The 57,671-nt window shown below is 44.2% G+C and carries 49 protein-coding genes and 3 pseudogenes (2 of these 52 running past the window's edge); 7 read left to right on the top strand and 45 right to left on the bottom strand.

The window, feature by feature from the left end; translation table 11 throughout:
• Positions 1–457: the 5' end (the start) of a glycine C-acetyltransferase gene (locus tag JNUCC31_RS00430; protein WP_192267541.1), read on the bottom strand. 734 nt of this gene lie to the left of the window's left edge; only the first 457 of its 1,191 coding nucleotides appear in the window; the start codon lies at positions 455–457; the stop codon falls past the left edge of the window.
• A 1,087-nt stretch (positions 458–1,544) separates the two neighbouring features.
• Positions 1,545–2,324, bottom strand: coding sequence for a nuclear transport factor 2 family protein (locus tag JNUCC31_RS00435; RefSeq protein WP_192267542.1), 780 nt, complete (start codon positions 2,322–2,324; stop codon positions 1,545–1,547).
• 190 nt (positions 2,325–2,514) lie between these two features.
• On the opposite strand from JNUCC31_RS00435, the gene JNUCC31_RS00440 reads away from it, so the two are divergent.
• Positions 2,515–3,126, top strand: a complete 612-nt coding sequence (locus tag JNUCC31_RS00440; protein ID WP_192267543.1) for a TetR/AcrR family transcriptional regulator — start codon at positions 2,515–2,517, stop codon at positions 3,124–3,126.
• 320 nt (positions 3,127–3,446) lie between these two features.
• On the opposite strand, the gene JNUCC31_RS00445 is transcribed toward JNUCC31_RS00440, so the two are convergent.
• The 5 genes and pseudogenes from JNUCC31_RS00445 to JNUCC31_RS00465 form a co-directional block, all read right to left on the bottom strand.
• Complete coding sequence (locus JNUCC31_RS00445) at positions 3,447–3,635, bottom strand: hypothetical protein (protein WP_192273552.1); 189 nt, start codon at positions 3,633–3,635, stop codon at positions 3,447–3,449.
• A 375-nt stretch (positions 3,636–4,010) separates the two neighbouring features.
• Positions 4,011–4,862 (bottom strand): BglG family transcription antiterminator LicT, encoded by an 852-nt coding sequence (gene licT, locus JNUCC31_RS00450; protein ID WP_192267544.1) that lies wholly within the window; start codon positions 4,860–4,862, stop codon positions 4,011–4,013.
• Positions 4,863–4,879: 17 nt separating this feature from the next.
• Positions 4,880–6,321, bottom strand: a pseudogene (locus JNUCC31_RS00455) (glycoside hydrolase family 1 protein).
• Positions 6,322–6,380: 59 nt separating this feature from the next.
• Positions 6,381–8,339 (bottom strand): beta-glucoside-specific PTS transporter subunit IIABC, encoded by a 1,959-nt coding sequence (locus JNUCC31_RS00460; RefSeq protein WP_192267545.1) that lies wholly within the window; start codon positions 8,337–8,339, stop codon positions 6,381–6,383.
• A 304-nt stretch (positions 8,340–8,643) separates the two neighbouring features.
• Entirely contained in the window at positions 8,644–9,303 is a 660-nt protein-coding gene (locus JNUCC31_RS00465; protein WP_192267546.1) for a TetR/AcrR family transcriptional regulator, read from the bottom strand.
• A gap of 199 nt (positions 9,304–9,502) precedes the next feature.
• On the opposite strand from JNUCC31_RS00465, the gene JNUCC31_RS00470 reads away from it, so the two are divergent.
• Positions 9,503–10,501, top strand: coding sequence for an aldo/keto reductase (locus tag JNUCC31_RS00470; protein WP_192267547.1), 999 nt, complete (start codon positions 9,503–9,505; stop codon positions 10,499–10,501).
• A 214-nt stretch (positions 10,502–10,715) separates the two neighbouring features.
• Here the strand turns inward: JNUCC31_RS00470 and JNUCC31_RS00475 are convergent, their stop codons facing one another.
• The 6 genes and pseudogenes from JNUCC31_RS00475 to JNUCC31_RS33020 form a co-directional block, all read right to left on the bottom strand.
• A complete protein-coding gene (locus tag JNUCC31_RS00475) occupies positions 10,716–11,921 on the bottom strand; it encodes a macrolide family glycosyltransferase (protein WP_192267548.1) in 1,206 nt (401 codons plus the stop codon).
• Between the two features lie 70 nt (positions 11,922–11,991).
• Complete coding sequence (locus JNUCC31_RS00480; protein WP_192267549.1) at positions 11,992–13,356, bottom strand: MFS transporter; 1,365 nt, start codon at positions 13,354–13,356, stop codon at positions 11,992–11,994.
• Positions 13,357–13,552: 196 nt separating this feature from the next.
• Positions 13,553–13,840, bottom strand: a complete 288-nt coding sequence (locus JNUCC31_RS00485; protein WP_192267550.1) for a hypothetical protein — start codon at positions 13,838–13,840, stop codon at positions 13,553–13,555.
• A 23-nt stretch (positions 13,841–13,863) separates the two neighbouring features.
• Positions 13,864–14,223, bottom strand: coding sequence for a HesB/IscA family protein (locus JNUCC31_RS00490; protein ID WP_192267551.1), 360 nt, complete (start codon positions 14,221–14,223; stop codon positions 13,864–13,866).
• 1 nt (position 14,224) lies between these two features.
• A complete protein-coding gene (locus JNUCC31_RS00495; RefSeq protein WP_192267552.1) occupies positions 14,225–14,548 on the bottom strand; it encodes a winged helix-turn-helix transcriptional regulator in 324 nt (107 codons plus the stop codon).
• 320 nt (positions 14,549–14,868) lie between these two features.
• Positions 14,869–15,045 (bottom strand): annotated as a pseudogene (locus JNUCC31_RS33020) (MFS transporter); the annotation flags it as partial.
• 167 nt (positions 15,046–15,212) lie between these two features.
• On the opposite strand from JNUCC31_RS33020, the gene JNUCC31_RS00500 reads away from it, so the two are divergent.
• Positions 15,213–15,872 carry a helix-turn-helix transcriptional regulator gene (locus JNUCC31_RS00500; protein ID WP_192267553.1) on the top strand — a complete coding sequence of 220 codons (660 nt, stop codon included), beginning with the start codon at positions 15,213–15,215 and terminating at the stop codon, positions 15,870–15,872.
• Positions 15,873–16,197: 325 nt separating this feature from the next.
• On the opposite strand, the gene JNUCC31_RS00505 is transcribed toward JNUCC31_RS00500, so the two are convergent.
• From JNUCC31_RS00505 to JNUCC31_RS00550, 10 genes are all read right to left on the bottom strand, one after another.
• The gene (locus JNUCC31_RS00505; protein ID WP_228469392.1) at positions 16,198–19,452 is read right to left on the bottom strand and encodes an NHL repeat-containing protein; all 3,255 of its coding nucleotides are present in this window, start codon (positions 19,450–19,452) and stop codon (positions 16,198–16,200) included.
• A gap of 24 nt (positions 19,453–19,476) precedes the next feature.
• Complete coding sequence (locus JNUCC31_RS00510) at positions 19,477–20,484, bottom strand: zinc-dependent alcohol dehydrogenase (RefSeq protein WP_192267555.1); 1,008 nt, start codon at positions 20,482–20,484, stop codon at positions 19,477–19,479.
• Between the two features lie 26 nt (positions 20,485–20,510).
• Positions 20,511–21,374, bottom strand: a complete 864-nt coding sequence (locus JNUCC31_RS00515) for a carbohydrate ABC transporter permease (protein ID WP_192267556.1) — start codon at positions 21,372–21,374, stop codon at positions 20,511–20,513.
• Complete coding sequence (locus JNUCC31_RS00520; protein ID WP_192272613.1) at positions 21,368–22,345, bottom strand: ABC transporter permease; 978 nt, start codon at positions 22,343–22,345, stop codon at positions 21,368–21,370. The genes JNUCC31_RS00515 and JNUCC31_RS00520 overlap by 7 nt, the downstream gene beginning before the upstream one ends.
• Positions 22,346–22,428: 83 nt before the next feature.
• On the bottom strand, positions 22,429–24,018 hold the full coding sequence (locus JNUCC31_RS00525) for an extracellular solute-binding protein (protein ID WP_192267557.1): 1,590 nt from the start codon (positions 24,016–24,018) through the stop codon (positions 22,429–22,431).
• 69 nt (positions 24,019–24,087) lie between these two features.
• A complete protein-coding gene (locus JNUCC31_RS00530) occupies positions 24,088–24,960 on the bottom strand; it encodes a Gfo/Idh/MocA family oxidoreductase (RefSeq protein WP_192267558.1) in 873 nt (290 codons plus the stop codon).
• The gene (locus JNUCC31_RS00535) at positions 24,957–26,054 is read right to left on the bottom strand and encodes a dihydrodipicolinate synthase family protein (protein WP_192267559.1); all 1,098 of its coding nucleotides are present in this window, start codon (positions 26,052–26,054) and stop codon (positions 24,957–24,959) included. Before JNUCC31_RS00535 ends, JNUCC31_RS00530 begins: the two co-directional genes overlap by 4 nt.
• Positions 26,055–27,071, bottom strand: coding sequence for an NAD-dependent epimerase/dehydratase family protein (locus tag JNUCC31_RS00540; protein WP_192267560.1), 1,017 nt, complete (start codon positions 27,069–27,071; stop codon positions 26,055–26,057). It abuts the gene before it with no gap.
• A gap of 175 nt (positions 27,072–27,246) precedes the next feature.
• Positions 27,247–28,620, bottom strand: a complete 1,374-nt coding sequence (locus JNUCC31_RS00545; protein ID WP_192267561.1) for an extracellular solute-binding protein — start codon at positions 28,618–28,620, stop codon at positions 27,247–27,249.
• 408 nt (positions 28,621–29,028) lie between these two features.
• Positions 29,029–29,427 carry a winged helix-turn-helix transcriptional regulator gene (locus JNUCC31_RS00550; protein ID WP_192267562.1) on the bottom strand — a complete coding sequence of 133 codons (399 nt, stop codon included), beginning with the start codon at positions 29,425–29,427 and terminating at the stop codon, positions 29,029–29,031.
• 136 nt (positions 29,428–29,563) lie between these two features.
• Between JNUCC31_RS00550 and JNUCC31_RS00555 the strand changes: the two genes are divergently transcribed.
• Positions 29,564–30,598 carry a zinc-binding alcohol dehydrogenase family protein gene (locus tag JNUCC31_RS00555; protein WP_192267563.1) on the top strand — a complete coding sequence of 345 codons (1,035 nt, stop codon included), beginning with the start codon at positions 29,564–29,566 and terminating at the stop codon, positions 30,596–30,598.
• Between the two features lie 208 nt (positions 30,599–30,806).
• Here the strand turns inward: JNUCC31_RS00555 and JNUCC31_RS00560 are convergent, their stop codons facing one another.
• Together JNUCC31_RS00560 and JNUCC31_RS00565 are read right to left on the bottom strand one after the other, a co-directional pair.
• Positions 30,807–31,322: a hypothetical protein gene (locus JNUCC31_RS00560; RefSeq protein ID WP_228469394.1), complete on the bottom strand. Its 516-nt coding sequence runs from the start codon at positions 31,320–31,322 to the stop codon at positions 30,807–30,809.
• Positions 31,323–31,926: 604 nt separating this feature from the next.
• Positions 31,927–32,502 (bottom strand): TetR/AcrR family transcriptional regulator, encoded by a 576-nt coding sequence (locus JNUCC31_RS00565; protein ID WP_192267565.1) that lies wholly within the window; start codon positions 32,500–32,502, stop codon positions 31,927–31,929.
• A gap of 176 nt (positions 32,503–32,678) precedes the next feature.
• Here JNUCC31_RS00565 and JNUCC31_RS00570 point away from each other — a divergent pair, with 176 nt between their 5' ends.
• Positions 32,679–33,428: an SDR family oxidoreductase gene (locus JNUCC31_RS00570; RefSeq protein WP_192267566.1), complete on the top strand. Its 750-nt coding sequence runs from the start codon at positions 32,679–32,681 to the stop codon at positions 33,426–33,428.
• Between the two features lie 215 nt (positions 33,429–33,643).
• Here the strand turns inward: JNUCC31_RS00570 and JNUCC31_RS00575 are convergent, their stop codons facing one another.
• The 10 genes from JNUCC31_RS00575 to JNUCC31_RS00620 form a co-directional block, all read right to left on the bottom strand.
• Positions 33,644–33,949 (bottom strand): hypothetical protein, encoded by a 306-nt coding sequence (locus tag JNUCC31_RS00575; RefSeq protein ID WP_192267572.1) that lies wholly within the window; start codon positions 33,947–33,949, stop codon positions 33,644–33,646.
• A gap of 161 nt (positions 33,950–34,110) precedes the next feature.
• Positions 34,111–35,151 carry an NADH:flavin oxidoreductase gene (locus JNUCC31_RS00580; RefSeq protein WP_192267573.1) on the bottom strand — a complete coding sequence of 347 codons (1,041 nt, stop codon included), beginning with the start codon at positions 35,149–35,151 and terminating at the stop codon, positions 34,111–34,113.
• Between the two features lie 205 nt (positions 35,152–35,356).
• Entirely contained in the window at positions 35,357–35,932 is a 576-nt protein-coding gene (locus JNUCC31_RS00585; protein WP_192267579.1) for a TetR/AcrR family transcriptional regulator, read from the bottom strand.
• Complete coding sequence (locus JNUCC31_RS00590) at positions 35,929–36,372, bottom strand: DMT family transporter (protein ID WP_192267580.1); 444 nt, start codon at positions 36,370–36,372, stop codon at positions 35,929–35,931. The genes JNUCC31_RS00585 and JNUCC31_RS00590 overlap by 4 nt, the downstream gene beginning before the upstream one ends.
• Positions 36,373–36,600: 228 nt before the next feature.
• Positions 36,601–37,197 carry a DUF1349 domain-containing protein gene (locus JNUCC31_RS00595; RefSeq protein ID WP_192267582.1) on the bottom strand — a complete coding sequence of 199 codons (597 nt, stop codon included), beginning with the start codon at positions 37,195–37,197 and terminating at the stop codon, positions 36,601–36,603.
• Positions 37,198–37,430: 233 nt separating this feature from the next.
• Complete coding sequence (locus JNUCC31_RS00600; RefSeq protein WP_228469396.1) at positions 37,431–37,823, bottom strand: nuclear transport factor 2 family protein; 393 nt, start codon at positions 37,821–37,823, stop codon at positions 37,431–37,433.
• Positions 37,824–38,132: 309 nt separating this feature from the next.
• Entirely contained in the window at positions 38,133–39,824 is a 1,692-nt protein-coding gene (gene ilvD, locus JNUCC31_RS00605; RefSeq protein ID WP_192267583.1) for a dihydroxy-acid dehydratase, read from the bottom strand.
• Positions 39,825–39,844: 20 nt separating this feature from the next.
• The gene (locus tag JNUCC31_RS00610) at positions 39,845–40,510 is read right to left on the bottom strand and encodes a GntR family transcriptional regulator (RefSeq protein ID WP_192267585.1); all 666 of its coding nucleotides are present in this window, start codon (positions 40,508–40,510) and stop codon (positions 39,845–39,847) included.
• Positions 40,511–40,755: 245 nt separating this feature from the next.
• Positions 40,756–41,001, bottom strand: a complete 246-nt coding sequence (locus JNUCC31_RS00615; RefSeq protein WP_192267587.1) for a hypothetical protein — start codon at positions 40,999–41,001, stop codon at positions 40,756–40,758.
• A 414-nt stretch (positions 41,002–41,415) separates the two neighbouring features.
• On the bottom strand, positions 41,416–42,306 hold the full coding sequence (locus JNUCC31_RS00620) for an MmyB family transcriptional regulator (protein ID WP_192267589.1): 891 nt from the start codon (positions 42,304–42,306) through the stop codon (positions 41,416–41,418).
• A 122-nt stretch (positions 42,307–42,428) separates the two neighbouring features.
• On the opposite strand from JNUCC31_RS00620, the gene JNUCC31_RS00625 reads away from it, so the two are divergent.
• Entirely contained in the window at positions 42,429–43,370 is a 942-nt protein-coding gene (locus tag JNUCC31_RS00625; protein ID WP_192272615.1) for a zinc-binding dehydrogenase, read from the top strand.
• A gap of 143 nt (positions 43,371–43,513) precedes the next feature.
• On the opposite strand, the gene JNUCC31_RS00630 is transcribed toward JNUCC31_RS00625, so the two are convergent.
• The 6 genes from JNUCC31_RS00630 to JNUCC31_RS00655 form a co-directional block, all read right to left on the bottom strand.
• On the bottom strand, positions 43,514–44,233 hold the full coding sequence (locus tag JNUCC31_RS00630; RefSeq protein WP_228469399.1) for a hypothetical protein: 720 nt from the start codon (positions 44,231–44,233) through the stop codon (positions 43,514–43,516).
• Between the two features lie 125 nt (positions 44,234–44,358).
• On the bottom strand, positions 44,359–45,741 hold the full coding sequence (locus JNUCC31_RS00635; protein WP_192267591.1) for a sensor histidine kinase: 1,383 nt from the start codon (positions 45,739–45,741) through the stop codon (positions 44,359–44,361).
• 41 nt (positions 45,742–45,782) lie between these two features.
• The gene (locus JNUCC31_RS00640) at positions 45,783–46,490 is read right to left on the bottom strand and encodes a response regulator transcription factor (RefSeq protein ID WP_192267593.1); all 708 of its coding nucleotides are present in this window, start codon (positions 46,488–46,490) and stop codon (positions 45,783–45,785) included.
• A gap of 497 nt (positions 46,491–46,987) precedes the next feature.
• Complete coding sequence (locus JNUCC31_RS00645) at positions 46,988–47,926, bottom strand: VanZ family protein (RefSeq protein ID WP_192267595.1); 939 nt, start codon at positions 47,924–47,926, stop codon at positions 46,988–46,990.
• Between the two features lie 347 nt (positions 47,927–48,273).
• Positions 48,274–48,837: a GNAT family N-acetyltransferase gene (locus tag JNUCC31_RS00650; RefSeq protein ID WP_192267597.1), complete on the bottom strand. Its 564-nt coding sequence runs from the start codon at positions 48,835–48,837 to the stop codon at positions 48,274–48,276.
• 149 nt (positions 48,838–48,986) lie between these two features.
• Positions 48,987–49,748, bottom strand: a complete 762-nt coding sequence (locus JNUCC31_RS00655) for a pentapeptide repeat-containing protein (RefSeq protein ID WP_192267599.1) — start codon at positions 49,746–49,748, stop codon at positions 48,987–48,989.
• Positions 49,749–50,080: 332 nt separating this feature from the next.
• On the opposite strand from JNUCC31_RS00655, the gene JNUCC31_RS00660 reads away from it, so the two are divergent.
• On the top strand, positions 50,081–51,619 hold the full coding sequence (locus tag JNUCC31_RS00660; RefSeq protein WP_192267601.1) for a glycine betaine uptake BCCT transporter: 1,539 nt from the start codon (positions 50,081–50,083) through the stop codon (positions 51,617–51,619).
• A gap of 220 nt (positions 51,620–51,839) precedes the next feature.
• On the opposite strand, the pseudogene JNUCC31_RS34190 reads toward JNUCC31_RS00660, so the two are convergent.
• The 4 genes and pseudogenes from JNUCC31_RS34190 to JNUCC31_RS00680 all read right to left on the bottom strand — a co-directional run.
• Positions 51,840–52,998 (bottom strand): annotated as a pseudogene (locus JNUCC31_RS34190) (IS110 family RNA-guided transposase).
• A 257-nt stretch (positions 52,999–53,255) separates the two neighbouring features.
• Positions 53,256–55,916 (bottom strand): glycosylhydrolase-like jelly roll fold domain-containing protein, encoded by a 2,661-nt coding sequence (locus JNUCC31_RS00670; RefSeq protein WP_192267602.1) that lies wholly within the window; start codon positions 55,914–55,916, stop codon positions 53,256–53,258.
• Between the two features lie 116 nt (positions 55,917–56,032).
• Positions 56,033–57,604: a type 2 periplasmic-binding domain-containing protein gene (locus tag JNUCC31_RS00675; protein WP_192267611.1), complete on the bottom strand. Its 1,572-nt coding sequence runs from the start codon at positions 57,602–57,604 to the stop codon at positions 56,033–56,035.
• 62 nt (positions 57,605–57,666) lie between these two features.
• Positions 57,667–57,671: the 3' end of a carbohydrate ABC transporter permease gene (locus JNUCC31_RS00680; RefSeq protein WP_192272618.1), read on the bottom strand. It continues 865 nt past the right edge of the window; the window shows 5 of its 870 coding nt (coding positions 866–870); the start codon falls outside the window, past its right edge; the stop codon is at positions 57,667–57,669.

The following is a 57,671-nucleotide window of genomic DNA, read 5'->3' on the forward strand; positions in this document are numbered from 1 at the left end:
AGCGAATCACCTTGGCTCTCGACAGACGGCAGCCATCAATAATCGAAGCGTGGTTCAGCTCATCTGATAAAATCGCATCATGCTGGTCCATTACCGCGGATATAGCAGCCATATTGCAGTTAAATCCCGATTGATACACGATAACGGCTTCCGTTTTTTTGAAACGGGCCAGTTTTTCTTCAAGCTCAATATGAAGATCCATCGTACCATTAATTGTTCTCACAGCCCCTGCGCCTGCCCCATATGTCTGCGATGCCTTAACTGAAGCATCAATCAGGCGGTAATCTGTTGCCAGTCCCAAATAGTTATTGGAAGACAAATTGATTAGGGACTTTCCGTCGATACGAATAACAGGACCATTTGCACCCTGCAGCGTATCGATGACGTTATATAGACCTTTAGACTTTAGATCTTCGATGTTCGAACTTAAAAATTGGTCCAATGCTTGACTTGACATTCCATTCCCTCCTCGATATACGTATGTCCTCGTACAGGAGACATAGTATTTCTCCAAAAAACCCTGTTATAAAAGGAATTAAACTAATTTCAATGTATCATCTTTTTTATTTTTTGTACACATGTGGCGGACAGAAAATAAAAATATCCGCAAAAACACATAGCGATTGCTTCCCCCATTCCCGGAAGCAATCGCTACTAAATCTTTGCTTATATCTTTTGCTGCTCGGTAACTTCTTGTGCAGCCATTATTTCTTTTGCTTATTCCTTTAAATCAATCGATTTACCCCGATTCAAACGGGATTCTTCCGCGGCAAATGCAATGAGATGACTCCGTACGAAAGCGCTTGCCGAGGTTAGGTTCTCCTGACCACTATAGTTCCATAGCTACAAACTCCTGCATCTTCAATATAATAGACACTCGTTTCTTCCGAAAATGTCGACGCCATCATGCGAGAAACGGGTGGCCGTGGAGTCGATGTCGTGTTCGACACCATCGGCGGCAACACATTGTCGCGCAGCCCCGACACGCACGCACTCCTTGAACGAAGCTATTTTTCAAGCCCTTGCGCAAAGGAATACTGCCTTAGCAAAAAAAAATGCCTATTCGGTAATCGGTACAAGTTCTTGTCTTCGGCTCGGGACACGAACCATCATTTGATCCAAAAGATTGGATACCTCACTATCTAGTGGTAATACTTTACTTAATTAATGCAAGGAAGAGGGATATTAATGAGGATTATTGCTAGGACTAATCCATATATTAAAGCATTTTCGATCAACTAACTGTTTAAATAGTCATCTAAATCAGAAATCGGAAACACGACCAGGCTGATTGCCATTCCCCGCCACGTCATTTTTTGTTTCAGTCTTCTCATCCGCTACTCCTCGTCCATTTATTATGAACATATTGTTGATGATCAACCTTGCAATGTTCATCTGTAAAAAGCTCACCTTGATATATAACTGCCCCGCATGTTCACTTAATCGTAATGGATATAAGAAGTCAAAACTTATCACTCAAATGCCAAAGACATCACCATAACTAAATTCAGTGATGTCTTTCTTGCGATTCAGCTGCATCAAACTTAAAATCTGCTGTTCGAATTCTTTCGTTTTTCTGCCGGCAGCATGGCCTCGATGACGTCCCAATGTTCGGCGATCTTTCCATTCTCCACGCGGAACATGTCGTAGAAAGCAGTACGTTGATTGTCGAAGAGACCTTCACTCACTGTAAGAACAAAATCACCTTGTCCAATCACCTGATGGACATGAGTATATTCAAATTCAATGTTTTTCTTCTTCAGTGCCTGCAATGCAGCATGGAGACCGGAAAGGCCATCTGCTATATGTGGACTATGCTGAATGTAGTTATCCCCATCAAAGTAAGCGACAAGCAGGCCAGGGTTCTTCCCAAGCAAGATGTTCTCAACATAGCTTTTGACCAATTCTTTGTTGGCATCCGTCTTGTCGATATCCTTTATCGTGACCGGTCCGTCTATCATCGTATGATTGCTGGGTGTCTTTTCCACCATCTCTTGCATATTATCCCAATGTTCAACGATCAGTCCATTCTCAAAACGGAAAATATCAATGATAATTTTGGAGCCGAAAAACTCATATACGGAATGAAGTGCCACATAATCTCCGTCGACCAAAGCACGCTTAACACTTACCTTCGTACCCATTTCCTTTAAATGGCCAAGTGCATCAAGCATGGCCGCACGACCATCGGATAAGCCTTGGTTGTGCTGAATATATTGCTTTGGATGAATGTAAGCTGTAATTGCTTCAGGATTGCCGCTCTCAAAACTTTCCAGAACAGCGATTGCCTTATGGACAAGCTCATTTTGGTTTATTGATGTCATTTGTATATCCTCCAAAGTTTATAGTCATTAGATAAATAATGAACATAATGTTGTTTATTTATCTACAGCTCATTATAATAGTGGGTAATATTACGCTCAATATTCAATATTTTTAGTCTTGAAGTATAACAGACATCTCAACAAACTTTGTCGCTTAACTGCTCCAAATAAATTGAAGGGGACAGAAATAATGAACAAGAAAACCGACCTAAGAATACTTCGCACGAAACAATCGATTCGAAAAGCGTTTTATGAGCTGATTCAGGAAAAAGGATATGAAGCGATAACAATTCAGGATATTGCCGATCGGGCTATGATCAATCGAAATACATTTTATCTTCACTACCAAAATAAACCCGATTTATTAGATACATGTATTAATGAATTATTGAGCGAATTTAAGGATGTGATCGTCCTTTGTCCCATCAGCATGAATCCGTTCAGTATTTCTATACTTGAGACAGTCATGCAAACGGTACTGGAACATATTTCTCTCAACACTTCCTTTTACTACGCCATGTTAATTGAAGAGAAGAGAATCTATCCGTTTCGAGCAAAAATGGAGAATATCATTAAAGATAAATTAAACGAGGGGTGGAATGCTGATCAGGTAAATGCTCCTTTAGCGATATCCAAAGAATTGCTGCTCGAATATCTCGTATCGGCTTTCATGGGGATTGTCATTTGGTGGATTAAAAACGATCAGCCTCTTCCTTCGAATGAAGCTTCATCTCAGTTTAGTAGAATTGTTGCCTATGGGCATTTGAAGACTGCCGGCATCCCCGTCGAGGAATCAAATTAGCGAGGGGCGCTATTCTGCCCGTTAGCTTAATGAAACAGATTAATATTCTAATCGACATTGGTACCATCTTCTTAACCTTTTCAGCAATGGCACTAAGTTCTTCCCTTAGGTTGGAAAAAACTAATTTTATTTAGGCAGAAGCTTCTCCTTGTTCTGTTCTTTAAGTTGTTTTACATGCAAGTAAATAAAAAAACCAAAATTCCTGATCGGAACTTTGGTTTTTTTATACAACATTTGGAGTCTTTTTGATTCCGTTGACTTTCGCATCAGGTGCTTCGAATAGCCCTTAATTGGGACTACTAGAGTCGCACCTAGCTTTTTCATTTAATAACTTCAACCTTTTTATCCCCTGCTGACTTCGCTACCTCTAACGATGTTTTACCTTGGATAGCGACTATCACGCCAGTAGCCAGCATAGAAACGATTAAAGCTGCGCTCAGGGCTTTGGAAATTTTCTTCTTGAGCATAACCATACCTCCGATATCTTTTACATAGACTTCACTAATCAATTAGAATATCTCACTTTTTTTGTTAGGTAATCCATCTAGTGATTGTATTATAACGTAATTACAATTACTGTAAAAGTATTTTTTCCTTGTTCAAATAAAATAAAGTATTAGACTCGACACAGCCGCTAGTCATCACCCCGATCCACCTCCCGCTTCACATTCAAGAAGTCCAACAAGGCCTCTTCCAGCAAATTACACTGCACACAGGCACTATACGAAGACCGTTTTCCGAAAGAATACGGGAAAACGGTCATAGTTAGAAAGTATCTTTTTTCCTGCCTACTAAAAGGCATATGAACATGCCAGAAATCAAGAGCATCAGATGTTCAGAGAATCGCTCCTCCCTAAGTAAGGAAATATAACTTTAACTTTGTTTTATAATCGTCCCTCGTCACCTTGCTCCTCCTGCACAATTCGAGCAATGTGAATCATCAAATATAATAATTCCTCGTTCGATATGGAGATATCCAGCATGTTTTGCACGTAGGTTTTGATCATCTCCGCGCATTTGTATTCAAGAGGATGCTCCTTCACCATGTGCTGAAAGATGAAATCTTTCGGCGAATTGCCCAGGCGGCCCTCTTGTAAACGCTGGATGAAAAATTGCAGGTGTGTGACGAGTCTCACATAATGGATGGAGTTTTTGTTCAATTGCATATCAAAGGTGTATTGAATAAGGTTAAAAATATCTTTTAACATTTTAACGGATTGCATCGTGCGCTCCATATTTTGTTCATGCGTTTGGGCATTCACGAAATGAAAAGCGATATTCCCTGCTTCCTCTTCCGGCAGTTCAACCCCCAGTTCTAGATTCAGCATCTGAACGGCTTCAAGGCCAAGTTTGAATTCGACGGGATGAAACCTCTGGATCTCCCATAACATGCGATTCTGTAATGCTACACCTTTTTTCCATCGTTCAATGGCAAACGACAAGTGATCCATAAGCGTAAAGAAAATTTGATCGTCAAGAGACAACTTTTCTTTCGCATTGGTAATCAATTTGTTTATGACATTCACATGTTTTTCTGGCATGTTTTCGATGGTTCGTACGTAAGCCTGGGCAGACGGATTATTTTGCAGAATGAATCGTTTCTGGATGTGCTCCTCATCGAGTCGCTCGCCGACTTTGCCTTTGAATGCCAAGCCTTTGCCCATGACAATCATTTCTTGTCCCTGTTCATCTTTGGTCAGAAGCAAGCTGTTATTCAATATTTTGATTACTCTCATGCATTCATCACGATCCTTTATTCTTTCGTGACCGCCTGATCCGAATTTCCGATACATCTGCCATTCTGTTTAATGACCTCCTGATACCATGAGAAGCTTTTCTTCTTCAAGCGCTTCAAGTCTTTCAGATCCTGTTCACCGCGGTTTACATAGATCATGCCATAACGTTTCCCATAACCTTGATGAGTGCTTACCACGTCAATAACGGACCAAGGGCAATAACCAATCACATCCACCCCATCCGATAGAGCGAGTCTGATCTGTTCCAAGTGTTTCTCGATAAAATCAATCCGGTACGAATCATTGACCGTATAATCTGCTTCCAGTACATCTGGAGCTCCTATCCCATTTTCCGTAATTAAAATCGGGAGACCATATCGTTCACATACCTTACGCAATGTCAGCCGTAGGCCAACCGGATCAATAACCCAGCCATATTTCGTTTTTTCCGTATAAGGATTCTCTGCGGCCCGGTACACTCCCTGCTCACCAAGCATAATTTGCTGATCACCTGCACGAGCTGTAACATCCGACGCATCACCCGTACTGGCGGCAATGGTTGCCGTTGAGTAATAATTGATAGCTACCAGATCGGGACGGCCCGACTGGATGTCTTCCATGTCCCCCTGCTCCATGACCGGCTCGATGCTACGTTCCTGCAAATAATTCCAGAATAATGGATTATACCGTCCCCACACCGATAAGTCGAGAAAACCCCATCCGCGAATGGTCTCCCAGTTGTGGGCAGCGACTGCATCTGCTGGTCTGGAGGTTGCCTGGTACATGGAAGTCATGTTTAATGCAGGACCGATCTTGCCTTGCGGGAGCATGTCATGAAATAACCGCATCGTTCTGCCTTGTGCCACAAACATATGATGATTTTGCTGATACAGTTCCTTACTGGAAGGCAAACGTCCGCCCTTCGGTGTGCCAATGACACCCGGATGGAGAATCATCGTATTTTGCTCATTAATGGTCAACCAATATTTCACTTTATGCCCGTAATGCTCAAACAAGATACGCCCGTACTCGACAAAAGCATCGATCGTCTCCCGGTTGTTCCATCCTCCGGTTTTCTCAAGCTCGTAGGGTAGGTCGAAATGGTACATGGTGACAATAGGCTCAATGCCATGGAGCAGCAATTCGTCAATCAATTGGTGATAAAAATCGAGTCCTTTCTCATTAACAGCCCCTGTGCCTGAAGGCAAGATTCGAGTCCATGCAATCGAAAACGATACGCTTTTAGCCCCAGTTCTGCAAAAAGCTTCACGTCCTCTCTGAATCGGTGATAGTGGTCGCTCGCAACCGTGAAGTCGGCGGTTCCAGCCGGATGATCACACATATCGATCACGGACAGGCCTTTGCCATCTTCGTTCCAGGCTCCTTCCACTTGATAGGCCGAGGTAGAGCCTCCCCACAGAAATTCATTGGGGAATGGTTTGATGTGTTGATATAACATCTCAAACACTCCTTCATTTTAATGTAGATCAAGATATATGACAGATGATATTACGGTTGTTACGAAAGGTGGATAATGCTCGCTCCAACCTCCACAAGACTCTGCTTCTCCAGCTTAATATCCGGGAAACGATCCGAATTGGCGATAATGATCGGGGTTATGACTTCATACCCTTCCGCCTTGATGGCATCGATATCAAAGCTGATCAACAAATCCCCCCGCTGTACCCGGTCCCCTACTTTAATGGAAGAGTCGAAATGTCTCCCCTTCAGGTTGACAGTATCCACTCCAATATGAATGAGAACCTCCTCCCCATCATAACCATTTAATTTGACCGCATGTTTGGAGTCCATGAAAGCCGTAACTTCACCAGCGATTGGTGCATACAGTTCTCCTTTGGCAGGAATAATTGCAGCGCCTTTACCCAGTAATCCCAAAGAGAAGACATCGTCTGGTACACGGTCCAGATGGACTAATTCCCCTTGCATCGGGCTGGCGATGGTAAGTGAGCGTGTTTCATTTTGGCTCGGTACATTTTCATTTGTTGTTGCAACAGACTGCGTGCTTGGAGTGTTATCTTGAACAGGCTGCCCGGAAAGCGTCTTGTCCTCGTTAACGTTGGTATTGCCTTCTTCTTCATCGTCTACTGGATCTTCAAAACCGATAATCCATGTCAGAGCAAAAGTAACGATAAAGGCAATCAGACAAGTCACAATGGCATGAACGATGTTCATCGGATTGCTGCCAATGAAGGCAGGCAATGCGGCAAGCCCCGGAGAAACGAACGCATAACGTACTAATCCGGTCAGACCAGCGTATATCCCTGCTACACCACCACCAATCATTGCGGCAATCAAGGGTTTCTTCAGTTTCAGCGTTACGCCGTACAAGGATGGTTCCGTGATGCCCAGCACAGCAGTGAAACCGGATGAAGCAGCGAGCTGCTTGAGTTTTTTGTTTTTCGTTTTTAATGCTACAGCAAGCGTAGCTCCACCTTGAGCAATATTGGACGCGAGCATTCCCGGGCCGTTGATCATTTCATATCCATTTTTGGTCAGTTGGCTAGTTGCAATCGGCGTCATGGCCCATGCGGTACCTGTCACGATCAGGAACGGTTGCAAAGTTCCCATTAACAAAGGAATCAGCCAACTGGCTCTGGCATTGATCGCTTCTGCACCCATTGCAACCAGATCATTCAGATACGTTCCGAAAGGTCCGATCGCTACCAATGCAAGTGGTGCTGTAATCAATAGCACAATCATCGGTTTTGTGAAAAATTTGATCATGGAAGGCGATACCCGATCCGCAAAACGTTCAATGTAAGACATGAGCCAAACGACAATAATAATCGGCAGGACGGAGCCTGCATAGTCGGTTAATCGAACCGGAACACCGATGAAAAACACGTCTTTTCCTTCCGCCATCAGGGCGCTCCATCCCGGATGTAATAACACGCCGGCAACTGTCATTGCCAGAATTGGACTTGTTTCGAACTTAATTGAAGCTCCATAAGCCAGCAGAATAGGCATGAAATAAAAAGCCGCGTCCGCAATGGTATTAAGGATATAATAGTTTTGGCTTTCCGTCGTTACGAGGCCTGTCAGCACAAGTACGGCTAATATTGCTTTGATCATACCCGCGCCAATGATTGCCGGTATTACCGGAGTAAATGTCGTCGAGATTACGCTGATGAATCTGGAGATCCAGCTCTGTTTTTGCTTTGGTCCGTTATTTTTGCCAGAATCCGATTTGGAGTCCGCATTTCGGGTTGCCGAACCCATCTGCTGAGTGATAACTCGGTAGACCTGCTGCACCTCATTGCCCACAACGACCTGGTATTGTCCACCATTGTTCACAACGGTAATGACGCCTGGAAGAGCTTTGAGTTTTTCCGTCTCCGCTTTGGAGAGGTCGTGCAGTTCGAACCGAAGTCGGGTTGCGCAGTGCGTAAGCCGAGCGATATTATCCTTCGTTCCCACCAATTCCGTAATTTCTTGTCCCAACTTGCGATAATCCATACCTTTTCCCCATTTCTGAATTTGGATATAAAAAAGACCAAAACGATATGCCTTCCCCTACTCACATAAGGAAAATGCAAAATCATTTTGGTCATGCCTGCTTTACCAGTAACAGCCAAACACTGCTAATATTCAATTCGTTATTGATGTAAACGTTTACCGGATCATAATATCACACAATAAATTAGTTAGCAATCACTTTATTCGACATTTTTCTTTATACCTAACCACTTATGTTTTACCTTTTATCGTGTCAGTTGTTCCGCAACAAGGTGAACATCTTCATGTATTACGGTGCTTAAGATTAATATAAGTTTTTTGAAATTTTTTGTGCCATGCACTCAATTTTAGGGATCATCAAGTTGTCATCTATCAATTTAATTTTATCAGGTTTAAACAACTGAAATTTCTTTAGATTGTAATAGTCAAATAGCACCTGATACACAGTCAAATGGTTCTCCATCAGGTACTTTACATCTAAAACGTTACTTAGAATCTCATCTTGCATAATGATAAGTCTACCATCAATCTTATTAAAAATACCCTCTTTTATTCCTTCATCATAAAAAGCCAATTCCTGATATTCTCGTTGCTTCATGGCTTCTTTTAGTCGCTCATAGTTCTCAGGATAACTATTTTCAAGTTCCCTTAAGAAAATGTCTGTGATGAACTCTTTTAATAAGATTGTTTGTTCAAATGTTTGCTGAAATCGCTGAACAAATACTTGATCAGCATCAGAATCTTCAATAATTTCGTGGATGTATTTGACAAATGTACTCACAATAAACGAAATAATATCTTCTTTGGTAGAGAAATATTTATATAAAGTCGCCCTGCTTATATCCATAATCTTTGAGATTTCATCCATTTTCAAACCTTGAAACCCATTTTTTCTAACGTGTAATAACAATCTATTAGTAAGCTTTTGCCTCATCTGATGTTGTTTTTCAATCTGCCGTTCCATCTAACTGCCCCCTTATAAATTATATTATATCCCATAATCATCATTTTAAACAAACTATACTAAATAGACATTTTATATACTTTTTGTTTACTTTATTCAACTCCCATGCTATTATGTTTTTTGTTCCTATGAATAACCGTGATGAAAATTCATATTGAACGAGCTAAGATCGGATACCTTTATTTAAGGAGGAACAAAAATGCAAACCCGAAGTCTTGGTCAACAAGGTTTAAAAGTCTCTTCTATTGGTTTGGGTACGATGGGGATGACAATGGCATACGGTCCTTCAAATGAAGATGAAGCAATACCAACTATTCGTCGAGCTTATGAGCTTGGAGTTAACTTTTTTGATACGGCAGAAATATATGGATATGGAAATGGTCACAATGAACAGTTGCTGGGTAAAGCTGTAAAGGATTTTCGTGACAAGGTAGTACTGGCTACCAAGTTTGGCTTTGATATGACAGCCGAGCAGATTGGAACACGTTTTAACAGCCGGCCAGAAAATATTCGTAAGGTAGCTGAGAACAGTCTTCGCTATCTGCAGACTGATTACATTGATGTGTTCTATCAGCATATCCCAGATCCCAATGTTCCTATCGAAGAAGTAGCAGGGGTCGTCGGAGACCTTATCAAAGAAGGCAAAGTTAAATATTTCGGTTTGAGCAACACCGGTTCAAACACAATTCGTAAAGCTCACGCGGTTACCCCGGTCTCTATGCTTCAGACTGAATACTCGATATTCGAACGCGAGATTGAGGACAACAATATACGAAAGACATTGAATGAACTCGGTATAGGTTTAGTGCCTTACGCTCCTTTAGGCAGAGGGTTCCTGACAGGTGCTGTTAAACCAGCCCAAGAGTACGCGGAAGACGATATGCGCCGTTACGACGAGCGCTGGCAAGGCGAAAATTATATCTACAATTTACGAGCAACGGAACAACTTAATGAACTGGCTTCTAACAAAGGTATTTCTGTAACCGAATTGGCACTCGCTTGGCTTCTCGCCCAGGGAGAAGATATCGTTCCGATCCCGGGTACACGAAGTGCTAAGCGGGTTGAGCAAAACGTTGCTGCTGCTAACGCTAAACTTACAGAAGCTGATCTTCAACGTATTAAAGAGATCCTTCCACACGGATCAGCCGGTAGCCGGTATCCAGCTGGAATGATGGAGAATTTCACAAGAGATTCATAACTTTTATAGAAAATTAAAAAGATGAATAAAAAAAACAGCTAACTAAGGACATAGTCATAGTTAGCTGTTTTTTTATCAACACACTTAAAACTCCGTATCATCCTGTTCGAAAAATCCTATAAGCTTAAGTGTATGATCAGACTTCGCCCCTGTTTCGCACGCATAGTCAGAGTCTTAGCGATACTATATAAGAATACCTGTATGGATTAGTGGATCAAACCTTAGCAAAATGATTCATAATTATATCTGCAGCCCGTTTATAGCCGCCTGCCTGCCGTAAAGATTCACCGATGAGGTAAGCCTGTTGTTTATAGAACGGATTGCTTAGTATTTCTACTATTGCTTCTCTCAAATCAGTTGTGCTGAGGGAATTCTTGTCCAATGTGATACCCGCTCCCAACTCCTGTACCCGACTGGCGACAAGTGGCTGATCCGACGTTAATGGAATCATCACCATCGGAACGTTGTAATATAACGCCTCACTCGTGCTGTTCATTCCAGCATGTGTAATAAAAACATTGGTATGCTGCAGCATGTCCAACTGTGCAATATATGGCTTGACGATAAAATTATGAGGAATTTGATCAGCCAGCGGCTCCATATCCGTGTACCTTCCTGAAGATAGAACAACATTCACGGGTAGGTCCCCTAATGCTTCAAAGCAAAGCTGATAGAAATCCAAATTTTTATTTAAAATCGTCCCCATAGCAATGTACACGGTTTGCGGGTACCTTTCATGAAGCAACTCAAATGAGAAGGTCGGAGCATCTTGACGTGTTATGATCGAAGGACCAGTGAAAATAAAACGATCATCCAGCTTTTCTGCCTGCGGCTGAAAATAACGGCTGGTGTACACGAGCTTTAACTGACCTGCATGTGCCGGAATCTCTTCTATGGCTGGAATACTCACTTGAAACTCTTCGGCTAACTCAGTTGTGATCTTCATCGTAGCCTCATAAAGCTCCTTCGTCTCCGTCTCACTCAGGCCTGAGTGAGACCCGAGAGGCTCCACAAAAGCAAAGGAGGCAATTGAGCACACCGCAGGAATTCTTAGTTTTTCTGCAAGAATAGTCCCTCCCCATCCCATCAGTGAATCAAAGATTATATAATCGAACTTTTGATCCTCTATCACTTGCAGCACATTGGGGATGATCCTCCGGATAATACCGCTTACCATCATATAAATGAACTGATAAGAATGCTTGTATTCCTGGGGTTTCAACACCGGATCATGAGAGAAGGCATCTTGTGGAAATGGATAGGTAATGATCTGGGCACCGGTTTGTTCAATTCGGGAACGATACTCCTCCGTGCACACATAGATGACTTCCTCACCATTGTTTGTCAACTGAGTAACTAATCCTAACGATGGATTCACATGTCCTTCAGCCGGAGTAATGACTACTAATACACGTGCCATCTTATCCACCTCCCAATGCAATTAGTCCCCCCGTTCTTCATGATGTATTTAACGACGCGGTCGTCATCCGTTACATGGAGATGTTATCCTTCACTTGGCTGATTGGATGATGTTCTTGATGAACGAGTTTGGTAATTCGTAGTGATGCTAAGAAACTTAACAAGACCCATAGTAATTGTAGTGTTAACACGATCAAAACACCTGTCGATATGCCCCACTGTAAAGTTTCGGACAAGGCAATCAGAGCGCCACCAACTCCAATGCTTACTCCCATATAGAAGGAATCCACAAATTGCAGATTCGCGGACATTTCTCCCTCTTTCCTGGGCAAGGCATGTTGTAAAGCAATGGCTGCCGTTGTAGGGTTGGCCAATCCAACACCGAACCCTGTAATCATTTGTGAGAGAAGGATGAGTATAATCCCGCCGTCCGTCAAAATAAGAGCCAGGATCACAAGTACAGTTCCAACGATCATAATCCCAATGCCCGTCATGACCCTACCCTTTCGGGCACGACCTTGATCTCGTGCATCAAGCTTGGCTTGCAACCACGCTGCGGCGGACCAGCTAAGAGAACCTGCTGCTACAAGGAGGCCGGCAAGGTCAGCTGATAACCCCTTCACTTCGGTTAGTACCAAGATCACAAAACTTTCCGTTGTAAAATAACAAGCAACATATAGCCCTCTCGAAACCAAAGTAGCAGGCAATCCTTTTTTTACCGAAAAAGTGCCCACAGGCAGCAATTTACGCATTGGTGGGATCATGACGACTAATCCACCCAAAGTGAGTAATATACCTTTCCAATCGGTTATCATACCAAGTCCTGTGAGTAACAGTCCCGTTCCAACGGCAAGCAAAATCGCATACATAATCTTTGAGTCGGTTGCTCGCGCTGGACCTGTCAGATCTTGCTGAAGCTGCAAATTACGAAAAGAACGGAATGTGAGACTCAACGCTATTCCAATCAAGGGTAAAACGATCCAGAAAACATATCGCCACGAGATGTAGGAAGCAATAAGGCCTGCTGCATAAGGTCCGATTAAGGTAGGCAGGACAAATGCCATAGAGAATGCGGCCAGGATTTGAGTACGAAGTGTATCTGGATAATGTAACGTCACACAGGTATAAACACATGTGATCAGGGCCCCCGCTCCAAAACCTTGAAGGGCTCTTCCGGCAATAAGCATGTGCATATCGAAAGAGATAGCGGAGACCACAGTTCCTAACACAAAAACACTAAAAGATATCAGCATGGATGTAAAAACGCCGCGCTTGTCAATCTGCTGACCCATAACCAAGGTTCCAATAAGCTGAGATAACAAAAATGCGCTGAAGATCCAACCGTATAAATGAATGCCCTCTAAACTTTGTGCCATTTTCGCGGCAATCGTCGTGATAGCCAGTCCTTCGAAAGCTACGGTTGACAGAACCAGCATAATACCAATTGTAGGCGCCCTGTACTGAGCATCAAAAATCCCAATCTGATTGTTGTTTGTCTTCTACACCTCCGTAATTTTATGGTTATTATGGTAAATTAAACCTTTTAACTCCCTGAATATACCTTAAGTGTTCCGCTTTGTAAAGTTAAATGTTTAAAAAGTAAGATCATGGTCTAGAATAGGATTCCCATGTTCAATAGGAGATTTTGCTTGAAAAAATGCCATTTTCATTACAGTCAATTTGGAGAAGTTCATCCTGTAGGATCCAGGCATCTGTTTTTTCAACAAAGAAATGAAATCCTCCAATGGATTGAACCAATGCGGGATCGACCGGTGTAGCACTCGCATTTATGCCAATTGTAAAAGCATCGGAGCCTCCTCCAACATATTTTGCATAAATCCTTACATATTGGTCCTCTTCCAATTCCCATTCATTCTTAAATGAATCGATTGCTTTATCAGATACTACAAATGAGATCATTGCTCTACACTCCTTCCTTTAGTTTAATCACATTTTTTCACTTCGCCACGATAATTGGCCATTCTGAAACTGGCCCCGCATCCACATGAAACTTTTGCATTTGGATTATTCATGGTGAATCCGCCTAGCATTCCGCTCTCTTCATAGTCAATCTCAAGACCATCAATATATGGAATACTTTTCGCGTGAACCAATATCCGGAATTGCGTTTTATTTAACACAATGTCTTCTTCTGCCTGCTGCTCATCCACGATAAGGGTATAAGATAAACCACTGCATCCCCCTTCATCAACGCCTACTCTAAGGAAGGCATTTTGGATATCCGCACTTGATAAAATTTCGACGATTTTGTCCGATGCTGTATCACTGACCTCAATGATCATTTTAATCCTCCCTGGTGGTATCATTTTGAAATTTGGTATCCCAGTCCATTAAGCAGGGTATGAATGTAGCAAGAGCAGCTCCTTTTGGCGTAAGTTCATAAATGATTTGTGCAGGACGTGTCAGAATTGTTCTTTTGACCAAATTATCATGTTGGAGATCCTTTAAACGTCTAGAGAGGATCATTTCCGAAAGGGAAGGAATGCTTTCGGAAATTTCGCCGAATTTCTTCGGACCTTGAGAAAGAATGCATAATATATGGATCGTCCATTTCGTCCCGATGATGCGATAAGCTGTAAAAAGTCTCTCGGTATCTTCAGTGAACAATGATCTGTACACCCTCCTTCGTATTCATCAGCATTCTTTAAAATGTATTTTTAACCACTACACATCCTTAATGACGTGTAACGGTTTTTTCATATTAGAGGCGTTGTGGTGAGATCCGGGTGCTCGCAATTATACTCATGACGATCAACAAGAGATGGAAACCCATGGCAACAATTAAGCCGGCCTGTGACGGTGTAATTCCTTTCACGTCGATTAGCCAAAACCAAGAAATTCTGTGTGCTGGTATAGGCAGCGAATAACAACCCACGTTTAGACCAACCAAGAAAACCCCTGTACCCATCGTTAAAAGTAACGCCATCCAAGTGGATAATGAATATCCACCCAAACAGGCTAAGGCCGTTCAAGTCTCCAGCAATGGAAGGAGCAATGGTGGTGACGGATAGTCCCTCGAATCCAACGGCCGTCACTGACAAAATAATCCCTATGGACAGAGCAAAATAACGCGGGCTGAAAATACTTTGATGATTAGACGACATGAAATGTGATATCCAAGAAAAGTTGGTATGTATACATCGTATCCGGATACTTAGTAAACATTTTTGTTTATAATGTCTAAGCTACAGTTCGGCTTTGACTTTGTCAACATTTTTGTTTAAAATGTAGGGAGTGATGTAGATTCAGTTGCTTCAAAAGGAGGTACACCATGAGCGGAAATCAAACCAAAAAGGATGTCTCAACCAGTACCCGGAGAGCGATTATTGATCTGTTAAAGGAGCGCGGGGGAATGGATGTTGTGGCACTCTCCTCTCAGTTTTCGTTATCTGGAATGGCTATTCGCCAACATTTGAATGCGCTAAAAGAAGAAGGATTGGTTACCAATGTGGAAGAGGCCCGCCCCATGGGGCGACCCACTAAGCTATGGATATTAACTCCCGCGGCTAATCGTTTTTTCCCGAGTGGATATTCGGAATTATCCGTCAGCCTCATCAATTCGATGAAAGAAGCCTTTGGTAATGAAGGGCTGGACAAGCTGCTGGATGTTCGAAATAAAAATATGCAAAAACAATATCTTGAGTATCTAGGCGATGCATCAGATGTTAGAGAGAAATTGGAGAAATTGGCCGAAATTCGTACAAATGAAGGATATATGGCCGAGGTTAGGGAGCAGGATGATGGCAGTCTCCTATTCATTGAGAAGCATTGTCCGATCTGTGAAGCAGCTGCGGTATGTACGGGGCTATGCAAGAATGAGTTACATTTATTTAGAACGGTTCTGGGCAATAATGTTCATATTGAACGGGGAGAGTACATTTTAGCAGGAGGAAGAAACTGCGTATACACCGTTAGGCAAAATAAGCCATGACAAAAGGAGCAACCTCATTGGAGATTGCTCTTTTTGTTTATTTCACAACTATGCTTCATGTAGTCTCATCGAAAAGCCTGAACTGATGCAACCAAGAATGAAACCCTCCCTCCATGCACTGCGAACACCTATGGTGGTACAGGTTGATTATAATTAAACTCTAATGCTCGTTAGTTGAAAAAAACAGCCGATCACATGGTCAGCTGCTTTCTTGATTGTATAGAGTTACCGTTCCTATTATTTGAATCAATTTTCTTTTGCGCTTTACGAACATTTAAACCCGGTCGAGATCCAGATGTAGATGGGCTCTTCATTCAAATAAAGATTAAATTTGGGACCCGTACTGTATCAAAAGCTCCGCATGTTCTTGAGCTAATCCCTTGCCAATCTTGGCTTGTACTTGATGGATAAATCCATTGATTGCACCCTTCTTTCCTCCCTCATTGCCCGCTTCATCGGCTCTTTGTACTTTGGTCCATTGTTCCTTTAGTCTATCACCCAGCTCTTGATCATTAGGAAGGAACTTGTCGATAAGTCCTGCCATACCTTTATAGGTAAGGATCACCTCGTAAGTAAAAGATGAATTTGTCGTGTTCCCAGCGATATCTTGAGCGGAAGCATGGATCAAATGCACCCCAACACCCTTCATATAGGCGGGGCTATCAGCAAGCACAACATCACAATCACTTTTAGCTACACCTGATAAGGCATCCTGAGCAGAGCATTCGATCCGAACGTCCTCATCCAGCTCGTAGACGGATTTTCCTGAAAATTCGATGATAGGAGCCGTTTTGTCTATCTTGACTTCGGTAGTAGAGGGTACCCCGGGAACACCATAAGCCGATGCTGACCAATAAGTTACGGACGTTATTCCTTCTTCGCTTACGGTAAACTCAGTGGTACCGCCTTCGGTCTCTCGCTGATTCATTTCCTCAGCCCCCGTAGCTTCGAAGAAGATGGAGCTTGCTCCTTCCGAGTTTAACGCAATCGAAACATCTTCATGGTGCCAACCCTGCTCATTTGCCTGCGGATTAAACGTAACTTCAGTTAAGGGAGCCGTATTATCTTTAACCGTTACGGAAAAATCGTCATAGAAAGCTGTTGAAATATTATAGCGGCTAGTTACTGCGATCAGTCTGGCATAAGCCGTTCCTTCCGGTGCCGTACCGCGGAGGGTTACTTTTTGCCATTGGTGAAGTCGCGATTCATCCAGATGAGTTTCCAAGGTAGACAAACTCTGCCCTTCCGCATTATAGAATCTAAACATAAATCCGGGTTGGCCTGATTCAATATAAATTTGGGTACTTGCGGTATACTCTCCCCCAGGCGATAATGCGATTGGGTCACTTTGTACTGCGACGGAGGCAGTGCGGATAAGATCCGTCGTTTTCAGGCTATAATCACCTGCATAACTCTTGTTGCTGCTCCGCTCGAAATAAACATCCCCACTTGTCGCAAACAGTGAAGTCCAGCCCGGCAGCTTTCCGCTCTCTTCCGGCTGCTCCAATCCGGCATTATTTACCGGCAAAGGAAGCCCAGGCGGTTCGGGCACAATCTCTCCATCGATGTTGATTCTATACAGAACCGTATTCGTTGCTAGATCTGTGAAATACAGATTCCCATCCATGCCAAGATCAAATCTCGATGCATCCGTTAATGTTCTGAAATCCAGCGTTTCCGGATCAATCACCGTCAGCTTGTTGTTGAACAGTACATACAAAAGTCCGTCTTCCGACCAACGCATTGGATGATGATGCCACTGGGTGTAATAGAGCTTCGGATAAATCTTTTTATATTTTACAAGTTGGTACGTGTCCGGATCGATTGCAAATATATATTCATAGGATGCTCCCCAGATCAATCCATCCGGTCCGAGAGACAGGTCCCCAATGAAAATCGGATCGACAAGTTCGGGAATATCCAGCGTAAACTCCGTCATTTTTTGCTCATTTTGAACATCCCACACAAAAATTTTGGCCTGCTGCTCGCTTGGCGTGGAGCCCAGTCCTCCTCTAATGGTCGTAGATCCAAAAACCTTCCCGTCTACATAAGCGGTACTAAGCACACTCTGATTCTGAACCACGTTTCGATGGACTTTGGTTTCACCTGTAACGGTATCATGAACTGTAAGCGATCCTCCCAACGTCCCGTATCCAGAGATGGTCGAAATAAACAGTTTACCGTCTCCTTCAGACATATGCACAAGCCGTTCCTGATCGTTCCCGAGTACATCGAGACGCTGCGGATTCGTACTTCCCGGTTCTTGATTCAGATCATAAACGTACAAGCCACCTTCCGGGTAGACTCCCATATAAACTTTGTTTCCAATCGGGTATACACTGTCCGCTTGACCAATGCTGAAAGGTTTTGTCGTCATGGTCTCTAAGTCAACCAACGAAGATCTAGCTTGTGAACCTGTTGTTATCAGCTGTGTATCGGATACGCTTTGGAGACGATTGACGACTCCCGGCAATCCCGGGATAATCGGCGGCTGTACAATGACTTTTTGGGTATCGATATTGAGCATGGCTACTCCGCCGTCATATCGGACTGTAACGAGCGTTTTTCCCGGCAGCTCGGGATTGTTCTGAAACTCGACCCAATCCGCCCCTCTGACCCCACTCTCATAGGTCATGCCGGTTTCCTCTACCTGATGTGTCGCCAGGTCAAAGGTTTTCAGTTTTTTCTCGGACATATAATACAGCTTTCCATCCACAGAGTCAGCTGCGTGAAGACCGGTTACCTGCTGGAGCTCCACATCAAGCCAGGATCCTGTTGTAGTATCATAGATGTAACCCTCACCCGGTACACCACTTCCATCCGTATAACGCGCGAACAAATAACGGTTATCGATTGTACTCAAATCGTATACTGTATCGTTTTTGACGGTAAGCGAAGCAGCAATATTCGTTTTTTCACCTGTAGCCAAATCCACACGCACGATCTGTTCATGGGCTGTACCGGCATAAATATATCCCCCCTGGTAAGCAATGGAGCGGACATACTCCTGATCAAGTGCGCCAATAACGCGGCCATAATCCCTCACTTGCTTGGTCACAGGATCATACTGCCAAACTTTTCCGCCCGGATAAGTCCCCACGTACACCCTTCCCTGTTCATCCGTCGTGATGCTATTGGAGACAGACTGCCCTTCAAATTGGGCTACTTGCACGGCCTCGTGGGTAACTGGCGAATACTCCCATAATCGTGCACCCGATCCTTCGGCCGCTATATAAAGCGTACCGTTCGGCGCAACGGTATGCGCCCATGAGCTTTCCGATGGCGCAAGAGAAACGGTCCGAAGCAATTTATACTCTTCGAGGTCAATCACATTCAGGAAGCCAGGCTTGCCTTTACTCGTGGCATACATGACTGGTTTTCCATCCTCATAGCCTACCGTTCCGTTAAAGACAGCAACCGTGTAATTGTTGGGAATAAGCAATTCTTCGGGGACGCTGAAGTTTTTTTGAGTAAGCCTGGATTCCTCTGCTTGGGCAGGAGCAGACTGCACGGGAAACATCACAATAACAAGTAAACAACTCATGAACATGGTGATCAGGTTGAAAAAAGGCTTTTTCATCACACATCTCCCCTTCTTCATGCATTAAAAATACTTGATCAACGTGGCTAGTGCCCCTTGAGCCGAATCGGATTGATAATTTCCGTATGCTTCAGCTGCTTCATCCAAGGCAAACATATGCGTGATAGCAGGACTTATTGCAATTCGCTTATCAGCAAGCAACCTGACGTATTCGTCCATATTTCTTCCTTCCGTCCACCGTACGAAACCGATGGGATAATCCTGATTGTCCTGCTCGTACTGCATATCGTACCTTCCCGGCCCGCCCGCTCTCGAGATAAGGACCTGGGCTTCTTTGCGAAACATCAGATCTCTTGAAAACGCCATGGACAAATCACCAACGATCACGACTTTTCCCCGGTCACGAAGCCACTCAAGTGACTTGTTAATCAGCATTTCTCCAGATCCGCCAGCACATAAGAGGATGGAATCAAATCCGAATCCCCCCGTTTCGTGCATCACAAAACGCTCCACTTCCTCTTCTCTTGAAAAGCTTGCTTGAATGCCCATCTGCTCCTGAAGCAGCTGAACCCGTGCTTCGCTCAGATCGTATGCAGCCGTGTGACAAGCACCAGCAGCGGCGATTTGGGCCACAAGATTACCGAGAATTCCCAGTCCAACGACAAGTACCTTGTCCCCGAACCTCACGTCGGCTGTACGCAGCGCATGTATAGCAATGGCACCAAGCCCGGTAAATGCAGCCTCCTCTGGTTTGACATGTTGAGGTACTTTGGTTACCAGATTGGTCGGTACCGAAATGACTTCAGCATGCCTTACATAAGGCACACCATAACAAGCCACTCGGTCTCCCGGAAGAAGTTCTCTGACTTCACTTCCCGTTTTTTCCACAATCCCAACAGCACTATAGCCAAGGTATACCGGAGATACGCCTGATCTCTTAATCGCACTCATTTCCGTACCAGGACTAATGCCCGAATATTCGGTTCTTACTTGGACATGTCGTTTGTTCAGTTCGGGTATATCCGCTTCCAGTATCGTGACCTTTCCTTCCTTCGCAGCAACAGTTTTCATTCGATACGGCTCCTCCTTCAGTCGATTTAGCCTTTTTCCGAACCGAGCATCACCCCTTTAGCGAAATACTTCTGAGCAAACGGATAGATGAGCAAAACGGGGATCATGGAAAGTACGATGGTTGCATTTTTAATCGACTGTGGGGCAAGGGCCGAACGATCCACAAGTCCCGCGTCGTTTTCTGCGCTGTAGATTAACATATCCCGCAGCACGACCTGCAAAGGATATTTATTCGGATCGTTCAAGTAAATCAGCGGTAGGAAAAAACTGTTCCAGTGACCCATGAAATAAAAAAGTCCGATAGAAGCAAGCGCAGGCTTGGATAAGGGAATGACAATGTTGAACAGAATCCGGTAATCGGAAGCTCCGTCGATCAGGGCCGCTTCGCGTATTTGGGAAGACATGTTTTCGTAAAAGCTTTTTAGAATAATCAGTTCCATTGTCCAGATGGCATTGGGAAGTACGAGTGCCCAAACCGAATCCGTTAACCCGAGCTGCTGCACGACTACATAAGTGGGAATAATGCCGGGATTCAAAAACATGGTAAGGACAATGGTCAACATAAAAAACTTGCGTCCGAAAAATCCTTTTTGGGACAAAGGATACGCGGCAACAGCCGTAAACAGTAAATTCACAAACGTGCCGAATGCCGTATAAAAAATAGAATTCAGGTAGGCTCTTGGAATCGTGTCATTTTTAAGCACCTCGACATAAGCCTCAAGGTTCAGTCCTTTCGGAAAAAGAAACACCTTACCTTGAACGACCGCAGCTGTATCGCTTAAAGAAACGGCCGTAATGTACACGATGGGATAGAGTGTCGCTACAGCAATAAGACAGAGGATCAGCGAATTCATGACACCAAAAACAGATATTTTGCGCTCACCTACCATAAGCCATTACCTCCCAGCCGTTTGCTGATCGCATTGGCGGACAGCAGCATCACCATTGCCACGAGCGCTTCAAATAGCCCTACCGCAGCTGCATAACTGTAATTGGATTCAAGTAGTCCTTTGCGGTATACATACGTTGAGAATACGTCCGCAACGTCATAGGTCATCGGATTATAGAGCAGCAGTACTTTCTCATAACCGACGCGAATCATGGAGCCAGTTTTCAAGATAAACATGATAAGCATTGTGGGAAACAATCCAGGAAGTGTAATATGGCGGATCATATGGAAACGACTGGCGCCGTCCACCTTGGCCGCTTCATAAAGCGTAGGACTGATCCCCGCAATGGCTGCCAAATAAATAATCGATTCATATCCTGCGTTCGCCCATATTTCCGAAATAACATAGATCGGACGGAACCAACCCGGATCAATGAGAAAGTATTTTTTCTCAAAACCAAGCGCAGCCAGAAATTGATTCAAAATACCATGGTTTGGGGAGAGAAAATCGATAATCATGCTGCTGATAATGACCACGGACAAAAATGCCGGCAAATAACTGAAGGTTTGAACCGATTTTTTGAACCATTGGGTTCGGACTTCGTTCAGCAGAAGGGCAAGCATGATGGGAAAAGGAAAACCGAAAATAAGCGTATATAACCCCAAGAGCAGCGTGTTCCGGAAAAGCAACCAGAAGTCTTGGTTCGTAAAAAACTTAATGAAATGCTCCAATCCCACCCATTCACTGCCAAGCACTCCTGTAAACACACTGTAGTCTTTGAAGGCAATAATCAGTCCATAAAGGGGCCCGTAACGAAAGATGACATAAAATAGGATGCAAGGAAGAAACAGCAGAAGCAGCTGCCTATCGCGCTTGATATGATTCCAAGTCTGTTTAAGCCGGCTTCTGAAGCTCTTCTTTGGCACTTCTTTATGGTAAGCTACCGAATGTTCCGTACCGATGTCTGCCATACGATTATCGCCTCCAATACCTTTTTCCCTAAGGAGGGAACGTTCCAATCATCGCCCCCTCCAGTTCAATGTCTTAAACTCGTTTATTTGGATTCATCGTATCTTTTTTGAGCTTCATTATAGATTGCCATCAGTTCCTCCACACCGCCTTTGCTAATTTGGCCTCTGAAATTCTCCCACTCGGCATCTCCGTAGCCTGCGTCAAGAATATATTTGGAGTTGAATTCTTCAGCTGATTTTTGCAGTGATGTCTGCAGCTCGGCAATCTTGGAAGTTTCTTCGTCTGTAAAATTAAGTATCGGATCAAGGGGTTCGAAACGATCCTCATTCACGATTTTATCCTGCGCCTCCTGCTCTTTCTCCGAAAAACGATAATATATGCTTCGATGGTCCGGTCTTAGGTATGCTCCTTCGAGCCACATGGCATAACGATCCTCAAGCACGGTTATATCCACAAGGGGAAGATCCTTTAGTTCCGGGTACACCGGAAATCCGTCCTCGCCCCATTCGAAGTTAAGCGCTTCCACTCCGATAGTCATCAACTCACTCCCGGATGGACTGGTCAGATAATCGAGCAGTTTAAGCGAGGTTTCTGTATTTTTGTTCTTGGCAACGGCAACGCTGAAATCTGAAACCTCGGGCAGGGTTCTGATATTGCCGGTCGGTCCCACGGGATTGGCATACCTGAGGTCATAGTCAGGATTTTGCTCTTTGATCTGGTTGTAAAAGAGGTCCAGGCGTCCAATCCAGTCAAACGTGACAAACGATTTGTCTGTCGTCATCTTGGTCGTCCAGGAATCCTGCGTATCCGTCAAAAATTCTGGATCGAGCAGTTTTTCATTGTACAGTTTCTTCATGAAATCGAGCATGTCCTTATGCTCTTGTTGAACTGCGGCGTACTTCCATGTGCCATCTTTTTCATCGTAATAGGCTGGGTACTGATCCGTATTGCCGAGCCCCCAGCCGAAGGCCCAATCTCTGAAGATATTAGCCAAGCTTTTGGATGCATAGGGGTAAGAATCGGGATAAGCTTCTTTTACTTTTTTCAGAGCTTCATAAAACTCGTTCGTGTTCGTCCACTCCTTGATACCAAGCTCATCAAAGATATCCTTCCTGAACATGAATCCGTGATTGACTTTGCGATTGAGATTGTAAATGGGCCAGGTATATATATTTCCGGCTTCATCACCGAAAGATTTGATGACCCAGTCGTTTTCTTCCATATATAGCTTTTTGAAGTTAGGGAGCTGATCCGCGTATTCATTGATGGCAACTACACCGTTTTGTTTGCCGATTTTCTTGAGTTCGGCCGGTTTTAGCCCTGTAAAAATGTCCGGCAGCTTACCGGATGCCACAATGACTTTTAATTTATCCTGGTAGGTTTGTGGGGAATACGTTTGGAAGTTAACTTTAATACCGGTCCGTTTTTCAATCTCCTGGACAACCAGTTTGTTCGGGCCAAGGTCTTTTGCATTGCTTGGCAGCATGTACGTGATGGTAGTCGGCTCATCAACAAGAGGCAAAATGAGACCCCCTGTATCACCGTACTGTCCGGGTTCCTGGGGCGGTAGGGCGGTCGAACCGCCTTTGTCCGTACCCTTGCTGCATGCGGCAAGGATTGAGGTTAACAGTGTGATCGCAAGTAGCATGGAAATCCTCTTTTTCAGTTTCATCAAACATTCCTCCTTCAGATAGGTGGATCTGATTCACTAGAGCAAGGAGTCAACACGTATAAGGTTTGATCACATTTCCATGAGGATGTTGCATTTTTGTAGTCGACTTTGCTCTGCACATTCCAAAAACCGGATGACTTCCAGCGTTTCAGAGGGATGTACGGTGCACACGCCGTTTTTTAACCAATTCATGACCGACTTCAGGAGCTCTTTGTAGCTCGGTTCAAGCGGGATATGCCGGGTAGCGTTTCTGGTGTGTAAGGTTATTCCAAAAGTCTCTGGGCCATTTCGCATTCCGCGGATTGTTCCGATCCTCCCCTCTATCCAGGTTCCAGTAATGAGATCGCCGTGATCTGTAGAAACGGCGGTCACTTCCCTGCATCCAGGGCCCATGATTTGAACGAGTAGTTCAGCCGAATGGATGCCATACCAAAAATAATGTCCCTGCGTAGATTCGATGTGCATCGGTCCGTACACGTCCGCCCCCAAGATGTCTCCTCTTATGCATTCAGGCAGGGCTTCGGCATAACGCAAGCTTGAAGCACTCATTAAAGGGATTTGAAACTCTACTGCGAGTCTCATGATTTCACCTGCGTCTGCTGAAGACAAAGCAAAAGGTTTATCGATAAATACGGGTTTCCGGTAAGAACAGATTGCCTTGAACTGATTCAGATGCATCCTTCCATCGGCACTCAAGATAAGAATGGCATCAGTGCTTTCTGCAACTTGCTGCATCGTAGGCATCAATCTCACGCCGTATTCTTTCGTCATCCGGCGGGCAAACGTGTCTACACGGGTGATGCTGAGTGGAAAATCCGGAGATCCGCCCGCATATGCAGCCGTCACAGTCACATTTGCAAAAAGAGTCTCCTGACTTTCGTGAAAAATACGGGTGAATGCCAGGGCGTGAGAGCTGTCAAGGCCGATGATTCCGATGTTCATGACTGGGAAAGCGAAGCAAGCCTAAGCCACTCATCCAGATGCTGCTTCACAAAATCATCGTCATTCAGGTGAGGATACTGGCGGTATACACGATCGATTTCCTCTTTTTGCCCGTCGGATAAGGTCTCCTGCGGATTCAAGCACCAAATCCCTCTCATGAGTCCTTGCCTTCGAAGAACCTCGTGTATCCCCGGAATGCAGCCAGCAAACTGATGGGTAGGATCAAAAAAAGCGGCATTGGCATCTGTAATCTCCACGTTCCGCGTGAGCAAGTCCCGCGACAACGGAGATCCCTTTTGCTTGCGGATTCGTTTCACTTCTTCCAGCAGCTGGACCGCTTGATGTGTCCAGACAGCGAAGTGACCCAGCAGCCCGCCAACAATTTCTTTTTCCATGGTACCTTCTTCCGTTTCAAACCGAAAAGTTGTAAGTAGATCCATCAGAATGTTGTCATCGTTCCCGGTGTACAATGCAATTTCATTGCGGCGGCTTGAGCAGCAAACCGCTCGGATAACATCAATCGTTTGATATCGGTTAAAAGGAGCTATTTTGATGGCGATCACATTATCAATTTCAGCAAAAGCCTGCCAAAAGTCGAAGCTCAGCCAGCGGCCACCGACAGAAAGTTGAAGATAAAATCCGATGACCGGCATCATTTCGGCTATTTTTTCCGTATGCCGAAGTAGGTCCTGCTCACTCCTATCATGGAGTCCACCCATACTCAGCAGCACCGCATCATATCCGAGGGCTTTACTAATCCGGGCTTCTTCCGTCGCCTGTTCACTATCTCCGCAAACGCCCGCCACCTTGATGAAGGGCTTTTGCAGGCGAGCTTGCTCCGTTTCCTCTGCGGCCAAGCGGAGCACCCGTTCATAGAGGTTAACCTTGGGATCCCGAATCTCAAACTGGGTGGAATGGACACCAACCGCAATTCCGCCGACTCCTGATGCGATGTAGTACTTTGTCAGCACTCGCTGATAGACTTCATCCAGCTCTCTGCGTTCATTTAAGGCAAGCGGATGAGCAGGGATGACCAAACCTTCATGGAATGCAGCTGCCTGTTCCGGTGTAAGTGAAGCTTGATTTTTGTGCATTCAGAACCTCCCCTTCCTCTCCGAAAAGTGGGTTGGTTTGTTCCACGTAGGTCCGCCGGATTCAACCCATTCGGCAATGAAATCAATCATCTCCAGCAAACCTACTCTCGGATAACCGAATTCGCGAACCGCCTTAGCTGCATTGCTGAGCAGAGCCGTTTCGGATTCGCTTCCCTCAAACGATGCGCTAAGACCAAACCTTTCGGCAAACTGCTGAGCTGCCCAGCGAACGGACATGGTTTCAGGTCCGGTCACATTCAAAATTTCGGGAGGGCTTTGACACTTAAGCAGGCTCCTTAAGGCAATCTCATTGGCATCTCCCTGCCATATCACATTGGCATGCCCCATCGTAAGTGGCACCGACTTGCCTCCATGGACCTTTTTGGCTATTTCGAGCAACACCCCATAGCGTAAATCAATGGCATAGTTCAAGCGGTACAGGAGCATCGGCGTGCCATACTTATGAGAGAAGAATTCAAATATTCGCTCTCTCCCCAGGGTGGATTGTGCATATTCCCCGAGAGGTTCAGGGGGTACTGATTCATCTACTCCGCCGAGACCCACCGGGGTGAAGGGATACACGTTCCCGGAAGAAAAAACGACGATACGCGAATCTTTATACTTTTCTGCCACTCTTCCCGGCAAGTACGTATTCATTGCCCATGTATAATACTCTCTGCCCGTTGTACCAAACTTGTTACCAGCCATATATATGACGTTGTCCGCTGGAGGCAGCTGCATGAACTCTTGATCGTCTAAAAGATCACAGGAAATCGTCTGTACTCCAACGCTTTCAAGATCGTTCTTCACCTCCTGATCCTGAAATCGGGATACAGCTGTCACCTTCTTGTTCATCCCTCCCGCTTTGATGGCTTGTGCGGCCAATCTCGCAAGACTTGGGCCCATCTTCCCGCCTGCGCCTAATATAAGAAGATCCCCGTCCACTTTATGTAAGTCGTTGATTAGCCGATCTGATGCCTCCGAAAGCTTTGCTTCCAATTCAGCCACGGTCTTCATCCGAATACGGTCACCTCTCCCTGTTAACTCTCATAATTGGATCATATGTGGTTCTTATTTCCAATAAGAAATTAGCATACACTACGTTTTCTGTCAACTGGTTCTTTTGTAGTTCATATAAAACAATAAAAGCACTACCTCATGGCAGTGCTTTTCTAAAGCTTCTTTTCGTACTTTATAATTTGAGACTTTTAGACGGAAGCAACACTTCAGCAAGTCCCTCTTCATCCATTAAATAAGACATGTACTGCTTTAGGCTTTCTCCGAAACGGATCTGAGTTTGCATGGAAATCGACAGATCCCGATACGTCATGTATTTCGAGCTATAGTCTCGATGAAGTTCCAACCTGGACGGTTTGTTTTCAAGCCCCACTGAATATGTTTCCGTAATATATCTGCTCGCAGGTAAACTGTATGTGTGCTGCCTAATATAGGTCTGTGCCTCATCTGAAGTGAGATAATTCACAAAGCAGGCTGCCGTATCCTTTTGGCTCGATTCTGCACTGAGAGCGATGGCTGTAGATAGAAGGAGTGTCCTATCATTCTTGAAATGTGGTAACTGGGCAATATCAAAGGAAAAATCCACATTTTTTAGCTCATTCAGCATGTAATATGTGGTTAGCATGACGGATATCTTCTGCTCCTTAAACAACTTCTCGGCTTCAAATTCACCTTGTGCCAAGGCAAGTGGAAAAATGCCATCCTCTGTCACAAGATCCCTGAGCCATCGTAATCCTTCTGTGGGCAAGCTAGTTCTGTTCTGAGCCGGACTGGAATCCGTCGAAGATAGATCGTCCTCATTTTGCATCCAAAAAATCGGCCACCGATTCATGGAAAATAACTGAAAAGCGATACTGTAGCGATGTGGCGCCTTAAGTTCTCTGAGCAGCGCCGCCAATTCATCCCAGCTCCAGCTGCTATTGGGTTCACCCAGTCTCTTCTCTCTCAGATGCTCCTTGTTGTAACACAAAATAACAGGTGAATATATGAAAGGCTTGGCTGCCAAAACACCCGATTCCTTCTCAAAATATGTTGTAAGAAAAGGGTATATAGTGTCGTCTCGATCCTGATCGACCAACAAATCAAGGTACTTTTTCTCTTGGAATTGGTACATATCCTGCAAGTTGATGGTTAACGCATCGACAATCCCTAGTTTGACAAGATTGGCGATACTGTCTGAATTCATATAAGGAAGCTCAATGGTCTCCACATGAATATGTGGGTGTTTCTCGTGGAATCGCTTAATGAGTTCCTCCATCCCTGCTTCTTTATAAAGTGAGGGATATACACCAAAACGAATGGTTTCCCTCGAAGTAGGCTTTGCCACCTGCGTGCCCACCCTGGGAATTTTAATGATCAATCCCTCCTGTACAAGCTCCTCCAGAACGTATCTCACGGAGTTTTTACTTAGCTTGTACTGTTCTGTTAGTGCTAGCTCAGAAGGCAGAAATTCTCCCGGACTGTAGGTTCCGGAGTTCATTTTTTGCTTCAGATCGGCAGACATATGTCTCGTTCTAGTCTGAAAAGTATGACGATCTATTTTCGCCATGGGCCGTTCCACCTATCCTCTTCATCTTTTTATGTTTTAGCTATATTTCATTATATATCCTGATAATTACTTTTATTATACCAGATATGAACCAGATTCACACGCTGTGAGTAAATTAATTCACTTAATCCATATTGAAGTTTATCACGCCGGTTTGAATATTTGGATGAAGCTAAATCACAGAAAACTTTTTCCGTTGAAAAGTAGTTTGATCAGAAGATTCCAACTAGGTTTACAATGGGTTCTAAACCCTGTACTCCATTTAGGATTTATCGGATTTTTAAAAAAAAAACGCCACAAGGTAAGTACCTCTGGCATTTAAGAAGAGATTAAATTTGTTAAGTCGTTTGAATCAGGCACTACTCTAGTACGATTACAAAGGTATTCATCAAACAGTGACTTAGACATTCACACCGAATCCATCATGGATTCAACCACGTTTTCTGTCTGTCTGGAAGTATCGTTTGATAAATTTTTATATGTCTCTCCCCAGATTTTCATTTCCATAATGATCGGCACTAATGTGCGTCCGAATTCCGATAGCGAATATTCCACTTTAGGAGGAACTTGAGGGTACACTTCACGATGTACGATGCCGTCTTCTTCAAGCTCTCGAAGCTGCAGCGTCAACATTCTCTGCGTAATGGTCGGACATATTCTGCGAAACTCGTTAAATCGTATGGGGCCTTCAATCATATGGTACAAAAGTACACCTTTCCACTTGCCTCCGATAACATCCAACGTATACTCGACGGGACAACCTTCTTCATTCGGGCAATGGCCGTATCCCGATTTGCGGTCACGCATGTTTGTATCCTCCTCTTTTAACGGTATACAAATTGATACTACATCACACTATTATGCGTACTATTCATGATAGTTACTATACGTTATATTACAACCAGAAAGCAATAAGTGATATACATTCAAGGAGGAAATGACAATGTCAAACCGACAAATGAAAGCCATCGGCTTGCTGAACTATCTACCCATTGAGCATCCTGAGAGTTTGCTGGACGTTATGATGGATGTACCTGAACCTACAGGGAGAGACTTACTGATCCGAGTCAAAGCCATTTCTGTCAATCCCGTCGACGTCAAAGTACGCGCTCCTAAAAATCGAACCGAAAATACGCCAAAGGTCCTCGGTTGGGACGTCGCAGGTGTCGTGGAACAAGTTGGACCGGAATCTTCGCTGTTCGAACCCGGCGATGAAGTATATTATGCCGGCAGCATTGCCCGTCCTGGGGGAAATAGCGAACTTCATCTCGTTGATGAAAGAATCGTCGGTTTTAAACCGGCAACACTAAATTTTGCGCACGCAGCCGCTCTGCCGTTAACCGCTATCACTGCTTGGGAAGGATTATTTGATCGTTTGGGCGTGTCTGCTGCCACCGAGCGCAACGAAGGCAAAACGATTTTGATTATCGGGGCGGCGGGGGGTGTGGGTTCTATCGCGACACAACTGGCCAAACACGCCGGTTTGACCGTCATCGGCACGGCTTCACGCCCGGAATCGGCTGAGTGGGCCAAAAATATGGGAGCCGACCATATCATCAATCATTACGAAGCATTTCTCCCTCAGCTCAAAGCGCTGGGCTTGGAACTCGTTGACTATATTTTCTGCCTAAACAGTACAGAGAAGCATTGGGTCAATATGGCTGAGGCCATAGCTCCTCAAGGGAAAATCTGCTCCATTGTGGAGACGGATGAGCTGCTCGATCTGACCTTGCTGAAAAACAAAAGCGTCACTTTTGCCTGGGAACTGATGTTCACCAGACCGTTGTTCCAGACTGCGGATATGATTGAACAGCACAACTTGTTAAATGAAGTTTCCCGTATGATCGATGAAGGTCGCTTACGAACTACGGTTGCCCAGATCCTCTCTCCCATCAATGCAGCTAATTTGCGTAAAGCCCATGGAATACTAGAAGAAGGACGTATGACAGGTAAAATCGTGATTGAGAACTTTGAGTAAGTAATTCGAAACCAATTTACCGCTTAGGACGTCTCCGCAAACGAATCATAGAAAGAATCTGTTTATGAATATATCTTTCGCGATATTATACTATTCTCCAGTTAGTTGAACATAAGCAGCCGATCACATTGATCAGCTGCTTCCTTGGTATTATTGTGCTGTCGTTCCCCGTTAGTTGATTAATAAAAAATGTTACCTTGTCTTTAACTTATCCCCGATTATGATCTAGCCCTTGCCCCAAATAAGTCTTTTGAGGTAAATCCATATTGTTGTGTAATTCAGAAATTTCTGAACGAAAAATATCCTGTGTTTTAATAGTGAGTATATATCCATTTATAGTGTTAGCAATCATCTCAATCTCAGATAAATTGTATGAATCCATATCCTTTTTCGAAATGATCACTTGCTTAGCAAGCACTTCTGATAAAGAAAAGATAATTTGTTTCTTTACATCGTCATTTAAATCTTCAAACAGGAGTACAAGGTTTTCAAGGTCATCCTGGTTACCCTTCATCAAACTGGGGGATTGTATATCAATATATTCAGGGGATGAAGACTTGATAGCATAAATCTCAATGATGTCATCGATTTTAAATTCATAGTGTATGCCTTCTTCTGTTTCAACAAATAAGTAGCCCTCATTTAATTCTTTAGAAACACCACGGAAAAATTCATCTTGATTATTAATTTTAAGTACTACAGAACGTTGTTCTTTAACTGTCATCTTAATAAATTGTCTCTTATTCATCATATTATGCAATGTGTTACCCTCCCTTTTAGAGATATAGTATTCGTTGTTCCTTTTTGTCCTTGGACTAACTTGTCCGTTAGCTATTCAATCAACTATTCCCCTCTAACAGCACCTTTAATGTAGTTCTTCGCTTCGGCTAGTGTTGTATGTATAAATTTTATGGAAACATCTACATCTTCTTTTGTTGTCTCATTGTATGGTTGCTTCTGGCCAATTGAATGAAGCTCCCCGATCAGCTCGTCCCTTAAGAAGGGAGTCCATTTCGCACCTCAATTATAGAGAAACCGTTGACTGCAGTCTTTACAGCAAATAAACCAAGCCTTCAATACTCAACATAAACTTGACCTTTCATTAAATCCCCCCCTTTTTTCACTAAAAGGTAACTTCCTACTTTATCTTATCAAGACAATCCACATATTGGAACTAACCTGCCCGTTAGCTTAATGAAATACGGAAAAATAACGATTAGATATACGCCTGTTCGGGAATAGGAACATGTTCTTGTCCAATACGGTAATCGGTACAAGTTCTTGTCCCTCGACATCAAACATAAGAAAACACAAAAGAAGCCACCAAATTAGCGACTTCCAATGGAACGATGTTCGTGTCCTTCGACAACTGGGTTCAGCAAATTCCAAAATTGTTCAACCATGACGGATGGCGGATACGGCATCGAACGGATAATCCACCATTCCAATACACCCACTGATGCTGAAATTAAAAATTGTACTGTAATGTCTCTGTTCCAGTCTTGATCGAGATTAATTGAATCCAGATGTTCAATCAGACTTTTTCTGAACATGGTCTCCATTTGGTTTCGAAATACCATGCTTCCCTTGCTCTTCAACATAATCGAGTAGAAAGAAGCATGCTGCTCCAAATATTCAAAAGTGTGAAGTAGTGCGGTTTTGGAAGGAAGGTGAACCAGGTCATCTCCAGACATACAATGTCGAAGCAACTGGTTAATCTCATCTGTCATGCATTGCTCGCGTAGGTCGTACTTGTCATCGAAATGCAAATACACCGTTCCTCGATTGACATTCGCTTCTGCCGCAATTTGATTAATCGTTATACTCTCGAATTCCTTTTCTGACATTAGTCTCATAAAAGCATCATTAATCGCTTGCCTTGATTTTTGAATACGCTTGGCCATAATCCTTCTCCCCTTTATCTCATCCAAAAAAATGGTCACTTTGAAGTCCTGTGTTGAAAAATCAACAACTGAGCTCGTTTTAACCATTGAGCCCCATTTATTGCTCTGATACATTCACTATATAAAACATATGTTGATAGATCAACATGTGTTCAATTGAAGAGGAGGTTTACAACATGAAACTTACAGGAAATACGATTTTTATTACAGGCGGCGGCTCGGGAATTGGACGTGCGTTAGCAGAAGCCCTCCACCATCTTGGAAACAAAGTTATTATCTCTGGTCGACGTAAAGAGCGATTGGATGAGACAATCCAAGCGAATCCCGGTATGTCCGCAGTGGAATTGAATGTACAAGATCCTGCCAGTATAGAGATGGTTGCAAAGCAGCTAATCGAAGACTTTCCGGATTTGAATGTCTTGATTAACAACGCCGGCATCATACAACCCGATGATGCGGCGGGAGTGATCGATGAGGATGTTTTGATTTCGACGGTCGAGACAAACTTGTTAGGTCCAATTCGGTTGACTTCTGCATTAATCGTTCATTTGAAGTCCAAAGAAGAAGCTATTGTCATCAACACGACTTCGATCCTTGGTTTTGTACCGTTAGCCGCAACTGCTATATATTCCGCAACGAAGGCAGCGCTACATACCTATACGCTGTCCCAAAGATACATGCTTAAAGACACTTCGGTTAAAGTGATAGAAATTGTGCCACCGTGGGTTCAAAGCAACAACGATGAACCGCGTGCGATGCCACTTTCGTCATACATTGATGAGACGATAAAGGTACTAGGTACGGATACAGACGAAGTTCTGGTCGAAGAAGCGAAAATATATCGAAATAACCCTGGCCCGAACGAAGGTATTTTTGTGACCCACCTTAACGATACGATGAAGTCTGAACCTCCAAAGATTCATTAATTTACCTATAATTCAGCGTTTGCTCAAAAGGTTATGTTTCGTGTCGCCAGATTTGTATTTTCATCTGGAGAAACAATTAAGTGGGTTGGAAAGAAATATGAGTTCCGGCGTGAAACGATTTAGATCACCATCAAATCGGAAATGACACATGTTCTTGTCCTTTTCGGTAAAGGAACCAAGTTCTTGTTCTCAGCATGGGACAAGAACTTGGTTCCTTAAAACAAAAAAAGCGCTATATTGGCGACTTTCAGTGGATTCGGGACACTATTTTTTCTCTCATCGAACGCTTCTCCGTTTTCCCACTTTTTCACCCACACCTTCAGTTGTGAACAGTTTCGAATCCCTTCACGCTCAGCGACCACCGTGTCACTTGAACACTCATGATAACATGAAGTTTTTTTTAAGTGTCTACTTAAAGGGGATAATACCACTTCAATGGGAATATGTTCGTATCCCGCGACACGGTACGTCTGCTCGGCTTTCATCTTTAATTCCACGGGATATCTCACGTTGTTTGCCATTACAAAAACACCTCCAAGATGATTTCCCTATCTTACGACAAGGTTTCATTCTCTTGAAGGTGTTTTGATTTGTCTCACGTAATGGGGTCAGGCCAACCGCTACATTGGTCTGTCACTGCTTTTCATTATTAGACACATATTCCTAATGAGTATAACTGCAATTAAGTAAGTACGGTCATCGCCTCTCTTGTAAATGGAACTAGATCATCTGTACGTCCTTCTTGAATTTTCTTAGCCCATTCAGGGTCAACCAGAAGAGCACGTCCTACAGCAACCAGATCAAACTCATCATTCTGAAGTCGTTGTACCAATCCCTCGATACCGACGTTACTTGCGCCTTTGCCTTCTGTGAACAGACTTGTAAAGTCACCATCAAGACCAATCGATCCAACGGTGATTGTGGGTTTGCCAGTCAGTTTTTTGGTCCATCCAGCAAAATTCAGATCAGACCCTTCGAATTCCGGCTCCCAGAAACGGCGTGTGGAACAGTGGAAGATGTTGACTCCAGCTTGAACCAACGGTGCGAGAAGCTGCTCCAATAATTCCGGTGTTTCAGCCAATTTAGCCTGATAATCATCTGTCTTCCACTGAGATAAACGCAGTACAATCGGGAATTCCGGTCCCACTACTTCACGGCAAGCCTCAATCACTTCAACTGCAAAACGTGTGCGAGCCATCATATCTCCACCGTAACGATCCGTACGAGAGTTGGTTTTCTCATACAGGAATTGGTCGATCAGATAGCCGTGTGCTCCATGAATTTCAACACCATCAAACCCAACGCGTTTTGCTTCCGAGGCTGCTTGTGCGAATTCCTGAACGATTGTAGCAATCTCAGCTTCCGAATAATCATTAACATGACCTTTGGCTCCCATATGCCAGATCTGTGGAATAATTCGACCACCAGCTTCATGTACTTCAGATACAACATGTGCCCAACCATTCATTGCAGCTTCCCCATAAAAGTGGGGCACATTGGCTTGATTGGATGCATCCGGATGATTAATTATTGTTCCTTCCGTCACAATAAGCCCCACTGCGTTCTCTGCTCTGCGGCGGTAATAACCAGCAACATTCGAACCCGGGATACCGTCCGGAGAAAATTGACGCGTCATCGGCGCCATCACGATCCGATTGGATAACTTCAAGTGACCTAACTCTATAGGTTGGAACAATGCTTCTACGGATTGAGAATAATTCATAATAACCTCCACATATTTCGTTTTATATAAGTTGACCTAGGAGATGTTAAACAGCAAGCAGCCTGGTTAACAGCTAGACGTTAATTCCATATGAATCAATACACGATTTTTATCGAAAAGCCCCACCTCCTTCAAGGTTTCGTGGTGTATTAATCCGCCTTCAATTATTTTTGACTTCGTAGTCAAGAATTTCACAAAAAAAAGATCAAGACATGATCATGCCAAATGAAGTACGCAGAACCGTCTCGATCTGTTCACGGGATGAACCTGACTTCTCCATAACTCTCACACCAAGAATGGTGTTATTTAGATATGCTGCAAGCTCTATACTCGTATACCTGTTGGAAATTAACTGTTGTTTCTGGCCACTACTTATGATCTTCTCTAATACCAGTTGAACCTCTTCTACCATGAGCTCAGCTTCGCGTGTGACCTGCTCGTCATCTGTTCCGAATTCGAGTGATGCATTCACAATTAGACACCCTTGGCAGCCAGTTTCATCCTCTAAAAGGGAGTATCGTAAGGCATCCAGTTTATCACCGGGAGACGAATCCAGGGCTTCAATCTCCTTCAGTTTCGCTATGACCTGTTCACGGTAAAGTGCCAGCGCCTTCAGGAACAACGATCGCTTGTCTTTAAAAACACAGTACAAACTTTGCTTTTTGACTCCTGTAGTACGCGTAAGGTCCTCATAAGAAGTTGCTTTGAAGCCTTGATTCCAGAACACTTCCATAGACTGGTGTAATACACGATCGACATCAAATTCTCTTGGTCTGCTCATGGGATTAATATATCAGTTATTGACCACGCAGTCAATAACTGATCATTTAATCCTACAATCAGCAGTCCCAGCGCCTCAGCAACCGATAATTTTCGATGTAAGATAAGAATATCCAATACAGCTACCTCCAGTAGCATCAAATTGTTGATTAGACTATTCTCATAGGCTCGCAAATACTTTTGACTCCAAGTCCATAAAGAGAATGCAAATGAACCATTGATGATTCCTAGCCAAAGTATGATTCTCACAAGTGGCCAAGCGAAACTTGGTATACCTTCAAAAATCAGCCCGATAACTAAAAAGGGTCTAAATCCCTTGCTCGCTTCTTTAAATATGTATCTATCCGTAATCCGACTACGTTCTTGTCCATTCCGGCAATCGGTACAAGTTCTTGTCCCAAGCCAAAGACAAGAACATTGTTCCTTAAAAGACAACAACATTGTCCCATTGCCTCTTATACATTTAATTTATAGCCAAGTGCAACGGTTCCTCTGTGCAATGTTCTTGAGCTCTTGCACAAACTAATCTTTTTCAAAAACACGAATATGGAGATACAGATATTTCAACTTTAATCATTTGCAAATATTGTATTTGAATCAAGTTCTTCTTCACACACATTAGTAAACTTTTTTCCGCTGTCTGATCATATTATGTTGCATATCATCAAGTTAAAACCGGCTTGCATCAGTAGGCACATCTAGTTTCAAATGTTTAAAGGAAACCCGACATCCATTACCTGTGGGAGATTGAGCTACAACCCCTGCTATAACCTTTTCCTTATCTACCATGCCGAAATATCGAATCAGCTTCCATTCTTCTCCATCTAGAGAATAATAAAACGATATAACTTTATCTACCTTTGTAATTTTTAGATAAGGTTGTTCAACAAAAACACGTTCTGAATTACAATCATCAGACATTCCATTTTGTGTGACAACGGATACAATGGTTGAATGTTGTCCATTTGATTCAAAGCATAGTTTTGCCCAGTTATTTTCGTCCGCCATAATCATTAAACATCCCGAATCGTACAAGTGAAGCATATCCACTTCAACTTGTGTCGTAAGTTCAAACGTGGATGCTACATCCATATATAAAAACGGGGCTGAATGAGCAACGTGTTTCCCGCCTGGATCTTTAAAAAAGTCTACTTTGGGAGGAGTTTCAATAACTAGTACATTATCATCCTCAAAACTCCATGTATTTGGTTCATTCATCCACTTTAAACTAGATCTTTTGCTTACTTCAAATAAGTTTTGACTCATATTCTTTCCTCCATAGTTATTAATATAATTATAAGGAGATTATAGAATATAAAAATTATTTAGAAAATATAAGAATAATCCTTAGACATATAAGAATACAGAAACGTTATTTCCTATTTCGTTTTGTCTCGCTGTTACATTTTCTAAAGAACAACATGCCCCAGTTTAAGTGCATGTGATCAAAGTTTAGGTATATATCTAATCAAAAATCGGACTAGGTTCTTGTCCTTCCCTCAACATCTTTTATCAATCTTACATGGTCTAAAAGTTTCATGTGTAGCTTCATACTCTTCTATTAATCGGATTTTATTTCCATCAAATCTAATCGTTGATATCCCATCAAATGAATAAAGTTCCTTTTCTTTTGCTATAAAATACCATTCTACAAAAAATAAGGTTTCGTCTACTTGATGAATATTTTTTATCTCCCATTTTAAGACAACTTGCTTCAGTAACATTTTTTCGATCCATAAATGGATTTCCTCTATACCCACATACATTGCTCCATAACATTCGCGGTAGACAATATCATCAGAAAAATACGTATCTAAAAACGTAAAATCTCTCGTTACCCACATAAAGAAATATTTTTTTATAATTTCTTCTTTCATAAGTTTCTCTTGCATAAGCTCCTCCTCTATTTTTTAATTAAGCGCAGTTCTTAACTAGTGTTTGTAGTCTATTATATCAAATGAATTAATTCAGAAAAAAGAGAATGTACATAAGTCACACGCCCATCTAATCGATAATCACTATGTTCTTGTCCATGGCGGAAATCGGTACATCTTCTTGTCCCTCGACATTTAATGTTACTAATTCTATGTACTTTTATTTCATACGTAAGAGCAGCCGATCGTATTGGTCGGCTGCTCCTTGGTTTATAAAGCTATCGTTTCCCGTTAGCTTAACCATAATTCTGACAAACGGTTTATATTTTATTCAAAAATATCTGTTACTGCACCTCTCGAAGCAGAGGAAACTAATTTAGCATATTTGCCGAGTACACCGGATCTTACTTTCAGTGGAGGTTGCACCCACTCTTGCGCTCGAGCAGCCAACTCTTCTTCTGACACTTGAACCTTTATTTCCTGAATATCGCTGTCAATGGTGATAATGTCACCATTTTTTAGCAAAGAGATCGGTCCACCTACTTGTGCCTCAGGTGATACGTGGCCGACTACAAATCCATGCGAGCCCCCCGAGAACCTACCATCTGTTATGAGAGCAACTTTCCCACCTAGACCCTTTCCTACAATTAGTGCTGTAACGGAAAGCATCTCAGGCATACCTGGTCCACCCTTGGGACCACAATAGCGTATGACCAATACGTCTCCTTCTTGAATTTCATCATTCATAATCGCTTCCGTCGCGTCTTCTTCGCTATCGTAAACCTTTGTCGGACCGGAAAACTGCTGTATCTTCATGCCTGACATTTTGGCAACAGCGCCTTCAGGAGCGAGGTTTCCTCGAAGCACAACCAGTGGTCCATCTGGCTTAAGCGGATTGTCTAATGGGCGTATAATCTCTTGATTGTTTTGAAGTGGAGCAGCTTCTGCTAAATTTTCCGCCAACGTTTTACCAGTTACCGTGAGGCAATCCCCATGAAGTAATCCCTCAGCGAGCAATAGCTTCATTACCCCTGAAACACCGCCAATATCATTCAAATCCTGCATCACATATTGGCCACTTGGCTTCAGATCGGCCAAATGGGGAACACGCAAGCGAATTCGCTCAAAATCATCCAAGGTTAAATCTACTTCTACGGAGTGCGCAATAGCTAGCAGATGGAGAAAGGCGTTGGTTGATCCCCCTAGAGCCATAACAACGGTGATCGCATTCTCAAATGCTTTCTTCGTCATAATGTCTCTTGGGTAGATTTCCTGTTCAAGAAGTGAGATGACCTGCTTACCGGCTGCTTCGCATTCCAATGCTTTATCCGCTGAGATAGCTGATGTCGAAGAAGAACCAGGCAAACACATACCCATTGCTTCTGCAGCTGCGGCCATCGTATTAGCGGTATACATGCCCCCGCAAGCCCCTGGACCCGGACAAACACTACATTCGACCTTATGCAGCTGTTCATCTGTCATTTTTCCATCCTGATATTGACCAACAGCTTCAAAAGCTGAAACGATATCCACTTTTTTACCATCAAGATTACCAGGTTGAATGGTTCCTCCATATACATAAACGGAAGGAATGTTCATCCGTCCAATAGCCATCAAACATGCAGGCGTATTCTTGTCACAACCACCGATTGCAACAATGCCGTCAAAACGCTCGGCTCCGGTCACAATTTCAATCGAATCAGCTATAGCTTCCCTGCTTGGCAGCGAGAACAACATGCCTCCATGCCCCATCGAAATGCCGTCTGAAACTGTAATCGTATTAAAAATTAGTGGAGCGCCGCCATGGTTACGTACCCCTTGCTTGGCTTGAATAGCTAGTTCATTTATGTGCATATTGCACGGGGTTACCTCACTCCAAGTACTTGCTACGCCAATCATTGGCTTTTTGAAATCATCATCAGTAAAACCAACTGCACGCAGCATCGCCCTGTTCGGTACTCGGTTGGCACCTTCACTGATTACCTTGCTTCGAATACGAAGATCTTTTCCGTTCGCCATGTTCCCTTGCCCCTCTCAGTTTAAAGTATTCCTTGCAGCTCCTGCATCGGACGGATGAAATTTTGTTTCATTAGTGCCTGAGCACAATCGCTATCCTTGCTCTCGAAAGCTTTAATAATCGAAGCATGCTCATCGACAGAAGCTTGTGTAGCAGTAATAGGCTGCTTTAAGAACACGTATTTAAATCGCCGAATGTGAATCTGAAGCGATGCGCTGAATGAAGTCACATAAGGATTATCTGAAAACTCAACGATAAGGTTATGAAATTGTTCATCCGTCTCCATTGCTTGGTAAGCTTGACCACTCTTAATGTCACTTGCAAATTCTAGATTAATCATTCTCAGTTGCTCAATCTGCTCTGGAACAATAATCTTTGCGGTAACCTCAGCTGCTAATGCCTGAAGAACAGCCATGGTTGAATACATCTTAAAAATATCGTCTTTCTCGATTTCCGTTACTTTTGTTTCTTTTCCAGGATGCGTGGAAACGAGACCTTGTACTTCGAGTAACTGAAATGCTTCCCGAACAGGTGTCCGGCTTACCCCAAGCGAATCCGCCAATTCAGCGTCGATAAGCTTTTCACCTGGCTGCAGCGTACCATCGATAATCCATCTTTGAATCTGGGAGAAGGTTCTTTCTTTTGCGGACATTCGCGCAGGCGAGGCAAAATTTTTAGGTATTGGCATGGTTATCATCCTTACTCTTTCAGTTTTCCTATATGCAATATATCGCATACATATATTGAATGCAACGGATTATATCAAAATTAAATTTTTTTTTCAAAAAAATGAAGCTGCCTATTTTTTTAGGTAGCTTCATTTATCCTAGAAAAAAATATATCTCCCACTACGCTGTTCTGCCCGTTAGTTAATGAATTAACGGACGAATATCGACTAGACACATGACTATTCGGCAAGCTTTCTCCCTACCCTTATGTGTCCGCTAAATCGTTATCCATAAAATTGAAATATCTCAGTGTTCCAATCGAGACTGTAGTAAAGTAGAAATACCGCTTCTCGAGCTCTTTTTTTTCTTCGCTCATCTCCAGAAAGAACGGTTCTTTCATGACTTCATCAATCTTAATAGCTTCTCGCCAGAAGCACAGCTCAAGTTCTTGAATCGCAAAGGAAAATCCTGTCCTCGGATCATCATCTCCGACTATTGGGTACTCTTTCATAAGCGAGTAGATTAAATCCTCTACCTTCGTCGTGAAGGCGTCCACACATCGAAATGTTCGCGCATAACAGCATCTCGATATAGCTCGGATTCACGGATATACCATCATCAGCGCTCCAATGGTTCAGATTTTCAAAAGTCTTCTCCACCTCTTCCCTGCTCATCCCAGCCGAAAAGGACCTATGCCGACAAGCGGTGTTATCATGATTGCGTCCTCCACTTGCAAACTCCTTTCAAAGACAATTCTCTCGGTTAGTATACAGAATCCAGCCATCATAGGCATGTTAACCTGCCCATTTGCTTAAAGAAGGCAGCCGGTCATTTCGCTGGCTGCCTTCTTGTAATGATCGGGTTAGATTTTCCAGTTAACTTAATAAATCTCGCTACCAATACCTTTTTTTGTTTCATCTTCTTGTTAGTGTTGGGTTAGAGAAAACGCACAATCAGTTGGACATCCCAGATTCTCGAAAACTGTACGCGCGGCAGAATCTACCGGCAGGAAAACCTCAATTTGCGGATACAAGCGGCTGCCTGTGGAAATCGAAGCCTGTCTGTAGCGAATGGGAACAAACTCGCTGGTGCTTTCCATTCTGGCTAGTATGGTTTGTGTATGATCAACCTTTGCCTCTGTATCCGGTTCATTCAGATATTCATCCACGTTATATTTCTGAACTCTTTCAAACAATTTTTGATACCACGCATCATAACGCGAAAGCATGTGCTCCCTCTTGAAGGTGTGTATCCCGTTTTTGGCGTGCTCCTCCCACTGTTCAAACGAAACTTTGTCGAATGTGGAGCGGGGCCGGATAGGCAAATCGGAATTAAAATGAAAGTCGACCCTATTCATTAAACCGTCATATGAACGTTCGAGTGGGATATCGAACAAATGACGAAATGGCTTGTTAACCCCCTTGATGTCCTGTCTGTGTGTTACGATCATGGCGGGAAAAGGAATGCTCCACATCATTTGCTGAGCCCACTCCAATGCACGCTCCAACGACCGCCCTTCCAATTCGGTCAGGATCGGAAGATAACCGGCTGCCAAAAGCAAATCGTTCCGCTCGTCGGATGTGCACTCAAGATATTCTGCAATTTTTATAATCATCTGACGATTCGGTATGCGGCGGGTACGTCCAACCAGCAGATTTTTATACGAATGAAAAGCCTCGTCGTTGAGCTCTTGTTGAGTAAATCGTTTCAAGGACGGGTGAGGTCGGTCGGCAAGCTTTTGCTGGCGTTTCACCCGCAGCGCTTCAATTTCTCCGATAACGATTTTATGTCTGGACTTCTCCGGATCTATATTCATTCTCTTCCCTCCTCTTATGAAGTGTAATTCTGCACTTGGGCCGAACATTTATTTAAAGTATACTCCTCATTGAAATTAAAAGTCATCTATTGACACACAACCATAAATGGAGGAGAGATCATATGATTCGTACCATTGTAGTTGATCCGCTTGCCCCGTCACATTTGGCGTTCAAGGAAGTTGCCGCCCCGGAGGCCAAACCTTGGGAAGCGATCGTGCAAGTGAAGACCATTTCTCTCAATCGCGGTGAATTGAGAGACGCTAAGGATCAGGAAGCATTAAGTCGCCCCGGATGGGATTTCGCCGGAATTGTCATTGAGCCGGCCAAGAGCGGCGAAGGTCCACAAAAAGGGGCCAGGGTTGTTGGTTTGCTCCCGATGGGAGCCTGGAGCGAACAAGTTGCCGCCCCCTTGACGATGCTGGCCGAAATCCCAGAAAAGCTAACTTTTACGGAGGCGGCGACCCTACCCGTAGCAGGGCTCACGGCGCTTTATGCACTCCGCAAAGGCGGCATGCTGCTTGGCAAACGTATTTTCATTACAGGCTCTACCGGCGGGGTTGGGCTATTCGCCCATCAGCTTGCGGCCCAATCGGGCGCATACGTCGTAGGTACGGCAAGCACGGAAGAGAAGGCCGATCTCGTTCGGGAGGCTGGATCCGACGAAGTGATCATTGGATATTCCGCAATTTCATCAGCCCGAAAATTCGGGCCGTACGATCTGATCATCGATTCAGTAGGCGGCAATACACTAGCGGTGTTGCTACCGCAGCTAGCGCGCCAAGGGGTTTGCGTTGCGGTAGGATTTTCCTCTTCAACTACCTCAACGATCGATATGATGAACCTGGTGACCAGCGGGGGAAGAACCCTGTACAGCTTCTTTCTAGGTGAGGAACTCACTCGTCAATCAGCCGCGGACGATCTGAGTTTGCTAGCTCGGCTGGTCACAGATAAGCGGCTAATCCCCAGGATCGAAGTAGAGGCTCCTTGGACCGAAATTAACACCGTTGCCCGAAATATGATGGAACGTAAATTCTCCGGCAAAGCCGTGCTTCACATAGGCTGATTGTACTGCACATTCAATCATGACGATTGCTTACTATTTGCTATCTATATACAAGTCTATAAACGAGAAAATACCTGCCCCTCTACCGGGCAGGTATTAAAGGTGAATCGTATGAATGGCTTACCCACATCGATCACTAAATATTAGTCCAGAAGGCTGTAAATCTGAATGCTCTCCACCTTGGCATCCTTGATATGAAACGACATCACATCCACATAATTGGATGGTTCGTAACGGAAGTCATCCTCCTCATCAGGGGCTCCATTACCAAGCAGTTTCCCCTCAGGGTAGGCATTTTTGAGTGTATCCAGACTATCTCCTGCTTTAATGTTTCGTACTGTCGCGTACTTAGGATCTGTAATTTCGATATGAAAAATGGAGTCTTGTTTCCCCTTCGGTATACTGATTGTTTTAATCTCCAGACCAGGATACGTATAAACCTTTTCTGTAAAACCGATTAACGTATCCATGTTTGTTCCATCGTCGGCACTGTACGTATGCGATTTCAGGTTCTCCGGTTTGCCCAGCATCTGTTCCATCTGATCTTCATTCGCTGTATCCGAAATCGCAATAGTGTGCTCATTATAGACAAAAGCAAGCTCCTTCAGCACCACATTGCCTTCCTTCTCCATCGAACCTTCTTTAATAGCTTCAGTACCCTTTTCTTCAGAATTTTCGGAAGAAGGCGCATTAGCATTTGTTGCACCTTCGCCTTTGGACTGTTCGTTCGACGTGTTTTTTTCAGCCGAGTTCTGCGTCGCTTCTGGCGACTTGGCATCATTGGACTGACAGGCGGTAAGTGCCATCGTTAGTGAGATACTCAGCAGGATACCAGCTGTAGCTTTATTTATCAATTTCATCATGATCCCTCCATAAATGTGTGATTTGTTCTTATGAAGTGATTATAAATAAAACATTTGTTAGTCTCATAACAGAAATGTACCAATCTTGTAACGTTACCTATTTAGGCTTGGGATTGGATGCAGGTCTACACACGAGGCAGAACAATCGTAACGGTCGTCCCTTTTCCCAGTTGACTTTCGATGTCGATATATCCATTAAACCGCTCTACAATCTCTTTGCAAATGGAAAGTCCAAGACCTGAACCATTTGCTGTACTTGCATTTTTCGCCCGGTAAAAGCGTTCCTGCACTCGCTCCAGCTCATCGCCGGCGATGCCAATGCCTTGATCACGTATCCGTATAACGACCTCGCTTGGCGTATGTTCCAACTTCAGTTCGATCAGCGATGGACTGTCTGAATATTTGATGGCATTGTCCACAAGATTGGCGATCGCATGGGACATCAGCATTGGATTCACGTTGGCGTGCACTCTTGTCGTACCCTCATCATCCGCTTCTTCCTCCGCCTGACTAACTCTGATCTCTATCCCTTTATCTTTAGCCTTGGCTCCCATATTCATTGCAACTTGCTGAATCAGTTCGTTCATTTCCGTCTTCTCGACTTCCAAATCGTTAGAACCAGCCTTATCGAATCGGGATAGCAACAACAGTTCATTAATCAAGCGCGTCAGCCGATCCGATTCCTGCAGCAGATGAGCATAGATTTTTTGCAGCTCCTTGTTCTCGTTCTCCCCTTCAACCAAGTATTGAGAGAAACCCCGAATAGCTGCCAAGGGTGTTTTTAACTCATGAGATACGTTGGAGACAAATTGTTTCTGGTATTGAATGTAATCATGAAGCTGCCGTCCCATGGAATCCAGCCCATCTGCCAGCATGCCCAGCTCATCCTTCCGGTTTAGATGAACTCTTTGAAACTCCTGTCTAGAGAAACTTTGGGCAGCGCCAAGCAACAGCTTAATCGGCTTGGTTGTGTTGCGGGCAATCCACAGACTGGATAACGTAATCAGTACAATAAATCCGCCTGCACCCGCAAACAGGATATAACGGATTTGATCCATAATCGCATAAAAGTACGAAATGTCGTCCACGAACTCATATACATAAGCGGTTTCGTAAAATTGATTCTGAATGGGAGTCGCAAAATAAAGCAGATGATCTTCCGTTACGGTGTAGGCATAACTGCCGCTCAGTGCTTTCTCAATATTTTTGTCAAAAATAAGCGGTTTGCCATCATTAATGATGATGCCATCCACAGCCAAGCCCAGCAACTGCTTGGAGCTATCATAGATACGTACTTCCTTACCCGAAGCTTTCAGCTTCTCCAGAGCAAGTCTGACGATTTCCTTGGTCTGCGGCTCTCCTGACGATGACCTATGCTGTGCTAATACCTCTCGGAAGGACAGTTCGGACAGATCCGCCTTCTCCATCATCTGTTTTTCAATGGTTATGAAGCTGTAGTAATCGATGGCTTTATTCACCGCAAAAATGATAATGCCAAAGGACAGCACGGAGAAAAATAAATAATTCAGCAGTAACCTGGTTGCATACTTCAGGCCTCGCCACCTCCAAGTTGATAGCCAAATCCATAGATCGTCCTGACATACTTCGGTTCGTCCGCGTTATCCTCCAGCTTTTTTCGTAAACGCATGATGGTCATATCCACACTGCGACTGTCCCCCATAAAATCATATCCCCATCCGATCTGCAGCAGCTCATCCCGGGTAAAGATTTTGTCTGGCCTTTTGAGTAACGTTTCCAGAATTTTAAACTCTTTGGCCGTTAAAGACACAGGTACACCGTTTTTCAGCACCCTTCGGCTTTCCAGATCAAATGTCAGCTCTTCATGAATGATGCGTGTAGATTTCACTTCCGTTCCTTCACTTGAGTCCTCTTTGCTCTCGTTTCTTCTAAGAATCACCTTGATCCGAGCGAGCAGTTCACGATTGTCAAAGGGTTTGGTCATGTAATCTTCTGCCCCTAGCTCTAGTCCGAGCACCTTGTCGATTACCTCATTTTTGGCAGATAGCATGATCACAGGAACGGCACGTTTACCGGTGATTTCCTTGCACAGGTCATATCCGGAGCAGTCAGGCAGCATCAAGTCAAGCACCACCAGGTCCGGCCCAAAAGCATCCAGCAGCTGCAGGGCTATTTTACCGTTTTCAGCCGTTTGAACGACGTAGTTTTCTCTTCTCAGTACGAGCTCAATTAAATCTCTGATTGCGACTTCATCGTCAATGACAAGTATTTTCTTCAATGTGCACCCCTTTTAGCCTTGTTTCCCAGCTTGAATCAAAATTTACCCTCATCTTAGCACAGACACTTTAGATTTCTCCACCAACTGGAAGATGAGGTACACTCCACTGAGCCCAACATAACTTGTAATAAAACCGAAGAAGATTGGTTTTGGCTTTTTTCCACGCATCCCAGTTCAGAACACAATCATTACTTCCCGTATGTTGCAGTACAGACAATTGAGCCAAAAGACACATCCACCATCCTCTTCATTTCTTTCTACTCAGATCTTCATCTAATCGAAATGCGAAAACTGTCCTGCATAATGCTACTTAATGAGGTTTTAATTACGTCGCTTTTCATTTAGATACTCATCTAATCGGTAATCGGTACAAGTTCTTGTCCTTGGCTTGAGACACGAACTTGTACCGATAAAACAAAAAAGCTGCTAAAAAAGCAGCTTTAATGGGAATATGTTCTTGTCCCTCAACATTCCGCTCAGAATGGAAGATCAAGCACTCAGCTCCAAAAATATTGCATCCTCCGATACCCGACCTCCCATACTTTTTCGTTCCCTTCAATAGTAATCTTCAGTTCGCTCCCCGGCTCAAGAGGAATCTTGAATATCAACGGGAATAGTTCAGGATCACTCCGCTGATCTTCCCCAGAGCCGGTCATTATCTCGCTTCCATCGAGGGTAACACGGATACTTCCGGAATAATCTGTTGGTTCAGGGATTCCGTAATAAAAAGAGAAAATCGTCTCCCCCTCAGACGTATATGTAAACGTTTTAGAATCTCCGCCTTCAGTGCCATACATATTATAGAGAGGCTTTACATTCTGGTCGCCTATTTTGATGCTTTCCGGCTTGTCTCCAGGTGATGAACTCCCCGAACTGTCCATCCATTCGTTGATCGCCACAAACGGGCCTTCTACTTTAGTTGCTGCTTTATCTATCACCCCGCATAATCCCCATACGACTAATAAAAGAACCATACCGGAAATAGCCGTTGTCGCCAGATTGCGCCAGAGGTTCCGGGAACGGAAACCAAGTTTGTATGCCCCAAAACCGACGGCTGCTCCTATCGTATTCTGAATGGCATCGTTTATATCGAAACTGCCAAGTAAGGAAAGCGCCTGAATGGTTTCCAGCACAAGAATCGCTATAAAGAACAAGGACATGAACCGGGCAAAGGTGATCCGGTACAACCATGGAATCAATATACCAAAAGGGATAAAGGCGGCGATGTTACCAAAACCAACCAAAACCATTAGGCTGGGATGCAGGAGATCAGATAGAGCCGGCAGCCTGAAAAAGTTTTCGGGCAAAACAAGAAAGGTGTACCCAGCCGTTGTCTCTGCAGCATCTCCTCTACCGAAAGCGAAGAACATAAAATAAAGAATAAACAATGTATAGAATATGGTTATGGTAAAAATGATCTTACGTTGTTTGGTCATGGTTAACTCCTTTGCCGGATGCATGTTATTAACTGGGCTTATTGCCCCATTTATTTTACCACATAGTATAATAAAAACGCTCATTAGTTTCATGAAACCCGCCGATCCTTCACCATCTTCGGATACCTGTCGTAGCTTAATAGAGGCGGATTTTGTCTACAAACCTGCTCGCGTTAGCCTAATGAAACAGATAAATATTCTAATCGACATTGGTACCACGTTCCTAACCTTTTCAATGGAACTACGTTCTTGCATTAAGTCGTAAAATCAACCACCCTTCGCAGATTTGATTAACTTTACGTCAGCTAATCTCTACGGAAATTTCCTGCAGGTCCCATAAATGCGGTCTAACTCTTCCGGTAAGCAACCTTATGAAAAGCATTGATATAACGAAACAGTGCTTCACCATCATCAGGCACATGCGTGCTTCTATCCATTGGCAGCATCATTGCCTGATACGGCTCTGGCACCATTCTATATTGATGGACATAGGAGGTCAGGATGAACCCGTTGCGTTGCCAGAACTGAATGCGTTCCTGATGAGCCTGCGTTATCCCGGACTCCGCCTCTATAATCATACCTTTGATCCCGTGTTTTCTTAAAGCCCAGGCTCTGAGCTGCTCCAGCATCCAAGTCCCTATGCCCAACCCGCGCAGCTTCTGTTCAACCGCGAGGTAATCGATGATCAGGATGCGGTCCGCAGCCTTCCCCTCCAGTCCAGTAACAGCCATCGCAACCACTTCTCCATGATGAACGCCCGTGTGTAAATAACCAATCCCCCGGTCCAGCATACTGCGCAGAATCGCTTTTGTCTTAGCGCCGCTTTGAAAAGCCTCATGATAGATCCGCTCCATCCGCGCCCACAATGCTTCATCCCACTCCTCTATAGTAGTAAACTCTAATTCCAGCATCTCATTCGCCTCCAGATTTTTATCATAACAAATCCCGCCTCTGCTAATAACACTGTTAAACGTTTGTAAAATGAAAAGAATAAATTTCCAACTAATTATTATATATATCCACGTTCTATAAAGACATGTTCTTGTCTCTCGACAAATTTCTAAGCATTGTTACATTCCAGACTACTGAAAAATCGCTCAACAAAAACATCACCATATATTTTCTTCATATGTACTGTGTTAAAAATATATTGTTCCATATGTTCAAGCTTGCGCAGACTGCGTACCAATATTTTACGTTCATCGTCAGATAGATTAGGGTCATTGTCAATCTTCGTCATAGCATTTTTCACACGTACGGATACCTGTTCAACATACAGCTGGTTTTTGGATTTTGGCGGAATACATTGCGTCAGGTCACAGTTCACAAAACGAACACCTTCAAGGATGCAGTTTTCAAAATTGGCGATTAGCTTTTGTTTGCCATTTCCCTCAAACGTAATATCCACTAGCTTGCCGGTAAAGGAACAATTGACGATATTCGCCGCTTGTAAAATCGGGTCATTGAATCTACATTTAACAAAAGTACAGTCGATAAACGTAGCATTCTCCAACGTCATCCCTCTCATATCGCAGGAGGAAAATTCGCAACTGGTGAAAACAGCTTCGCCTCTAGCAATGCCAACAGAGCGCAAGTCGGAACGAATAAATGTACAATGATCAATCGTACTATCGGCAAAAAATCTCGCATTGGTAAGATCGCAGGTATCAAATACAAGTTGATGCAGATTACAGCTCCAAAATATAGGTGAACCAACATTCGAGTTTTTTATGGTCGTTCCGCTTATCGTTACGTGCTCATACCTGACAATATCAGTAAATAATTCGTTGTCTATTGATATACCCGACTCGAGTTTTCTCATCCTATTCACCCTTTCATTTCTTTCTTCAGAATCTCTTACCATTAAGAATACCTTATACTTTCACTTGTCGCTCCTAAAAGTGATGATTCTCTCTTAGATTTTTCAAGTTATATCTATATAACTAAAACCCGATATTCTCAATCGACCATCTCAGTTTAACAAGCGATTATAGATAATATATTATTCTGGCAGGATCAAAACAAACCGACGGGTGTTTCAATACTAGGCGGTTTGTTTTATTTTATCAACAGTTGGCTTTCCGAAATATTACATGCTGGACTAGTACATACTAAGGAAAAGTTGGATGAAGCTTACATATCGGAGGTCTCTTCATGGTATTTACAATCACAATTATCATCGTTGCACTATTTGCAATATGGGGAGCCGTCGCTCCTGATCAGCTGGCTGATGTGGCTAACGTAGCCTACAACTTCTCTATTCAGAATTTTGGCTGGTTTTATTTGCTAGCAACCCTTTTCTTCCTGATCTTCGCTTTCTATCTGGCATTCAGCCGATTTGGCGGTATCCGGCTGGGGGATGACGATGATGAACCGGAATATTCTACGGTTTCCTGGCTGTCCATGCTGTTTAGCGCTGGTATGGGCATTGGGCTGGTTTTCTGGGGAGTTGCTGAACCGCTGTCCCACTATTTATCTGCACCGGAGGGAGCGGTACCCGAAACAACGCAAGCCGCAAGACTTTCAATGCGTTATTCCTTTTTCCACTGGGGGCTGCATCCCTGGGCTATTTATACCGTCATCGGCTTAGCGCTCGCTTATTTCCAGTTTCGGAAAGGCTACAAGGGGCTAATCAGTTCCACCTTTATTCCTTTGATCGGTGAACGACTTGCTGCAGGCTGGCTTGGCAAGGTCATTGATATTCTGGCCGTCATTTCCACCATCTTCGGTGTTGCGACCTCGCTTGGATTGGGTGCACTTCAGATCGGTGGGGGGCTGAATTACTTATTCGGCATTCCCAACTCAACGCTGTCCCAGGTTGTCATCATCGCCATTGTAACGGTATTATTTTTAATCTCGGCAACTTCCGGTCTGGATAAAGGTATTAAGATTTTGAGCAACACCAACCTCGTTATAGCTGTGCTATTAATGTTGTTTGTTTTGGTGACTGGGCCGACTTCTTTTATATTTGATACATTTACGACCACCTTGGGCAGTTACCTGCAGAATATTATTAACATGAGTTTGAGACTGACGCCGTTCTCAAGAGAAACCTGGATTGGAACATGGACGTTATTTTACTGGGCATGGTGGATCTCGTGGGCTCCTTTTGTTGGCACGTTTATCGCAAGGGTATCCAAAGGAAGAACCATAAAGGAATTTGTAATTTACGTCATGGTTATTCCAAGTCTGTTCGGATTTATCTGGTTTTCCGTCTTTGGGGGAACAGGACTTCAGTTGGAATTGTTCAATGCCGCTCATCTAGCGGAAGCCGTCAAAGCAGATACAACAACCGCTTTATTCCTTATGCTGGAGCAGTTGCCTTTAGGCACGATTACCGCATTCGTCGCTACTCTTCTGGTCATGATCTTCTTTATTACGTCGGCGGATTCGGCTACCTTTGTGCTGGGCATGCTGACTTCAGATGGCAAGTTGGACCCGAGTACAAGAGTAAAATTAACCTGGGGAATCTTGCAGTCTGCCATCGCGGTAGTACTGCTGATCAGCGGGGGATTGAACGGCCTCCAGACGGCCTCCATTGTGGCCGCACTGCCGTTCGCTGTTGTCCTTATCGGCATGTGTGTCTCCCTGCTTAAAGCTCTGCAGGCTGAGGACAGAGAGCGCCGTCAGAAGGAAAAACGGCAGCGCCAAAAACTGAAACGATTACTGGAGGAACAGGAACTCGCAAAATGACGTTCCCTGCAGGTAATGTATACTTGATCTCTATAGAGAAGGCACCTGCCTATGGGCGGGTGCCTTTTTATTATGTCGTTTTAGATCCCAATAACACAAAAAAGCTGCTAATGTTTGTCAAGCCTTGTTGTCTTGGCTGGACTACAAGAAACTGATATAATTTTCTCTGTACCCCAAATAACCTCCATTGGCGTGGAGGTTATTTGGATAATTATGGGTATTAATGTGTATAGGGCTCGCCCTTTTTCAAGATGGCGTATACGTGATGGAGAAGCTTGTTGGCGCAAGCGATCACGACCACCTTGTAAGGCTTGCCCTCTTTTCTTTTCTTGTCGTAATACTCTTTTAACCTTCGGTTGTCTGCTTTTCGAATTCCGCACTGTACGGCCAGATATAACGCTCGTCGAAGCCTCTTGGAGCCGCGCTTCGTAATCCGGCTGCTTGTCGCTGTAAACTTCCCTGAGCTGTAAATCCCTGGATCCAACCCTGCATACGCGACGAGCTGCTTCGCATCCTGGAATTGACTTGCATTCCCGAGTTCCGCCACGATGGCAGCGGCTAGTTTGCCTCCTATGCCTGGTATGCTTTTAACCAAACCTACTTCGGGCAGTTCCATCGCCAGTGCTTCCATCTGCTGTTCCAAATGGCTTAACTGCTTGTCAAACTCCAGCAGCAACACGACCATGCTGGCCAGTGCTACGGTTTGAGATTGGCTTCTTCTTTGTCTGTTCCAGCCTTCCATAAGTTCCCTCAATCGTTCCGTTTTTTCTGCAATCCATCGCTTCGAATGAGATCTACCCACACATTCCTGAATTAGACGTTCCACATTCTCAGTCTTATTCTCCAAGCATCGTTGTCGCATACAAGTTGCAAAAGACTCCGATGAAATCAGGAAACACCTGCTCAAGCAATGCTCTGCTGTTTAGCTTCGCCTGCACATACATAGCGGTCACAAACTCATGCTGCCTAGTCAAGTGCTGAAGCTCACTGTAGGACTCTTCCCACTCGCGATGCGCTTTAACATCCCCACGGTAATACATCTCGGCCAAATGCCAGGCATCTGCTGCATCGGTTTTCACTTTTCGAAGTTGTGTGCCTTTGGATCGCTTCGCTTGCAAAGGATTGATGATGTAGTGAATCCATCCGCTACGTTTCAGATATCCTGCCAAACCTCGATGATAATGTCCGGTTGCCTCGAAGACAACGACAGGCTCCACACCACTTGTCTCTCTCAGTATGCTGAGCACTTCCCCTAGCCGCTCGAAACCTTCCTCACCATGCTGAAGGGTCTCCATCCTTCCATATGGATCGTTACGCTTTTTGAAGGCCTGAATAACACTACATCCTTTCGCCACATCAATTCCAACAACGGGTTGCATAAAAACCTCTCTAATTCGATTTACCGGCATTCCCACCTGGTTTCCAAACCCATAGCTTCGCTTGTGATACGAGGTCATAGCCTCAACCAGCTCAAACATGGTCGTTGGAAGGTAGTGAGAGAACAGTTTTTTGTACGGGTTCTTTGTCCCTAAGCCGCCCTCGTTCTCCCGGCTACCACCATCGTAAAACACCCATAAAAATAGGCCAACCAGAAAATTTCTGGCTGACCTAATAATACGAAAGCTGCTCTGTATCCTTAAAGCAACTTTTCAAACCTATTCAACTGAATGGGTCCAATAAGTCCACTTGGTTCCTGTTGGGCAAAAGAGGACAAGAAATCTCGCTGATCTTTTACCAACGTATTTGTAACCTCAATAATTAGTTTATTCCCCCCTTTCTTTAACTTCCCATGGATTTCGAATCGATAAGGCGGACAGATCCGCACTCCTACATGCTCACCGTTTAACCATACTTCTGCCGTTTCGAACACTTCGCCCAGATCTAAAATCGCTTGGTTAACGGATTCGTTCCATTCAAATTGTGTTTCATAACGAAACGTTCCGGAAAATTGCGGAAGATAACCGGGCGAGCACATATTGGTTAACGTATTTAATTGGCCCCACTCCACAAAATATGGATACTGTTCAGCGTCCGCCGTTGACACCGTCCACTTGGCTTGTAGATCAATGGTCTGGTTGAACTCTATATCCACTGGACCTATTGCATGACTATCCAAGTTATCTCCATGAAGCAGAATGATGGATTCATAAGGATACAGCATCAGCTGCACCGACTTCGGATGAGTGTCTGATGTAGTCAAGTGGATCAAGCGATTCCGGAAAGCATCATAGGTATAGATCTCGCCTTGTACAGGTAAAACAACCTCTGTACGTATCATGTCATGCGGACTCTCGTTGAAGAACATAAACACATCCAAATCAGGATGAACATAGTGGTAATGCCGCAGATAAGATTCATACGAATGCACTTGAATATCGAAATACCCAGTGCTCATCAGATCCTGAGACAACTTGTTCAGCTCTACCTTCTTAACGTTCCTATGATTCGCAAGATATGATAGCTCACCAGCAACTTCAATGCCTTCGCTGGAACGTGTGGGCAGTCCGTCAACAAAATAAATGGCCAGACCCTGTTCCGCAAACTGAACCAAACGCTGCAGCAGCGCCGCAGGAAGCGCATCCGCATAAGGCAGGATCAGGCATGCATAATCTTCCAGATGCACATGCAGTCTGCCATCCATCACACGCGCTCTGTCCAGAAGAACATCGATCGGAAGAATATCGCAGTCTATCTGATGCTGCATCAATTCCTTGACGGGCTCCTGAAAATACATGGCTTCCCCTGACCACTCGGCTTCAGCGTGATACACAACACCTGCAGTTGCCACGTGCCTTCCACCTGAAATCAGGTGGCTAATTCGGTTCATATATAGATTTAGATGTTTGTAGTATCGATACTGCGGATTTTTACCGCCTGCATACATATGCGGTGGACAATCGGGATCCAGGAAGGTTTTCTGTGTAAAAGCATGCGGGACGAAGTAGTTAACTCCACGCACCAGCATATGGTCGGTAAGCCACTTCATCAACTTCAAGCCCTCCGTCCAGCCATAGGCACCATACAATTCGCACATCGTCCGGCCTTGTTTTTTCGGATCCATGTGCCCGAGCGATACGGCCAGCTTCGCCAGGCCATAGTGGAAGAACAGACTGTCCGTCTCCCCTGACGTGGTGCGGAAACTCAATTGGTCAAAGCCAGGCACGATCTGCCATAACACCACATCAAGGCCCGACATATCCTGTCCCCAGAGTGAGCGGAAGAAGTGACCTGCACCGGGACCAAGCCTGGCATGAACATTGTTGTCTTCAAGGACATGTCCGATATACTCAACTCCGCGAGCTCTGCACCAATCCCCGATTTGATTGCAGAAGTTATCTGCGTAGAGCTTGCTAACGATATTCATATAAGTGTACCGCACGGTAGCAGATCGCTCTCCCCCATTCTGCCAGAGAAGATAAAGATCCTTACGATAGTCCTCACCGAGGGCCTGCTCCAGCAAAGCAGGCATTTCAAGGCTCCAGGGAAGCGACACCCCTGGTTTGCCGGGTCTTGAATTGAAGTCGAAGGTGACCGGATCATTATAGAATCCAGGTTCGTCCGAAAAGAAGCCCGCAAAGGTTTTACCGAAATCCGCCTGATATCGTTCATAGACCCTCTCATAAACCGTATTGATCAGAATGCCAACCGAAGCCCGGTCTAGCGGGTTGAGATAATCTTCCTGCGCTTTGCTGCCACCCTCCTTATTGGCAGAAATTATAAATATGCGCCAGTATCCTTCGGGGATGTCCCAATACAGAATACCGTCCTGTACATGTTCAGTGATATTGACGCAGTCGCTCAGTAATGTTCCATTGGACGGATCCCGGCGGACTGCAACAGCGGAAACCAGGTTGTTTTTCCCTTTTGCATGATGACGATCCGATATTGTAGGCCGAAGCCCAGTCATCAGCAATGTATCCAGCAAAAAAGAGGCACCTTTTGCAGGACCCAGAGTATCAATATAGCGCTCACCCAGAAACAAGCGGTGAAGCTCTTCCGGAGCTTCCTGTATTTTGCCTGCCGCATGCCCCGTAGGAAAATGATCGTCATCCAGCAGCCATACCTTCATCCCCCGCTTACGGGCTTCATCCATAATAATGTCCATGTCTGTCCACCATTTCGGTCCCAGAAAATCAGGATGCGGACGAGCCTCAACACACACAGCACCGATGCCTGCCTCATCCACACGGGCCATCTCTTCCCGGATCACCTGCTCATCCTCCCCATGCTGCCACAGAAATGGGAGGATATAATTATGTTCCTCACCCTTGAGAACTTCCATTAACCGATTTGTCATGATTCCCTCCTGGTCCGGCATCTATTTCAATCCGTAGATTCATACTCTGCACGTCAGATCCATATTAAAATTCGCCCGTCTTCAACAGAATGCGGGCGAATATCTTCGTTAATCCATTATTTCTGTACCTTGGCGTACCACTCTCTTGCGCGCTTGGTCACCTCTTCCCCGCCCGATGTATTCCATTTATCTACAAACTCATCAAACTTGCTGATTGGGTACTGTCCCAGAATGATTTTCGTGGCGTATTCCACGTATAGCGTTCGATTATTGATGTCCGGGAAGCTGTCGTACACGCTGGCTGGCATCCCGTCACCGGCAATGACTTTCGCGTATTTCTGGGCTTCCTGCATATTACGGGTCACCTGGTCGATCGCCCATTTACTATCTTCTGAAGAAGTACTGTTAAAGAGGTCGATCGTAAAATCAAGTGTCGCCAAAGTCGAATACGGATTCAAAAGTTGATTTTCCTGACTGCTCTTGTCATCGGGAAGTTTAACGGCTTTGCCGTCTTTCATCTCATAGTGCATGCCTTCCACGCCCAGGAACAGATCCTTCCAGTTCTTTTTGTCATACATATTGTTCAGCAGCTTCAAGGTGGCCATCAGCTTGTTCTCATCCTTGTTTTTCTTGATGACCCACTGCGGAGGTGCAAATCTCTTCATTGTGTAAAAACCTTCATATCCTTCGACTTCCGGTACAGGGAGCACCGTAAAGTTAGCCTTCACGCCTGTGTTCTTCTCCAGGTTCTCCAAAATCAAATTGCCATGCTCGACCCAGTGAAAATAGTTCCCTACCTTGTCAGACTGAATTTTGCCATCCCACTTATCCTTCGTGTTCAAAAGTGATTCCTTGTCGATTAAACCTTCCTTATACAGCTTAGCCGCGAATTCCAGAGCTGCCCTCATATTCGGAGTCACTGCGGAATAAGTCAGCTCGCCGTCGTATATATCCCACTCCGGATAGCCTTCAAACATCGCTACCCCGTACATGGCAAACAGATGGTCCATCCACCGGGCCTGCTCCCTGCCACCGGTAGGAAGCTCATCCTTCTGGCCGTTGCCGTTAGGATCCTTATCCCGAAATGCTTCGAGCACCTTAACGTATTCATCCTGAGTCTTCGGCATCTTCAGACCCAGTTGATCGAGCCAATCCTGGCGGATCATGCCCGCGTATCTTCCGTATTCCACAACCCCAGGAATGTAGTAGATTCTACCCTGACCTGTAGGATCGTTCGCCTTGACAACATCCCACATCTCCTGCGGGATGGCTTCCCATACATTTGGCGCATATTTAGGCAGCAGGTCGGTCAGGTCGGCAATGGCACCATTTTTAGCCAAGCTGTCTTCAATGCCCTGCTGAGGGATGAACAAGTCAGGCATTTCATTGGCAGCAATTTTCAGGTTCAGTTGGTTCAGATAGTTGGTGCCTCCGTTCCATTCCACATACGGATGAATTACACCCACGCCAAGCTTTTCCTTATAAAACTCATACAACTGGCTGCCCTTGGTAATTGGTTTATAACCGATGTTCGTTCCCCATACTTCGATATCGACTGTTCCATCCTCATTGGCCGAAGTCTGGCCAGCTGCGGAGGAATCACCCGTAGAGGATGAATTACAGCCGGTTATTGTGCTTATCGCAAGAACACCTGCAGCCATCATTAAACCCATCTTTTTCAGAATCATAGCTAATCCCCTTTCAATCCCTGTTATTCTTGTAGATTCATCTGTTCATTGATAAAACAAGATCAGC

Source organism: Paenibacillus sp. JNUCC-31 (assembly GCF_014844075.1).
Taxonomy (GTDB): Bacteria; Bacillota; Bacilli; order Paenibacillales; family Paenibacillaceae; genus Paenibacillus.

Coding starts and splice junctions, on each gene's coding strand:
- JNUCC31_RS00435 (WP_192267542.1), bottom strand. CDS start 2,324: ATGACATCAATAAACCAAAATGAGCTTGTCCATAAGGCAATCGCTGTT.
- JNUCC31_RS00440 (WP_192267543.1), top strand. CDS start 2,515: ATGAACAAGAAAACCGACCTAAGAATACTTCGCACGAAACAATCGATT.
- licT (WP_192267544.1), bottom strand. CDS start 4,862: ATGAGAGTAATCAAAATATTGAATAACAGCTTGCTTCTGACCAAAGAT.
- JNUCC31_RS00460 (WP_192267545.1), bottom strand. CDS start 8,339: ATGGATTATCGCAAGTTGGGACAAGAAATTACGGAATTGGTGGGAACG.
- JNUCC31_RS00465 (WP_192267546.1), bottom strand. CDS start 9,303: ATGGAACGGCAGATTGAAAAACAACATCAGATGAGGCAAAAGCTTACT.
- JNUCC31_RS00470 (WP_192267547.1), top strand. CDS start 9,503: ATGCAAACCCGAAGTCTTGGTCAACAAGGTTTAAAAGTCTCTTCTATT.
- JNUCC31_RS00475 (WP_192267548.1), bottom strand. CDS start 11,921: ATGGCACGTGTATTAGTAGTCATTACTCCGGCTGAAGGACATGTGAAT.
- JNUCC31_RS00480 (WP_192267549.1), bottom strand. CDS start 13,356: ATGCTGGTTCTGTCAACCGTAGCTTTCGAAGGACTGGCTATCACGACG.
- JNUCC31_RS00485 (WP_192267550.1), bottom strand. CDS start 13,840: ATGATCTCATTTGTAGTATCTGATAAAGCAATCGATTCATTTAAGAAT.
- JNUCC31_RS00490 (WP_192267551.1), bottom strand. CDS start 14,223: ATGATCATTGAGGTCAGTGATACAGCATCGGACAAAATCGTCGAAATT.
- JNUCC31_RS00500 (WP_192267553.1), top strand. CDS start 15,213: ATGAGCGGAAATCAAACCAAAAAGGATGTCTCAACCAGTACCCGGAGA.
- JNUCC31_RS00505 (WP_228469392.1), bottom strand. CDS start 19,452: ATGAAAAAGCCTTTTTTCAACCTGATCACCATGTTCATGAGTTGTTTA.
- JNUCC31_RS00510 (WP_192267555.1), bottom strand. CDS start 20,484: ATGAAAACTGTTGCTGCGAAGGAAGGAAAGGTCACGATACTGGAAGCG.
- JNUCC31_RS00515 (WP_192267556.1), bottom strand. CDS start 21,374: ATGGTAGGTGAGCGCAAAATATCTGTTTTTGGTGTCATGAATTCGCTG.
- JNUCC31_RS00520 (WP_192272613.1), bottom strand. CDS start 22,345: ATGGCAGACATCGGTACGGAACATTCGGTAGCTTACCATAAAGAAGTG.
- JNUCC31_RS00525 (WP_192267557.1), bottom strand. CDS start 24,018: ATGAAACTGAAAAAGAGGATTTCCATGCTACTTGCGATCACACTGTTA.
- JNUCC31_RS00530 (WP_192267558.1), bottom strand. CDS start 24,960: ATGAACATCGGAATCATCGGCCTTGACAGCTCTCACGCCCTGGCATTC.
- JNUCC31_RS00535 (WP_192267559.1), bottom strand. CDS start 26,054: ATGCACAAAAATCAAGCTTCACTTACACCGGAACAGGCAGCTGCATTC.
- JNUCC31_RS00540 (WP_192267560.1), bottom strand. CDS start 27,071: ATGAAGACCGTGGCTGAATTGGAAGCAAAGCTTTCGGAGGCATCAGAT.
- JNUCC31_RS00545 (WP_192267561.1), bottom strand. CDS start 28,620: ATGGCGAAAATAGATCGTCATACTTTTCAGACTAGAACGAGACATATG.
- JNUCC31_RS00550 (WP_192267562.1), bottom strand. CDS start 29,427: ATGCGTGACCGCAAATCGGGATACGGCCATTGCCCGAATGAAGAAGGT.
- JNUCC31_RS00555 (WP_192267563.1), top strand. CDS start 29,564: ATGTCAAACCGACAAATGAAAGCCATCGGCTTGCTGAACTATCTACCC.
- JNUCC31_RS00560 (WP_228469394.1), bottom strand. CDS start 31,322: ATGACAGTTAAAGAACAACGTTCTGTAGTACTTAAAATTAATAATCAA.
- JNUCC31_RS00565 (WP_192267565.1), bottom strand. CDS start 32,502: ATGGCCAAGCGTATTCAAAAATCAAGGCAAGCGATTAATGATGCTTTT.
- JNUCC31_RS00570 (WP_192267566.1), top strand. CDS start 32,679: ATGAAACTTACAGGAAATACGATTTTTATTACAGGCGGCGGCTCGGGA.
- JNUCC31_RS00575 (WP_192267572.1), bottom strand. CDS start 33,949: ATGGCAAACAACGTGAGATATCCCGTGGAATTAAAGATGAAAGCCGAG.
- JNUCC31_RS00580 (WP_192267573.1), bottom strand. CDS start 35,151: ATGAATTATTCTCAATCCGTAGAAGCATTGTTCCAACCTATAGAGTTA.
- JNUCC31_RS00585 (WP_192267579.1), bottom strand. CDS start 35,932: ATGAGCAGACCAAGAGAATTTGATGTCGATCGTGTATTACACCAGTCT.
- JNUCC31_RS00590 (WP_192267580.1), bottom strand. CDS start 36,372: ATGTTGTTGTCTTTTAAGGAACAATGTTCTTGTCTTTGGCTTGGGACA.
- JNUCC31_RS00595 (WP_192267582.1), bottom strand. CDS start 37,197: ATGAGTCAAAACTTATTTGAAGTAAGCAAAAGATCTAGTTTAAAGTGG.
- JNUCC31_RS00600 (WP_228469396.1), bottom strand. CDS start 37,823: ATGCAAGAGAAACTTATGAAAGAAGAAATTATAAAAAAATATTTCTTT.
- ilvD (WP_192267583.1), bottom strand. CDS start 39,824: ATGGCGAACGGAAAAGATCTTCGTATTCGAAGCAAGGTAATCAGTGAA.
- JNUCC31_RS00610 (WP_192267585.1), bottom strand. CDS start 40,510: ATGCCAATACCTAAAAATTTTGCCTCGCCTGCGCGAATGTCCGCAAAA.
- JNUCC31_RS00615 (WP_192267587.1), bottom strand. CDS start 41,001: ATGAAAGAGTACCCAATAGTCGGAGATGATGATCCGAGGACAGGATTT.
- JNUCC31_RS00620 (WP_192267589.1), bottom strand. CDS start 42,306: ATGAATATAGATCCGGAGAAGTCCAGACATAAAATCGTTATCGGAGAA.
- JNUCC31_RS00625 (WP_192272615.1), top strand. CDS start 42,429: ATGATTCGTACCATTGTAGTTGATCCGCTTGCCCCGTCACATTTGGCG.
- JNUCC31_RS00630 (WP_228469399.1), bottom strand. CDS start 44,233: ATGATGAAATTGATAAATAAAGCTACAGCTGGTATCCTGCTGAGTATC.
- JNUCC31_RS00645 (WP_192267595.1), bottom strand. CDS start 47,926: ATGACCAAACAACGTAAGATCATTTTTACCATAACCATATTCTATACA.
- JNUCC31_RS00650 (WP_192267597.1), bottom strand. CDS start 48,837: ATGCTGGAATTAGAGTTTACTACTATAGAGGAGTGGGATGAAGCATTG.
- JNUCC31_RS00655 (WP_192267599.1), bottom strand. CDS start 49,748: ATGAGAAAACTCGAGTCGGGTATATCAATAGACAACGAATTATTTACT.
- JNUCC31_RS00660 (WP_192267601.1), top strand. CDS start 50,081: ATGGTATTTACAATCACAATTATCATCGTTGCACTATTTGCAATATGG.
- JNUCC31_RS00670 (WP_192267602.1), bottom strand. CDS start 55,916: ATGACAAATCGGTTAATGGAAGTTCTCAAGGGTGAGGAACATAATTAT.
- JNUCC31_RS00675 (WP_192267611.1), bottom strand. CDS start 57,604: ATGATTCTGAAAAAGATGGGTTTAATGATGGCTGCAGGTGTTCTTGCG.